At 47.7% G+C, this 55095-nt stretch carries 70 protein-coding genes and 2 other annotated features (1 of these 72 only partly in view); of the genes, 68 read left to right on the top strand and 2 right to left on the bottom strand.

What is annotated here, in order from left to right:
• The 10 genes from POF51_RS30080 to pssA form a co-directional block, all read left to right on the top strand.
• A partial coding sequence (locus tag POF51_RS30080) for a hypothetical protein (RefSeq protein ID WP_217438124.1) occupies positions 1-185 on the top strand: 185 nt, incomplete at its 5' end.
• Between the two features lie 54 nt (positions 186-239).
• Positions 240-1361: a UDP-N-acetylglucosamine--LPS N-acetylglucosamine transferase gene (locus POF51_RS30085; RefSeq protein WP_017247021.1), complete on the top strand. Its 1122-nt coding sequence runs from the start codon at positions 240-242 to the stop codon at positions 1359-1361.
• A gap of 29 nt (positions 1362-1390) precedes the next feature.
• Entirely contained in the window at positions 1391-2077 is a 687-nt protein-coding gene (locus POF51_RS30090; RefSeq protein ID WP_069852874.1) for an HAD hydrolase-like protein, read from the top strand.
• A 188-nt stretch (positions 2078-2265) separates the two neighbouring features.
• On the top strand, positions 2266-2730 hold the full coding sequence (locus POF51_RS30095) for a CtsR family transcriptional regulator (protein ID WP_017247023.1): 465 nt from the start codon (positions 2266-2268) through the stop codon (positions 2728-2730).
• Positions 2731-2746: 16 nt separating this feature from the next.
• On the top strand, positions 2747-3265 hold the full coding sequence (locus POF51_RS30100) for a UvrB/UvrC motif-containing protein (RefSeq protein ID WP_007716182.1): 519 nt from the start codon (positions 2747-2749) through the stop codon (positions 3263-3265).
• Positions 3266-3284: 19 nt separating this feature from the next.
• A complete protein-coding gene (locus POF51_RS30105) occupies positions 3285-4358 on the top strand; it encodes a protein arginine kinase (RefSeq protein WP_069852871.1) in 1074 nt (357 codons plus the stop codon).
• Between the two features lie 66 nt (positions 4359-4424).
• Entirely contained in the window at positions 4425-6875 is a 2451-nt protein-coding gene (locus POF51_RS30110; protein WP_017247025.1) for an ATP-dependent Clp protease ATP-binding subunit, read from the top strand.
• A gap of 106 nt (positions 6876-6981) precedes the next feature.
• Positions 6982-8349, top strand: a complete 1368-nt coding sequence (radA, locus tag POF51_RS30115; protein WP_016742863.1) for a DNA repair protein RadA — start codon at positions 6982-6984, stop codon at positions 8347-8349.
• 8 nt (positions 8350-8357) lie between these two features.
• Positions 8358-9434 (top strand): DNA integrity scanning diadenylate cyclase DisA, encoded by a 1077-nt coding sequence (gene disA / locus POF51_RS30120; RefSeq protein WP_069852876.1) that lies wholly within the window; start codon positions 8358-8360, stop codon positions 9432-9434.
• A 114-nt stretch (positions 9435-9548) separates the two neighbouring features.
• Complete coding sequence (gene pssA / locus POF51_RS30125) at positions 9549-10277, top strand: CDP-diacylglycerol--serine O-phosphatidyltransferase (protein ID WP_017247027.1); 729 nt, start codon at positions 9549-9551, stop codon at positions 10275-10277.
• 95 nt (positions 10278-10372) lie between these two features.
• Here pssA and POF51_RS30130 read toward each other — a convergent pair whose 3' ends face one another.
• Positions 10373-10768 carry a hypothetical protein gene (locus tag POF51_RS30130; protein ID WP_007716195.1) on the bottom strand — a complete coding sequence of 132 codons (396 nt, stop codon included), beginning with the start codon at positions 10766-10768 and terminating at the stop codon, positions 10373-10375.
• A gap of 286 nt (positions 10769-11054) precedes the next feature.
• On the opposite strand from POF51_RS30130, the gene POF51_RS30135 reads away from it, so the two are divergent.
• From POF51_RS30135 to POF51_RS30260, 26 genes are all read left to right on the top strand, one after another.
• The gene (locus POF51_RS30135; protein WP_017247028.1) at positions 11055-12143 is read left to right on the top strand and encodes a PIN/TRAM domain-containing protein; all 1089 of its coding nucleotides are present in this window, start codon (positions 11055-11057) and stop codon (positions 12141-12143) included.
• A 27-nt stretch (positions 12144-12170) separates the two neighbouring features.
• Positions 12171-12857, top strand: coding sequence for a 2-C-methyl-D-erythritol 4-phosphate cytidylyltransferase (gene ispD, locus POF51_RS30140; RefSeq protein WP_069852868.1), 687 nt, complete (start codon positions 12171-12173; stop codon positions 12855-12857).
• 3 nt (positions 12858-12860) lie between these two features.
• Entirely contained in the window at positions 12861-13334 is a 474-nt protein-coding gene (ispF, locus tag POF51_RS30145) for a 2-C-methyl-D-erythritol 2,4-cyclodiphosphate synthase (RefSeq protein ID WP_069852866.1), read from the top strand.
• 89 nt (positions 13335-13423) lie between these two features.
• A complete protein-coding gene (gene gltX / locus POF51_RS30150) occupies positions 13424-14890 on the top strand; it encodes a glutamate--tRNA ligase (RefSeq protein ID WP_069852863.1) in 1467 nt (488 codons plus the stop codon).
• Positions 14891-14917: 27 nt separating this feature from the next.
• Positions 14918-15180, top strand: a binding site (T-box leader).
• A 163-nt stretch (positions 15181-15343) separates the two neighbouring features.
• Entirely contained in the window at positions 15344-16009 is a 666-nt protein-coding gene (gene cysE, locus POF51_RS30155) for a serine O-acetyltransferase (RefSeq protein WP_016742856.1), read from the top strand.
• The gene (gene cysS / locus POF51_RS30160; RefSeq protein ID WP_069852861.1) at positions 15990-17396 is read left to right on the top strand and encodes a cysteine--tRNA ligase; all 1407 of its coding nucleotides are present in this window, start codon (positions 15990-15992) and stop codon (positions 17394-17396) included. Before cysE ends, cysS begins: the two co-directional genes overlap by 20 nt.
• 17 nt (positions 17397-17413) lie before the next feature.
• Entirely contained in the window at positions 17414-17818 is a 405-nt protein-coding gene (locus POF51_RS30165) for a Mini-ribonuclease 3 (protein ID WP_017247034.1), read from the top strand.
• Position 17819: 1 nt separating this feature from the next.
• Positions 17820-18575, top strand: a complete 756-nt coding sequence (rlmB, locus tag POF51_RS30170; protein ID WP_012683967.1) for a 23S rRNA (guanosine(2251)-2'-O)-methyltransferase RlmB — start codon at positions 17820-17822, stop codon at positions 18573-18575.
• A 1-nt stretch (position 18576) separates the two neighbouring features.
• A complete protein-coding gene (locus POF51_RS30175) occupies positions 18577-19101 on the top strand; it encodes an NYN domain-containing protein (protein WP_017247035.1) in 525 nt (174 codons plus the stop codon).
• An 83-nt stretch (positions 19102-19184) separates the two neighbouring features.
• Complete coding sequence (sigH, locus tag POF51_RS30180; RefSeq protein WP_005828894.1) at positions 19185-19835, top strand: RNA polymerase sporulation sigma factor SigH; 651 nt, start codon at positions 19185-19187, stop codon at positions 19833-19835.
• A 237-nt stretch (positions 19836-20072) separates the two neighbouring features.
• Positions 20073-20222 (top strand): 50S ribosomal protein L33, encoded by a 150-nt coding sequence (rpmG, locus tag POF51_RS30185; RefSeq protein ID WP_003392018.1) that lies wholly within the window; start codon positions 20073-20075, stop codon positions 20220-20222.
• Entirely contained in the window at positions 20222-20470 is a 249-nt protein-coding gene (secE, locus tag POF51_RS30190; RefSeq protein ID WP_012683970.1) for a preprotein translocase subunit SecE, read from the top strand. The genes rpmG and secE overlap by 1 nt, the downstream gene beginning before the upstream one ends.
• Before the next feature lie 45 nt (positions 20471-20515).
• The gene (nusG, locus tag POF51_RS30195) at positions 20516-21052 is read left to right on the top strand and encodes a transcription termination/antitermination protein NusG (RefSeq protein WP_017247036.1); all 537 of its coding nucleotides are present in this window, start codon (positions 20516-20518) and stop codon (positions 21050-21052) included.
• Positions 21053-21238: 186 nt separating this feature from the next.
• Positions 21239-21664, top strand: a complete 426-nt coding sequence (gene rplK / locus POF51_RS30200) for a 50S ribosomal protein L11 (protein ID WP_005828886.1) — start codon at positions 21239-21241, stop codon at positions 21662-21664.
• A gap of 89 nt (positions 21665-21753) precedes the next feature.
• Positions 21754-22437 (top strand): 50S ribosomal protein L1, encoded by a 684-nt coding sequence (gene rplA / locus POF51_RS30205; RefSeq protein WP_017247037.1) that lies wholly within the window; start codon positions 21754-21756, stop codon positions 22435-22437.
• A gap of 42 nt (positions 22438-22479) precedes the next feature.
• Positions 22480-22643: a sequence feature (ribosomal protein L10 leader region), on the top strand.
• Positions 22644-22667: 24 nt separating this feature from the next.
• Positions 22668-23183 (top strand): 50S ribosomal protein L10, encoded by a 516-nt coding sequence (gene rplJ / locus POF51_RS30210; protein WP_012683973.1) that lies wholly within the window; start codon positions 22668-22670, stop codon positions 23181-23183.
• Between the two features lie 55 nt (positions 23184-23238).
• Positions 23239-23601 (top strand): 50S ribosomal protein L7/L12, encoded by a 363-nt coding sequence (gene rplL / locus POF51_RS30215; protein WP_007716218.1) that lies wholly within the window; start codon positions 23239-23241, stop codon positions 23599-23601.
• A 102-nt stretch (positions 23602-23703) separates the two neighbouring features.
• On the top strand, positions 23704-24300 hold the full coding sequence (locus tag POF51_RS30220) for a class I SAM-dependent methyltransferase (protein ID WP_069852859.1): 597 nt from the start codon (positions 23704-23706) through the stop codon (positions 24298-24300).
• A 309-nt stretch (positions 24301-24609) separates the two neighbouring features.
• On the top strand, positions 24610-28149 hold the full coding sequence (gene rpoB / locus POF51_RS30225; protein ID WP_017247039.1) for a DNA-directed RNA polymerase subunit beta: 3540 nt from the start codon (positions 24610-24612) through the stop codon (positions 28147-28149).
• 29 nt (positions 28150-28178) lie between these two features.
• Positions 28179-31805 carry a DNA-directed RNA polymerase subunit beta' gene (rpoC, locus tag POF51_RS30230; protein WP_069852857.1) on the top strand — a complete coding sequence of 1209 codons (3627 nt, stop codon included), beginning with the start codon at positions 28179-28181 and terminating at the stop codon, positions 31803-31805.
• Positions 31806-31943: 138 nt separating this feature from the next.
• Positions 31944-32198, top strand: a complete 255-nt coding sequence (locus POF51_RS30235) for a 50S ribosomal protein L7ae-like protein (RefSeq protein WP_017247041.1) — start codon at positions 31944-31946, stop codon at positions 32196-32198.
• A 122-nt stretch (positions 32199-32320) separates the two neighbouring features.
• Positions 32321-32764, top strand: a complete 444-nt coding sequence (gene rpsL, locus POF51_RS30240) for a 30S ribosomal protein S12 (protein WP_005828873.1) — start codon at positions 32321-32323, stop codon at positions 32762-32764.
• 54 nt (positions 32765-32818) lie between these two features.
• Positions 32819-33289 carry a 30S ribosomal protein S7 gene (rpsG, locus tag POF51_RS30245; protein WP_007716226.1) on the top strand — a complete coding sequence of 157 codons (471 nt, stop codon included), beginning with the start codon at positions 32819-32821 and terminating at the stop codon, positions 33287-33289.
• A 69-nt stretch (positions 33290-33358) separates the two neighbouring features.
• Entirely contained in the window at positions 33359-35437 is a 2079-nt protein-coding gene (gene fusA, locus POF51_RS30250; RefSeq protein WP_017247042.1) for an elongation factor G, read from the top strand.
• A gap of 120 nt (positions 35438-35557) precedes the next feature.
• On the top strand, positions 35558-36748 hold the full coding sequence (gene tuf, locus POF51_RS30255) for an elongation factor Tu (RefSeq protein WP_017247043.1): 1191 nt from the start codon (positions 35558-35560) through the stop codon (positions 36746-36748).
• A gap of 153 nt (positions 36749-36901) precedes the next feature.
• Positions 36902-37837: a DMT family transporter gene (locus POF51_RS30260; protein ID WP_069852855.1), complete on the top strand. Its 936-nt coding sequence runs from the start codon at positions 36902-36904 to the stop codon at positions 37835-37837.
• A 25-nt stretch (positions 37838-37862) separates the two neighbouring features.
• Here the strand turns inward: POF51_RS30260 and POF51_RS30265 are convergent, their stop codons facing one another.
• Positions 37863-38249 carry a globin domain-containing protein gene (locus POF51_RS30265; protein WP_017247045.1) on the bottom strand — a complete coding sequence of 129 codons (387 nt, stop codon included), beginning with the start codon at positions 38247-38249 and terminating at the stop codon, positions 37863-37865.
• Between the two features lie 356 nt (positions 38250-38605).
• Here POF51_RS30265 and rpsJ point away from each other — a divergent pair, with 356 nt between their 5' ends.
• The 32 genes from rpsJ to POF51_RS30425 all read left to right on the top strand — a co-directional run.
• Positions 38606-38914, top strand: coding sequence for a 30S ribosomal protein S10 (gene rpsJ, locus POF51_RS30270; RefSeq protein WP_007716236.1), 309 nt, complete (start codon positions 38606-38608; stop codon positions 38912-38914).
• 147 nt (positions 38915-39061) lie between these two features.
• Complete coding sequence (gene rplC / locus POF51_RS30275; RefSeq protein ID WP_017247047.1) at positions 39062-39691, top strand: 50S ribosomal protein L3; 630 nt, start codon at positions 39062-39064, stop codon at positions 39689-39691.
• A 20-nt stretch (positions 39692-39711) separates the two neighbouring features.
• On the top strand, positions 39712-40335 hold the full coding sequence (gene rplD, locus POF51_RS30280; RefSeq protein WP_017247048.1) for a 50S ribosomal protein L4: 624 nt from the start codon (positions 39712-39714) through the stop codon (positions 40333-40335).
• The gene (gene rplW, locus POF51_RS30285; protein WP_007716243.1) at positions 40335-40625 is read left to right on the top strand and encodes a 50S ribosomal protein L23; all 291 of its coding nucleotides are present in this window, start codon (positions 40335-40337) and stop codon (positions 40623-40625) included. The genes rplD and rplW overlap by 1 nt, the downstream gene beginning before the upstream one ends.
• A gap of 32 nt (positions 40626-40657) precedes the next feature.
• On the top strand, positions 40658-41488 hold the full coding sequence (rplB, locus tag POF51_RS30290; RefSeq protein ID WP_007716245.1) for a 50S ribosomal protein L2: 831 nt from the start codon (positions 40658-40660) through the stop codon (positions 41486-41488).
• 49 nt (positions 41489-41537) lie between these two features.
• On the top strand, positions 41538-41819 hold the full coding sequence (rpsS, locus tag POF51_RS30295; RefSeq protein ID WP_007716246.1) for a 30S ribosomal protein S19: 282 nt from the start codon (positions 41538-41540) through the stop codon (positions 41817-41819).
• 29 nt (positions 41820-41848) lie between these two features.
• Positions 41849-42181 carry a 50S ribosomal protein L22 gene (rplV, locus tag POF51_RS30300; protein ID WP_017247049.1) on the top strand — a complete coding sequence of 111 codons (333 nt, stop codon included), beginning with the start codon at positions 41849-41851 and terminating at the stop codon, positions 42179-42181.
• A gap of 13 nt (positions 42182-42194) precedes the next feature.
• Positions 42195-42857: a 30S ribosomal protein S3 gene (gene rpsC / locus POF51_RS30305; RefSeq protein WP_007716248.1), complete on the top strand. Its 663-nt coding sequence runs from the start codon at positions 42195-42197 to the stop codon at positions 42855-42857.
• A 2-nt stretch (positions 42858-42859) separates the two neighbouring features.
• Complete coding sequence (gene rplP / locus POF51_RS30310) at positions 42860-43294, top strand: 50S ribosomal protein L16 (RefSeq protein WP_007716249.1); 435 nt, start codon at positions 42860-42862, stop codon at positions 43292-43294.
• Entirely contained in the window at positions 43284-43481 is a 198-nt protein-coding gene (gene rpmC, locus POF51_RS30315) for a 50S ribosomal protein L29 (RefSeq protein WP_007716250.1), read from the top strand. The genes rplP and rpmC overlap by 11 nt, the downstream gene beginning before the upstream one ends.
• A 22-nt stretch (positions 43482-43503) precedes the next feature.
• On the top strand, positions 43504-43770 hold the full coding sequence (gene rpsQ, locus POF51_RS30320; RefSeq protein ID WP_007716251.1) for a 30S ribosomal protein S17: 267 nt from the start codon (positions 43504-43506) through the stop codon (positions 43768-43770).
• A 42-nt stretch (positions 43771-43812) separates the two neighbouring features.
• Complete coding sequence (gene rplN / locus POF51_RS30325; RefSeq protein WP_017247050.1) at positions 43813-44181, top strand: 50S ribosomal protein L14; 369 nt, start codon at positions 43813-43815, stop codon at positions 44179-44181.
• Positions 44182-44230: 49 nt separating this feature from the next.
• Positions 44231-44545 (top strand): 50S ribosomal protein L24, encoded by a 315-nt coding sequence (gene rplX, locus POF51_RS30330; protein ID WP_017247051.1) that lies wholly within the window; start codon positions 44231-44233, stop codon positions 44543-44545.
• A gap of 26 nt (positions 44546-44571) precedes the next feature.
• Positions 44572-45114, top strand: coding sequence for a 50S ribosomal protein L5 (gene rplE, locus POF51_RS30335; protein ID WP_007716254.1), 543 nt, complete (start codon positions 44572-44574; stop codon positions 45112-45114).
• Positions 45115-45138: 24 nt separating this feature from the next.
• Entirely contained in the window at positions 45139-45324 is a 186-nt protein-coding gene (locus POF51_RS30340; RefSeq protein WP_005828830.1) for a type Z 30S ribosomal protein S14, read from the top strand.
• A 27-nt stretch (positions 45325-45351) separates the two neighbouring features.
• A complete protein-coding gene (gene rpsH / locus POF51_RS30345; protein ID WP_007716262.1) occupies positions 45352-45750 on the top strand; it encodes a 30S ribosomal protein S8 in 399 nt (132 codons plus the stop codon).
• A 35-nt stretch (positions 45751-45785) separates the two neighbouring features.
• A complete protein-coding gene (gene rplF / locus POF51_RS30350; RefSeq protein WP_017247052.1) occupies positions 45786-46322 on the top strand; it encodes a 50S ribosomal protein L6 in 537 nt (178 codons plus the stop codon).
• A gap of 32 nt (positions 46323-46354) precedes the next feature.
• Positions 46355-46717 (top strand): 50S ribosomal protein L18, encoded by a 363-nt coding sequence (gene rplR / locus POF51_RS30355; RefSeq protein WP_017247053.1) that lies wholly within the window; start codon positions 46355-46357, stop codon positions 46715-46717.
• 18 nt (positions 46718-46735) lie between these two features.
• A complete protein-coding gene (gene rpsE, locus POF51_RS30360; RefSeq protein WP_007716268.1) occupies positions 46736-47233 on the top strand; it encodes a 30S ribosomal protein S5 in 498 nt (165 codons plus the stop codon).
• A gap of 16 nt (positions 47234-47249) precedes the next feature.
• Positions 47250-47435 carry a 50S ribosomal protein L30 gene (gene rpmD, locus POF51_RS30365; protein WP_007716270.1) on the top strand — a complete coding sequence of 62 codons (186 nt, stop codon included), beginning with the start codon at positions 47250-47252 and terminating at the stop codon, positions 47433-47435.
• 33 nt (positions 47436-47468) lie between these two features.
• Positions 47469-47909, top strand: coding sequence for a 50S ribosomal protein L15 (gene rplO / locus POF51_RS30370; RefSeq protein ID WP_007716272.1), 441 nt, complete (start codon positions 47469-47471; stop codon positions 47907-47909).
• On the top strand, positions 47909-49204 hold the full coding sequence (gene secY, locus POF51_RS30375; protein ID WP_069852853.1) for a preprotein translocase subunit SecY: 1296 nt from the start codon (positions 47909-47911) through the stop codon (positions 49202-49204). The genes rplO and secY overlap by 1 nt, the downstream gene beginning before the upstream one ends.
• A 60-nt stretch (positions 49205-49264) precedes the next feature.
• Positions 49265-49909: an adenylate kinase gene (locus POF51_RS30380; RefSeq protein ID WP_017247055.1), complete on the top strand. Its 645-nt coding sequence runs from the start codon at positions 49265-49267 to the stop codon at positions 49907-49909.
• A gap of 6 nt (positions 49910-49915) precedes the next feature.
• Positions 49916-50662, top strand: coding sequence for a type I methionyl aminopeptidase (gene map, locus POF51_RS30385; RefSeq protein ID WP_069852851.1), 747 nt, complete (start codon positions 49916-49918; stop codon positions 50660-50662).
• A gap of 118 nt (positions 50663-50780) precedes the next feature.
• Positions 50781-50999 (top strand): translation initiation factor IF-1, encoded by a 219-nt coding sequence (infA, locus tag POF51_RS30390; protein ID WP_003333772.1) that lies wholly within the window; start codon positions 50781-50783, stop codon positions 50997-50999.
• A gap of 34 nt (positions 51000-51033) precedes the next feature.
• On the top strand, positions 51034-51147 hold the full coding sequence (gene rpmJ, locus POF51_RS30395; protein ID WP_003333770.1) for a 50S ribosomal protein L36: 114 nt from the start codon (positions 51034-51036) through the stop codon (positions 51145-51147).
• 21 nt (positions 51148-51168) lie between these two features.
• A complete protein-coding gene (gene rpsM / locus POF51_RS30400; protein WP_017247056.1) occupies positions 51169-51537 on the top strand; it encodes a 30S ribosomal protein S13 in 369 nt (122 codons plus the stop codon).
• A 16-nt stretch (positions 51538-51553) separates the two neighbouring features.
• A complete protein-coding gene (gene rpsK / locus POF51_RS30405) occupies positions 51554-51955 on the top strand; it encodes a 30S ribosomal protein S11 (protein WP_005828803.1) in 402 nt (133 codons plus the stop codon).
• A 156-nt stretch (positions 51956-52111) separates the two neighbouring features.
• Positions 52112-53056 (top strand): DNA-directed RNA polymerase subunit alpha, encoded by a 945-nt coding sequence (locus POF51_RS30410; protein WP_017247057.1) that lies wholly within the window; start codon positions 52112-52114, stop codon positions 53054-53056.
• A gap of 56 nt (positions 53057-53112) precedes the next feature.
• Complete coding sequence (gene rplQ, locus POF51_RS30415; RefSeq protein ID WP_017247058.1) at positions 53113-53472, top strand: 50S ribosomal protein L17; 360 nt, start codon at positions 53113-53115, stop codon at positions 53470-53472.
• Positions 53473-53639: 167 nt separating this feature from the next.
• On the top strand, positions 53640-54491 hold the full coding sequence (locus POF51_RS30420) for an energy-coupling factor transporter ATPase (protein ID WP_069852850.1): 852 nt from the start codon (positions 53640-53642) through the stop codon (positions 54489-54491).
• Positions 54467-55095 carry the 5' portion of an energy-coupling factor transporter ATPase gene (locus tag POF51_RS30425; protein WP_017247069.1) on the top strand. The gene runs 244 nt beyond the window's last position, so the window shows 629 of its 873 coding nt (coding positions 1-629); it begins with the start codon at positions 54467-54469; the stop codon falls past the right edge of the window. The genes POF51_RS30420 and POF51_RS30425 overlap by 25 nt, the downstream gene beginning before the upstream one ends.

Raw genomic sequence — 55095 nt, forward strand, 5'->3', positions numbered from 1 at the left:
CACTCTTAGCAATCATGCGTATTCAGTTTTCAGGGAATGAAACCAACCTCTTTACCCCAGAATGGGTAAGGAGGTTTTTCGTTTTTATAGCAAAAAGTCAAACTCGCGATTATTTTGTCGATAAGTTAGGCCGAATGACCGACAAGTTCCCTCTTGCAGACGGGTCTTGGGGTAGACTAACATGAGAAGGTACCTGATCCAGGCGTTGGAGTAGGCGAGGTTATGAAGGAGAATCGTTCATGAAAAAAATTCTAATCTTTTCCGCTTCCATCGGTAACGGACACAACCAGGCAGCGCGAGCCATGCAGGAAAGCTTGGCCGAGAGTGGTTGCACATCAATGATCATCGATACGTTGGAATATATTAGCCCCACCTTTCACAAGATTTTGCTGGAAAGCTATATGAATCTGTTAAGGCTGTCACCCAAGATGTGGGGAAGGATTTACCATAATACGGAAAAAACCCGTTTCTTCGATATGAATGTGCTGATGAATAAGTTATTGGCAAACAAACTGAAAAAGCTGATTAACAGTGTACAGCCTGATGCCTTTATTGCTACGCATCCGTTTGCAAGCTGTATGCTCTCCGTACTGAAGGGGAGAAATGATTGGAAGGAACCAATCTATACGATCATTACTGACTATACCATCCACCCTTCGTGGATTAATCACCATATCAATTATTACTTCATCGGCCATGAACAACTGTATTACTTGTTAGACGTTTATCGACAGGACCATCAAAAATTCATTCCGATGGGCATCCCCATTATGAAAAAATTCAGCTTGCCATTGGACCCTGATTTGATTCGGCAAAAGCTGGGCCTCGCTCCTGGACAAAAGAGCATTATTCTTTCAGGGGGCGGATTGGGCCTCGGCTCGATGGAAAAGGTATTAGATGGGCTAGAAGAGATTAACATTCCTCTGAAAACCTTTGTGTTAACAGGGACAAACGACAAGCTGTACAATAAAGTGATAAATCGTACGTATCGCCATGAAGTCGTTCCACTAAAATTCATCAATAACTTCCACGAATACTTGGAGACGGCTGATTTAATCGTCACCAAATCAGGCGGACTTACATCAGCTGAAGTAATGAGTAAACGGGTACCCATGATTATTTACAATCCTCTGCCTGGACAAGAAGAGAGGAACAGCCACTTTTTGCTCAATAATGGATGTGCGGTACATGCCAATCTGTCGGAGCAATTGATTTACTTTATCGATGAACTATTGCATAGCCCGTCCAAGGTGGACTATATGCGCAGAATGGGACAGAAAATCTCGAAGCCAGATGCTGCACAACGAATTACTGAGTTTATCATGGATGATATGAATATGTTGTCAAGAGAAGTAGAATAGCTGCCTAGCCAGACAAAATGGAGGAACCCATGACTGTACCATTCGCCATATTATTTGATATGGATGGCACGTTACTGCAAACAGAAAAGCTATCGACCCCCGCATTTATTCGAACGTTTGACCAGCTTCGTCAAAAAGGGCTATGGCAAGGGGAAACTCCTGACGAGCGTGAACTGATCAATGTTCTGGGAATGACGATCGAGCAGATCTGGGACAAATTGCTGCCGGGCGCGAGTGAGGAAGCCATTCGCTCAGCAGACGCCTTCTTGCTAGATAATGAAATCCAGTTACTCCAAGAAAGAGTGACCGAGCTATATCCGGATGTAAAATCAACCTTGGAAACGCTTCGTGAGAAAGGATTTGCTTTGTTTGTAGCAAGCAATGGGCAGGAAGAGTACATCGATGCCATTTGTCAGGAATACGAGTTAAAGCCGCTGATGACCGATCTGTACTCAGCCGGTCGTTTCCGTACGCATTCCAAAAATGACCTGGTTGCAAAATTGTTGTCTGATTACAAAATCGGGCAGGCCATCATGGTAGGAGATCGTCACTCCGACATGGAAGCAGGCAAAACAAACGGTTTATTTACCATTGGATGCGACTTCGGTTTTGCCAAACCAGGCGAGCTTGATGGGGCAGATGTCATCATCACCAGCTTCACTCAGCTACTGAATCATTTGCCAGCAATCGACACCAACACACAAGAACAAACATAAACCATTCCTCAGGGAGTGGTTTTTTTGTTGATCATGTCCAAGTTTCAAGCGACCTTCTTTTGCCCAAACTAGAATGTGTAAGGGACACTTGCGGGCACGCAGTAAACCCATTATAATTAACGTCAAAGATAGTCAAAGTCAATAGGTAACCTCATAAGAACATACACAGAGGAATAGGAGGCGATGACTTGCGTAACATCTCGGACATCATTGAACATCACTTGAAAAGCATCATTACAAACAGTCCCAATGGATCGATCGAGATTCAGCGTAGTGAGCTTGCCGACCATTTTCAATGTGTGCCGTCTCAGATCAATTACGTCATCAATACGCGTTTTACCGTTCAAAAAGGATACATTGTAGAGAGTAAGCGCGGGGGCGGCGGGTATATTCGCATACGCAAGGTGCAGATTGTCAGCAAAGCACGTTTGCAGGAATTGCTAACAGAAGAACTGATTGGTGAGAGCATCAGTCAGAGCGTGGGAAATGCGATCGTAGAAAGACTAATGGAAGAAGGATTAGTCAACATCAGAGAAGCCACCTTGATGAAAATCGCTACCTCGCGAAATGTATTGACGCTAGAAGCTGAATTGCGGGATCGTTTGCGGGCAAATATTTTAAAGCAGATGATCGCAGCAATCTTGTTGAAGTAAAAGGAGGTATGATGTTATGAACTGTGAGGAATGCGGAAAACGACCGGCGACACTTCATTTGACGAAAATCGTCAATGGCGAAAAAACCGAATACCATATTTGCGAGCAGTGTGCTCATGAAAAAGGGGACGTCTTTACCGGCTTTCACAACTTCAGCATCAACAATCTCCTGTCAGGACTTTTAAAATTTGATCCCATGCAAAAGAATGGACGCGAAACGGCAACGAATAAGCCGCTTCAATGCGAAACATGTGGACTCACATATTCTCAATTTAGTAAAAGTGGACGATTTGGCTGTAGTGATTGCTACACCTTTTTGGGTGACCGACTGGACCCCCTTTTCCGCCGGATTCACGGAAACACACAGCATAGTGGAAAAGTACCAGAGCGTACCGGTGGCAAATTGAAGATCCGTAAAGAGCTGGAACAACTAAAGCAAGCGCTGCAAAGTCATGTCGCCAGTGAAGAGTTCGAGAAGGCAGCAGAAATGCGTGATCGAATTCGAGCATTGGAACAAAAAATGGCCCAATCGTAGCAAGGGAGGTTAGCTGGTTATGTCCCAAAAGCAGTTTATGCAAAACCCGTGGAGCAATTGGATGAAAGGAGAAGGTCCTGATTCCGACATTGTCATTAGTACACGGCTGCGTATCGCCCGTAACCTGCGCCAGCACCCCTTTCCGTTATTGGCAACGGACTCGCAGGGCGAGGAAGTCGTCAGAAAGGTAACGGAAGTAAGCGATTCGGAGGCAATGCGCAAAAGGCACCAGCTTCAGATCATCCATATGGACCAAATTAACCCGTTAGAAAAAAAGGTGCTCGTAGAAAAGCATCTGATTAGCCCTCATCTGGCAGAGGAATCTCGCAAAGGTGCCGTATTACTTCGTGAAGATGAGTCTGTCAGCATTATGGTTAATGAAGAAGACCACATTCGAATACAGGTACTATTACCCGGGTTTCGTTTGAACGAGGCATGGGAATTAGGTACGAAGATAGACGACATTTTTGAGAAAAACTTGAACTACGCTTTCGACGAAACACGAGGATATCTGACAAGCTGCCCAACCAATGTGGGTACGGGTATTCGTGCATCTGTGATGCTGCACTTGCCGGCTCTGGTGATGACGCAGCAGATCAGCAGAATTTTACAGGCAATTAATCAAGTTGGTCTAGTTGTTAGAGGAATTTACGGAGAGGGCAGCGAAGCTCTAGGGAATCTTTTTCAGTTATCCAATCAGGTCACACTGGGGATGTCTGAGTCAGATATCCTTTCCAATCTCTACGGTGTAGCCAGACAGATTATTGAGCAAGAGCGTGTGGCACGTGCTTATTTGCTGGAGCATACCCGGGTTTCTTTAGAGGATCGGATTTTTCGGTCGTATGGCATCCTGATGTACGCTCGCACAGTAGAGTCAAAGGAGGCGGCTCAGCGCCTGTCCGATGTACGTTTGGGGATTGATCTAGGTATTATTCCAAATGTATCTCCGCTCGTCCTAAACGAACTGTTGGTCACGACACAGCCGGGGTTTTTACAGCACCACGCTGGACAAAAGCTCACTCCGGACCAACGTGACGAAAGAAGGGCAAGGCTGATTCGCGAACGTCTGCGCGTAGTAGAATCACAAGAGTAATCGTAATGGTATCACGCAATTGTTAACCATATAGAGAAAAAACACGGTTATACGGAGGTGTACGATATGATGTTTGGACGTTTTACAGAACGAGCACAAAAAGTACTGGCGCTTGCCCTGGAAGAGGCGGTTCGTCTCGGACACAAAGATATTGGGACAGAGCATGTGCTGCTGGGACTCATTCGAGAAGGCGAAGGAATTGCGGCGAAGGCACTGCAATCACTTGGGCTTGGTCTCGATAAAATCCAGAGTGAAGTGGAGTCGTTAATCGGGCGAGGAACAGAGCAGTCCGGTAGTAATTACACACCAAACTATACACCTCGCGCCAAAAAGGTTATTGAACTGTCAATGGACGAAGCCCGCAAACTAGGTCATACCTATGTGGGGACTGAACATATTCTGCTTGGCTTGATCCGTGAAGGAGAGGGCATTGCTGCAAGAATCATGAACAATTTGGGCGTTAGCCTGAACAAGGCACGTCAACAGGTGCTCCAGCTCCTTGGCAGCTCGGAAATGATGGCATCTCATCAACCGTCTGGAGGGAACCCAGCGGCGAATACGCCGACATTGGACGGCTTGGCAAGGGATCTGACTGCAATCGCTCGTGATGGCGGGCTGGACCCTGTCATTGGTCGCCAAAAAGAAATCGAGCGTGTGATCCAAGTACTTAGTAGACGTACTAAGAACAACCCTGTTTTGATTGGGGAGCCTGGCGTCGGGAAAACAGCTATCGCAGAAGGTCTTGCCCAAAAAATCGTGAACAACGAAATTCCAGAGACCCTTCGTGATAAGCGCGTCATGACACTCGATATGGGAACCGTTGTTGCGGGAACCAAATATCGTGGTGAGTTCGAAGATCGTCTGAAAAAAATCATGGACGAAATTCGCCAAGCAGGAAACATCATCCTGTTTATTGATGAGCTGCACACCTTGATTGGTGCTGGTGGAGCAGAAGGCGCAATTGATGCCTCCAACATTTTGAAGCCTGCTCTGGCACGTGGCGAGCTACAGTGCGTGGGTGCCACTACGCTGGATGAATATCGCAAGTACATCGAAAAAGACGCGGCACTGGAGCGTCGTTTCCAACCGATTCAGGTTGATGAACCGACACCGGAGGATGCGATTCGTATCCTGCATGGCCTTCGTGATCGTTACGAAGCCCACCATCGTGTCAAAATTACCGATGAAGCAATCGAGCAGGCAGTAAAACTGTCTGACCGCTATATTACGGAACGCTTCCTGCCTGACAAGGCTATCGACTTGGTCGACGAGGCGGCCTCCAAAGTTCGCTTGCAATCCTTTACGGTTCCACCAAACCTCAAAGAGCTGGAGGGACGTCTGGAAGAGGTACGCAAGGAAAAAGACGCAGCCGTACAATCACAAGAGTTCGAGGAAGCAGCAGCACTTCGCGATCAGGAGCAAAAACTGCGTGAAGAACTGGATAAAACGAAAAAAGACTGGAAAGAGCGCCAAGGCCAGCTGAACATGGAGGTTACACCAGAAGACATCGCGCAAGTAGTGGCGAGCTGGACGGGTATTCCTGTATTGAAGCTGAAGGAAGAAGAAACAGAGCGCTTGCTGAAGATGGAAGAGATTTTGCACGATCGCGTCATTGGTCAAGATGAAGCAGTCAAATCCATCTCGCGTGCAATCCGCCGTGCCCGTGCTGGTTTGAAAGATCCAAAACGCCCGATCGGCTCGTTTATCTTCCTAGGACCTACTGGTGTGGGTAAAACTGAATTGGCTCGTGCCGTAGCAGAGACGCTTTTCGGTGACGAGGATGCCATGATTCGTGTAGATATGTCCGAGTACATGGAGAAGCATTCCACCGCTCGTCTGGTTGGTGCCCCTCCTGGCTATGTAGGCTTTGATGAAGGCGGTCAGCTGACCGAAAAAGTGCGTCGCAAGCCTTACTCCGTCATTTTGCTGGACGAAATCGAGAAAGCTCACCCAGACGTATTCAACATCCTGCTACAAGTATTGGATGATGGTCGTCTGACAGACTCCAAGGGACGTACCGTTGATTTCCGCAACACGGTTGTCATTATGACTTCCAACGTCGGAGCCAGCATGATCAAGAAAAATACGACGCTCGGCTTCACGACCAACGATTCGGAAAGAAAGTACCAGGATATGAAGGACAAAGTCATGGATGAGCTGAAAAAGAGCTTCCGTCCTGAGTTCTTGAACCGTATCGACGAAGTCATCGTGTTCCACTCTTTGGAGCAAGAGCACATCGAGCAAATCGTATCTCTCATGACAGAAGATCTGCGTAAACGTTTGAAAGAGCAAGACATTGATTTCCAATTGAGTGAAGAGGCCAAGAAAGTATTGGCAAAAGAAGGCTTTGATCCGGCCTATGGTGCGCGTCCTCTGCGTCGTGCTATCCAGCGCCACATCGAGGATAATTTGTCCGAGGAATTGCTCAAGGGCACGATCAGTAAAGGCGATACCGTCAATATCGAAGCCGAAGAAGGCAAGCTGGTTGTTAAGCGCCTCGAAAAAACGAAATCATAAGCTGGATTGAAACGTAATAGAATGCCTCCTGATTCGGGAGGTATTCTTTTTTTGGGTGCGTAATTATGATAAAAGTAGAGAAAGAAATCCAAGTGAGGGTGCGACTATGTCAAAGTATAAAACGAAATACGCGTGTCAAGAATGTGGCTATGAATCGCCAAAATGGATGGGAAAATGCCCGGGGTGTAGCAGTTGGAACACCTTGGTGGAGGAAGTGACCGTAAAAAATCCACATCGTCACGAAGGGATGAGCGGCGGCCAGCGCCAATCTGCGATTCCATTGACTCAGGTAGCCAGTGAAGAAGAGCCACGCATGGATACCACGATCGGAGAATTGAATCGTGTTCTTGGTGGAGGACTTGTTCCGGGTTCACTCATTTTGGTTGGAGGAGACCCCGGAATCGGAAAATCGACATTGCTTTTACAGACATCTTTTGCCTTGGCTCATCAAGGGGCAAAGGTTCTCTATGTATCTGGAGAGGAGTCGGCAAAACAAATCAAAATTCGCGCGGATCGACTCCATTTGCAAACGCCGCCGATGTTTGTATTGGCAGAAAATGATTTGGATTTGATCGAACAGCATATTAATCAAGTAGACCCGGATGTGCTGATTATTGACTCGATCCAGACCGTGTTTCACCCGACGATCCAATCGGCTGCTGGAAGTGTCGCACAAGTGCGGGAGGCGACTGCCCAATTGATGCGGATTGCAAAAGGGAAAGGAATTGGTACCTTCATTGTCGGTCATGTTACCAAGGAAGGCTCCATCGCCGGTCCGCGTATGCTTGAGCACATGGTAGATGCTGTTCTCTATTTTGAAGGGGAGCGCCACAATACGTTTCGAATTTTGCGCGCCGTCAAAAACCGTTTTGGTTCGACAAACGAAATCGGTATTTTCGAGATGAAGGATCGCGGTTTGGAGGAAGTGGCGAATCCGTCTGAGATATTTTTAGCAGAGCGTCCATTTGGTGTTGCGGGTTCCACGGTCGTAGCCAGTATGGAGGGCACACGTCCCGTTTTGGTTGAGCTGCAAGCACTCGTTGCCCCGACCAGCTTTGTCACCCCACGGAGAACGGCAACAGGGGTCGATCATCAGCGTGTGGCGATGATCATGGCAGTGTTGGAAAAGCGCATGGGCATGATGCTACAAAATCAGGATGCATATGTAAACGTAGCAGGTGGGGTCAGATTGGATGAGCCAGCGGTTGATTTGGCGATTGCCGTAAGTATTGCAAGCAGTTTCCGTGATCACGCTACCAATCCGCATGATGTCGTTATCGGAGAAATTGGCTTGACTGGTGAGGTGCGCGGTGTCTCTCGTATTGAGCAACGAGTACGAGAAGCACATAAGTTAGGCTTTAAGCGTGTTATCATCCCGGAGAAAAACATCCGCGGTCTGGATGCGCCAGCAGATATTCAAGTGATTGGTGTGAGCAATATTGCCGATGCGTTGAACGAGGTGATAAGGAGGTAGGAGTGGGCATGCAGGGGAACATCAAAAGAGCTCCGCAATTCGGTGATGTGCTTCGTCTCGTGGCACCCGGCACACAGCTTCGTGAAGGATTGGAAAATGTTTTACGGGCCAAAACCGGGGGCTTGATCGTCATTGGGTGCGGTCCAGAGATGAAGACGATTGTCGATGGCGGTTTTTCCATCAATTGTGATTTTTCTCCTGCCCATTTGTATGAATTAGCGAAGATGGATGGGGCGATTATAGTAAGTGAAGACGCAAAACGCATCCTGTACGCGAATACGCAAATCTTCCCACCCTCCTCAGTCCCCACGAGCGAGACGGGGACACGGCATCGTACAGCGCAACGGACAGCCATTCAAACGAATCATCTGGTCATTGCTATCTCTCAGCGTCGCAATGTGATCACGTTGTACCAGGGGAATTTCCGGTATGTCTTAAGTGAAATCAGTGTCATTTTGGCCAAGGCGAATCAGGCTGTATCTACCCTTGAGAAATACAAGGCCGTTCTTGATCAAACATTGACGAATCTCGGTGCGTTAGAATTTGAGGAGCTCGTTACTCTACACGAAGTTGCCTCGGTTTTGCAACGGATTGAGATGGTGTTACGTATTAAGACAGAGGTCTCCAAGTACATATGTGAGCTAGGGGTAGAAGGAAGGCTCGTCAGTATGCAGTTGGAGGAATTGGTTTCAAACATTGAGGAAGAGGCACACATGCTTATTCGGGATTATTCCCGAGATCCATCCTATTCACCTGATTTCGTGTTGCGGGACATGAAAAAATTAAACTCGGAGGAAATGCTGGAACTCACTTCTTTTTTGCGAACGCTGGGGTATTCCTCCAATGCCAGTATGCTGGATGAATCCGTTTCCCCTAGAGGTTATCGGATCCTGTACAAGATCCGGCGTTTGCCCGTTACGATCATCTCAAATCTGGTAGAGCATTTTCATCATCTGCCGCGAATCATGATGGCAACGATTCAGGAATTAGACGAAGTGGAAGGCATTGGCGAGGTCCGAGCGAGAGCGATTAAAGAGGGGCTGAAACGGATTCAAGAACAAGTGTTCATTGACAGACACATTTAAAGTAGAATAGGATAAAGGCATTATTTGTATTCAACATTTGCCTAGGGGACTTGGATGAAAACAAGGTCGACAGGATAACCTGCTCCTTACGCAAAAGAAATCAGGAGGTAGTCTATGTTCGTGAAATCGTTACCGAACATACTAACCGTAAGCAACTTGTTTCTGGGAGTTTTAGCAATTATTCTTGCGTTTCGAGGCGATCAATACGTCGAATATGCAGCGATCACAGTGATCATTGGTATGCTGGCAGACGGGCTGGATGGACGTGTAGCTCGTATGTTGAATGCCCAAAGCGAGTTCGGAAAGGAATTGGATTCACTTTCTGACGTCATTACGTTTGGGATTGCGCCAGCGTTCATCATGTATGTTGTCGTCTTGCAACACTTTGATTTGCTTGGGATTCTCATTACAGCCATTTTTCCGATCTGTGGTGCGCTGCGTTTGGCGCGTTTTAACGTACAGGCCGGGGTTCCGGGGTATTTCATCGGTTTGCCGATTACGGCAGCGGGGGGCGTACTGGCTACGCTCGCACTCTATCACCAAGTATTCACTCCGGTATTGCTTGCCGTAAGTATGTTGCTGCTTGCCTTTTTGATGGTATCAAAGGTCAAGTATCCTAACTTTAAAAAAGTGGGGATTCCAAAGTCTGCTTACTGGATCACACCCATTATCATCGCGATTGTGGTTGTTGTAGCGATTAAGTATCCGCAGCAATTTCCAAAAATCGTCTTCCTGCCACTTGCTTTTTATGCACTGTACGGAATAAAAAAAAACGTTGACTTTCTCGTCAAAAAATTACGCAAGCGTAAAAACAAAGAGGAAGAATCCGTTCCGTTTGAATAGTTACGGCATAAAAAAACCCACACTTCAATGTGCGGGTTTTTCTTTTTTGTATGCAACTTTTTTTAGGGTTCATTCGTAATACGAGTAACGGACTTTTAAGACAGATTGAAGACACCCAAAGTATTCAGTCGGTTGGATTCTTTCTGAAGCACATCTTCTAGCTTAATGTCAGTAATATTGCACAGGGCAGTGAGGTAAAAGAGATTTTTGCCAAGCTCAGCAGTAACTACATCGCGACAATGCTCGCACAGCGGTCCGTTAAAGTGGGTGTCCAAATGGGACTTGTTGTCCTCCAGATTCTTGTTCGAATCGTACGTCTGTTTTTTGGCAACCACTTCGACACAGCCGCATTCGGTGATGGCTTTGGTCAGTGAACGGTTAATGCGGGATGCCGTTTCCTGAACTTTGGACATGACGTCCAGTACGCTACGATGTCTGATCAAAAGTTCGGATACTTGCGTTTGAAAGTCGTCTATGTTTCGATTGTCCATCTGGTTCACCTCTGCTTTAGGCTGTTGGTATCGTCATAATATTCTCTCATTACGATACTGACATTATAAGAAGGGAGTCAGCTCCCTGTCAATTTAACATCGAAGGAAACGAGTGTTCCCGGGTTGACGAGAAAATGACAACTATGTTAAAATTTTTGGCTATTTGACATGGCAAAATCTTTTTTGCTATAGTGAGGGAAAGTAAAATGAAGCATTATAATGATTTGGAAAAAAATAGGGTTTTACTCTTAGGCTTCTGTCTATATTAGTAAAAGGAGGTGAAGGCATGTTACGCCGAGTAGGAAAATTCATTTTTGTTTTGATTGGTGGCGGATTAGGGTATCGCTTTGGTGACGAACTGTTTTCGTTGCTCGATCCACTGTTAAACTTTGGTGTAGTAGCCGGATCGCAATATATTGGAGCTGTACTAGGTGCCATCTTGTTTTTCTTTTTAGCGAATTGGGTTGTGGATTATGTTCTGCGCATCGTTCGATGGGGTGAAGAGACACTCGTCAAAATGCCGGTTGTCGATGTGATGTTCGGAGCGATGGGGTTGATTAGTGGTCTTATTATTGCATTCTTATTATTCCTGCCCATCAGTAAAATTCCGATTCCATTTGTAGGAGATCTTTTGCCGTTAATTGTTTCCGGGTTGCTCGGTTATTTGGGCTTCCAGGTAGGATTCCGCAAGCGGGACGAGATTATGTCGGTATTTTCGATTGGACGTAAGGATAAGAAAAAGGATAGTGCAACAACTGCCGCTAACTTGGAAAATAAAATTCTCGATACCAGTGTCATCATTGACGGACGCATCGCAGATATTTGCCGTACTGGCTTTCTGGAAGGGGTACTGGTCATTCCGGGATTTGTGCTAGAGGAACTGCAGCATATCGCAGATTCCTCCGATGTACTGAAGAGAAACCGCGGTCGTCGTGGTCTGGATATCTTGAACAAGATTCAAAAAGAAATGAAGGTAAAGGTCCAGATTTGGGAAGGCGATTTTGAAGAAGTATCCGAGGTGGACAGCAAGCTGATCAAGCTCGCTAAGCTCATTAACGGAAAGGTTGTAACAAACGACTTTAACCTGAACAAGGTATGTGAGCTGCAAGGTGTTGCAGTCTTGAATATCAATGATTTGGCGAATGCAGTTAAGCCTGTAGTTTTACCTGGAGAAGAGATGAACGTTCAAGTCATCAAAGATGGGAAAGAGCATGGTCAGGGTGTCGCTTATCTGGACGATGGCACGATGATTGTTGTAGAGGGCGGACGAGAATACATCGGAAATGACGTCGATGTTCTCGTAACGAGTGTGCTGCAAACTTCTGCGGGACGCATGATCTTCGCCAAACCAAAGTTGCTGGAACGAGCGTTATAGAAAAGACAACAGGAGAGGGATGAATCAGTGAGTACGGGTGTCGTGATCGTTGCAGCCGGTTCGGGTAAACGAATGGGTGGACAACGAAACAAGTTGTGGTTACCGCTTGCGGGCGAGCCGATCTTGGCTCATACGGTACGTCTTTTTGCTACTCATCCCGACATTGATGAAGTCGTGCTAGTGGTGAGTGAAGCAGACCACGCAGAAGTAACGACCTTGATCTCGGCTGAAAAGCTGACGGTTGTGGTTACTCTGGGTGGAGCAGAGCGACAAGACAGTGTGAGAAATGGCTTGGCATCACTATCCGCAAATTGCGATTACGTACTAGTTCACGATGCTGCCCGTCCTTTCGTCACTCGCAAACAGATCAGTGACATGATCAAACAGGTGCAACAAGATCAGGCAACGATCATGGCAGTACCTGTCAAAGATACGATTAAAGTGGTGGGGGCAACAGGACTTGTAGAGTCAACCCCAGCACGGGAAAGCTTGTGGGCGGTTCAAACCCCACAAGCTTTTCGTATGTCTTTATTGCGAGAGGCACATCAGGCAGCAGAGGCAGCGGGGAAGCTGGGTACGGATGATGCGATGCTGGTTGAGTGGCTGGGTCATCCGGTATCGATTATGAACGGAAGCTATGAGAATATTAAGATTACTACGCCAGACGATCTGTGGTTTGGTGAAGAGATATTGCGGAAACGAAAGGGAGAGTAGCTCATGCGTATTGGACAAGGTTTTGACGTGCATCAATTAGTAGAGGGGCGTCCATGCATTATCGGTGGCGTCACCATCCCGTATGAAAAAGGCTTGCTAGGGCATTCTGACGCGGATGTTCTCCTCCATGCGATTAGTGACGCGGTTCTTGGAGCGATTGGTGAGGGGGATATTGGCCGTCATTTCCCAGATACAGACCCGGCTTTCAAGGATGCGGATAGCGTGAAGCTGCTGGAGCATGTATGGAAGTTGGTTCGGGAGCGCGGCTACCGTTTAGGAAACGTGGATGCAACGATCATTGCCCAAGCGCCGAAGATGGCGCCGTACATCCCGCAAATGTGTGAAGTCATTGCACGCGTGCTGGAGGCAGAAGATCTCTCGCAAGTGAATGTGAAAGCGACTACCTCCGAGAAACTCGGTTTTACAGGCAGAGGGGAAGGAATCGCTGCACAGGCAGTATGCTTGCTTGTCAAGTAGAAGGGCAAGGTGTAACATAAAGCCTTAGATACGTTTTTACTTAGGTCTAGGGTTTATAGCCTTTTACATTCATAAGGATGGTGCTACCAATGGCGAAAGAAATTCGCACTCGTTATGCGCCGAGTCCTACGGGGCATTTACACATCGGCGGTGCGCGAACAGCGCTCTTCAATTATCTTTTTGCGAAACATCACGGTGGTTCGTTCATCGTTCGGATTGAAGATACGGACCAAACGCGCAATAAGGAAAATGCGGACGAAGAGCAAATGAAAAACCTGAAATGGCTCGGCGTAACATGGGAAGAAGGTACAGACGTTGGTGGACCATATGGACCGTACCGTCAAACAGAACGCCTGGACATTTATCGGAAATATATCGATCAACTGCTGGCAGAAGGCAAAGCGTACTACTGCTACGCGACAAAAGAAGAGCTGGATGCAGAACGTGAAGAACAGCTCGCGCGTGGAGAAACACCACGCATTCTGGAAAAGCACCGCCATGTAACGGACGAGCAGCGTGCTCAGTACGAAGCAGAAGGGCGAGTGCCATCCATTCACTTCCTCGTTCTGGATGATCGCGAGTATGTCGTGAACGACCTGATTCGTGGCCAGGTAACATTCAACTCCAACGAGATGGGCGATTTCGTTATTTGCCGTCCGGATGGAATTCCTACATACAACTTCGCCGTTGTAGTGGACGACTATTTGATGAAAATTAGCCACGTCATTCGTGGAGAAGAGCATCTGTCCAACACGCCTCGTCAATTGATGATTTACGAAGCGTTTGGGTGGGAAGCGCCTGACTTTGCTCACTTGGCACTGATCCTCAACCAAGATGGCAAAAAGATGTCCAAGCGCGACGAGAGCATTCTTCAGTTCATTGAACAGTACCGTGACCTCGGTTTCTTGCCAGAAGCAATCGTGAACTTCCTTGTTCTTTTGGGATGGTCTCCAGGTGGCGAAGAAGAGATTTTCTTAATGGAAGATCTGATCAAGCTGTTCTCAATGGACCGCGTGAACAAGTCGCCAGCTGTGTTCGATGCAACGAAGATGAACTGGATGAACAACTTCTATTTGAAGCGTCAACCGCTGGATATGATTACAGACATGTGTATCCCGCATCTGCAAAAAGCTGGCTTCATCGAAGAGAATTTGTCTGCTGAGAAGCGCGAATGGGTTCGCAGTATCGTAGGCCTGTACCAAGAGCAAATGTCCTACTGTGCGCAAATCGTTCCGTTGGCAGCTCTTTTCTTCCTCGACGAAGTGGTGTACGATGAAGAAGCAACTCTGGTGCTAAAAGAACCGCAATTACCGGAAGTGCTTGCTTCCTTTGTGAAACACCTTTCTGCCCAAGATGCATATAATGTGGATGTTATTAAAGCGGTACTCAAAGACGTGCAAAAGGAAACGAGTTACAAAGGCAAGGCATTGTTCATGCCGGTCCGTGTAGGAGCAACTGGTCAGGCGCATGGTCGCGATCTGGCGGAGACGTTGTATCTGCTTGGACGCGACAAGGTGATTGCACGTGCAGAGCAAGTAATTGCAAACGGTCAGTAAGTATTGGCTGGTTTTCTTTTATAAATAATGAATGCGACGATCAGGAGAAGTACAACAGTCTGCACATCTACAGAGAGGATGGATAGGTGAGAGCCATCTGGTGTGCCCTGTATGGAAATGCCCCTGTGAGCGATGAGCTGAACCTATCTTTTTGAAAAGATATCAGTAGGCGCCATCGGCTTCCCGCCGTTATCGGGATATGAGCGAGATTTGCTCATGACTGTTGTGAGTTTTTCGTGACAGTGATGACGATCTAAGCAGAGTGGAACCACGGTAAACCCGTCTCTGTCCCTTCGTGTTTTTTGAGGGGATAGGGACGTTTTTTATTTTTTTGAAAAGGTAGTTCAAAAAGTGGTTTTCGCTATTTTCTCAATGCTGAAAAGACAACTTTTTGAACCCTGACATTGAGGTTGAACGTGAGCAGGTAAATCAGGCAGGAGGTGCCACCCAAAAATGTTAGCACAGATGAGAGATGACATTCATGCTGTTTTTGAACGAGACCCGGCTGCGCGAAGTACGCTGGAAGTCGTTATGACCTATTCCGGTTTGCACGCGATATGGGGGCACCGGATTGCCCACAGGCTCTGGAAGGCTGAGCTGTGTACACTCGCCCGAATTGTCTCTCAACTATCCCGTTTTTTCACGGGAATTGAGATTCATCCGGGCGCAACAATTGGCCGCGGCCTGTTCATTGACCATGGCATGGGTGTTGTGATCGGAGAGACGTGCGAAATCGGAGACAATGTAACGATTTATCAAGGGGTTACACTCGGGGGAACAGGTAAGGAAAAAGGAAAGCGTCACCCTACAATCGGCAATGATGTCATTATTGCTACGGGAGCAAAGGTGTTGGGCTCCTTCAAAATTGGCGATAATTCAAAGATAGGGGCTGGTGCCGTTGTCTTGCAGGAGGTACCGCCTAACTCGACCGTAGTAGGAATCAAGGGACGCATCGTCATCCAGGATGGCAAGCGGGTCAAAAATGATCTGGACCATGTAAATATGCCAGACCCGGTAGCGGATACGATTCGTATGATGCAAAAGGAAATTGATCAGTTACGCAAAGAATTGGAGCTTTTGAGGGAGGATAAAAAGAATGATGGGCATTCAGTTGACTAACACGATGACGCGGCGAAAGGAACCGTTTCACACATTGGAGCCAGGGAAGGTAAAAATGTACGTGTGCGGTCCGACCGTGTACAACTACATCCACATTGGAAATGCGCGCCCTGCCATTGTATTTGATACACTTCGCCGTTACTTGAAATATCGTGGCTACGAAGTGACATTCGTGCAAAATATTACGGACGTAGATGACAAACTGATTCGTGTGGCGAATCAGGAAGGTGTCACTGTCAAAGAAGTGGCGGATCGATACACGGATGCGTACAACGCTGATCTGAAATCACTAAACGTACTGCCACCTGATATTCAACCGCGAGTGATGCAGACCATTCCGGAGATCATTGAATTCGTGCAAGGGCTGATTGAAAAGGGCTTTGCCTACGAGAGTGAAGGTGACGTCTATTTCCGCACGGGACGTTTTCAGGAATACGGAAAACTTTCGCATCAACCGTTGGATGATTTGCAGGCAGGTGCTCGTGTAGAAATCAACGAGAAAAAGGAACATCCCCTGGACTTTGTCCTTTGGAAAGCGGCCAAGACCGGAGAAGTTACCTGGGGCAGTCCGTGGGGCGAAGGAAGACCGGGATGGCATATTGAGTGCTCGGCTATGGCCCTGAAGTTTTTGGGTGAGGAAATCGATATCCATGCGGGCGGAACAGACCTTGTGTTCCCGCACCACGAGAACGAAATTGCCCAGTCGGAATGCTTTACGGGTAAAGTCTTTGCTCGCTACTGGTTACACAACGGCATGCTCAATATCGATAACGAAAAAATGTCCAAATCCCTCGGGAATTTCTTGCTTGCACGCGATCTTTCGGAGAAATTCGGCGGTCAATTAATTCGCTTCTTTATGCTTCAGGGGCACTATCGCAACCCGATCAATTTTAGCGAAGAGTTGATTGAACAGGCGGCTAATGGTCTAGATAGAATTAAGACCGCGTATACGAATCTGTCTCATCGTCTGGATACCGTGCGCGCAGAAGAGCCGAATGATCAGGCACAGGAGCAGGCACGAATCATTGGAGAGCTTCGTGAGCGTTTCATTGCTGAGATGGATGATGATATCAATACAGCGAATGCCATTACCGTTATTTTTGACGTCGTGAAGGAAGCCAACCTGTATTTGCGTCATCAAAATGTAGGCGAAACCGAAGTTCGTGCGTACATGGATTTGTTGGTGGAGTTGACGGAGGTTCTTGGTCTTGAAATTGCAGAAGAGCAGGAACTGTTGGATAGTGAGATTGATGCGTTGATCGAAGAGCGCACAGAAGCTCGCAAAGCAAGAAACTTTGCCCGTTCTGACGAAATCCGCGATCTGCTCGCAGCAAAAGGAATCGTGCTGGAGGACACGCCACAAGGCGTTCGCTGGCGTCGAAAATAAGGGGCCGAAGAAAATAGATGCAAAAAGAAGAACTAACCCGAGATCCTAATCTGACAAATCCACTCGTGCTTGCCTTCCTCGGGGATGCTACCTATTCGCATTGTGTTAGGTATCATTTGATCGCCAAGGGGCTGGTTAAACCAAACCAGCTCCACAAGGCGGCCAACCGCTATGTTTCAGCGAAAGCACAGGCCAATGTGTTGTTGACGTTAATGCCCACATTGCCGGAGGAAGAATTGAATGTAGTGAAGCGGGGGCGGAATGCCAAATCCGGTTCCAGTGCCAAAAACGCCGATATTATCGACTACCGTCATGCAACGGCTTTTGAAGCATTGATCGGGTACCTGTACTTGTGTGGAAAAGAAGAGCGGATCGCTGAAATTGTGCAGCAGGCTTTTGCCATAGTGGAAGGAGAATCGTGAAATGAGTGAAGAGTGGATTCTGGGGAAAAACCCCGTCATCGAGGCTTTGCGATCGGGTCGTACGATCAATAAGATTTGGGTTGCAGAGGGAACGAATAAAAATTTGATGGGACCTGTCTTTGCTTTGGCAAAAGAACAGGGTGTCATTGTGACGACAGCGAACCGCAAAAAGCTGGATCAGCTCGTGTCGACGGACAACCATCAGGGTGTAGTGGCTTCTGTTGCTGCTTACGATTACGTAGAAGTAGACGATATTTTGAAGCGGGCAGAGGAAAAAAACGAGGCGCCGTTCATTTTGCTGTTGGACGAGCTGGAAGATCCGCATAACCTCGGTTCGATCATGCGTACAGCCGATGCAGTCGGTGCTCATGGTGTCATCATTCCGAAACGACGTTCTGTCAGTCTTACGGCAACAGTGGCAAAAGCTTCGGCAGGGGCGATCAACTACGTGCCGGTAGCGCGAGTGACGAATTTGGTTCGTACCATGGAAGAGCTCAAAGAACGCGGTGTTTGGATCGCAGGAACAGACGCGAGTGCCAAACAAGATTTCCGCCAGGGTGATTATACGATGCCGCTCGCGATTGTCATTGGCAGCGAAGGAAAAGGCATGAGTCGCCTCGTTCGGGAAAACTGTGATTTTCTGTACAGCCTTCCGATGGCGGGCAATGTTACCTCACTCAACGCTTCTGTAGCAGCTGCCTTGTTGATGTATGAAGTCTATCGCTCCAGGAGTCCAATTCCAACGCGGGTGAAATGACATGTCAAAACGAAAAGCCAAGCAGCTGTTGATCGTAGATGGATACAATATCATCGGCGCCTGGCCCGATCTGCGCCTGCTGAAGGATCAAGAGCGGATGGACGAGGCGCGTGATCAGTTGATCGCAAAAATGGCAGAATACCAGAGCTACACAGGGACGAAGGTTATCATCGTTTTCGATGCGTACAACGTTCCTGGCATTGGCCGTCAAATGGAAGACTTCCAGGTTGAAGTCTATTTCACGAAGAAAAAGGAGACGGCTGACGAAAAAATAGAGCAGTTAGTCTCCGAATTTCACAATAAAAATCGACAAATTTATGTGGCAACTTCTGACTATACGTCACAACGTGTCATATTTGGGCAGGGAGCTTTGCGCAAATCTGCCCGGGAGTTGTTGCTCGATATGGAAAATGCGGGGAAAGAAATCAAGAAACAAGTCGAAAAAACGCAAGAAGACGGCTTCTCCAGGCGGATTACGCTGAATGATGAAATAGCGAAAATATTCGAAAAATGGAGAAGGGAATAACTTGGATTCGGTTGACGCTTTTTTACGGCATCATGTATAATAGCGCTATCTATTGGAGAAACCGGTTGGCGGAGGGATCATTTGTGAGTGTTGACCTCAAGGAGTTAAAACATGCCCAATATGAACTAATGACCGACGAAGAAGTAGTCGACCTGGTTCGCGATAATGACGCCGAAGCTTTGGAGTATTTGATCAACAAATACAAAAACTTCGTCCGTGCCAAAGCGAGATCCTATTTTCTTATTGGGGCTGACCGCGAAGACATCGTGCAGGAAGGGATGATCGGACTGTACAAGTCTATTCGCGACTTCCGAGGAGACAAGCTCACGTCGTTCAAAGCATTTGCCGAGTTGTGTATTACCCGTCAGATCATTACCGCGATCAAGACGGCGACACGCCAAAAGCACATCCCGCTCAATTCTTACGTCTCACTGGACAAGCCTATCTACGATGAAGATTCTGACCGCACGCTACTCGATGTGATCTCGGGAACAAAAGTGACCGATCCAGAGGAGTTGTTTATCAATCGGGAAGAGTTCGATGATATCGAGGGCAAAATGAGTGAAATCTTGAGTGATTTGGAGCGCCAGGTTCTCATGCTCTATTTGGATGGACGATCCTATCAACAGATTGCCGTCGAGCTGAAGCGTCACGTCAAGTCTATTGATAATGCATTGCAGCGAGTAAAGCGCAAGCTAGAGCGCTATTTGGAAGGAAGAGAGATTCATCTGTAGAGAATCTCTCTTTTTATTTTGGAAGCAAAAGGACTTCTTCTTGTCAAGTCATTTTGTTTGACATGGGTATTTCGGTATGATAAATTTATTTAGGTAGCCATAGACTTTTATCTCTCTGTTCTATGGTTACTTAGGTGAATGAAATGGTCTGGAAAAAGTAGCGGTTTTCCCGTACTATTTATCATCGGGGTACTTTTAACTAATAGCAGGTTTGAAATGAGATGGAGGTGGCAATAAATGCGAGTAAACATCACGTTGGCGTGCACCGAGTGTGGCGAGCGTAACTATATCTCCACGAAGAACAAGCGCACCACTACTGAACGTGTTGAACTGAAAAAGTATTGCTCCCGTGACAAGAAGCAAACCCTTCATCGCGAGACGAAGTAATGGTTGATGCGACGAAGTCAGGGGGTGGCAAAGTGGGTTTTTTATCACGAATCGGAGCCAGTTTTCGCCGTACCGGTGGTTTTTTTAGTGACGTAATGTCCGAACTAAAGAAAGTCCGTTGGCCTAACCGTAAAGAGTTGACAACCTATACGCTTGTTGTACTCGTTACGGTTGTGCTCCTGGCAATATTCTTCTTCGTCGTTGATTTGGGTATCTCGCGCTTGATCGATTTGATTCTAGGAACGTAATTATGCAAGTCTTAGGAGGGACGGACGGTTATCGTCCTGTTGGATATGGAAAAAGCATGGTATGTACTTCATACGTACTCAGGTTACGAAAACAAGGTTAAGACAAATCTGGAGAAGCGACTCGAGTCGATGGGCATGGAAGACAAGATCTTTCGCGTTCTTGTTCCCACTGAAGAAGAGGTGGAAACCAAGGATGGTAAGAAGCGCACCGTCACGAAAAAAGTGTTTCCTGGATACGTCCTTGTTGAAATGGTGATGACGGACGACTCTTGGTATGTCGTGCGCAACACTCCTGGGGTTACCGGCTTTGTCGGATCCACGGGCGCCGGCTCTAAGCCGACAGCGCTGCGTCCTGAAGAGGCCGATACGATTCTCAAGCAAATGGGAATCGAAATTCCCAAGATCAGAGTCGATTATGCTCTCCGCGATATGGTGCGCGTCATAGATGGTCCATTTTCCAATCGCACCGGGGAGATTATCGAGATTCACCCGGACAGGCAGAAGGTTCGCGTATTGGTGGACATCTTCGGTCGCGAAACACCGGTAGAGCTAGACTTTACACAAGTTCAAAAATTGGATTAGGATTCAACTTGAAAAGTATCGCGCTATGTGGTACATTTCATTTTGTTTTAACAATCCCACAACATTAATTGGGGTTTCTTGCACTCTCACTATAGATCGAAAGTCTTTTACATAGAGACTTTCAAAAAACGGTGGGAGGGGGCATTCCCCCGTAATAACCACATGTGAAGTAAGGAGGTGTGTTACGTGGCTAAGAAGGTTATCCGCGTAATTAAATTACAAATCCCAGCAGGTAAAGCGAATCCTGCACCTCCAGTAGGTCCGGCTCTCGGTCAAGCTGGTGTAAACATCATGGGATTCTGTAAAGAATTCAATGCTCGCACTGAAAGCGAAGTAGGTATGATCATTCCGGTGGAAATCACCGTGTTTGAAGACCGTTCTTTCACTTTTATCACAAAAACTCCTCCAGCTGCAGTTCTGTTGAAGAAAGCTGCTGGTATCGAGTCCGGTTCTGGCGTACCAAACAAAACAAAGGTTGCTACGCTGAAGCGTGATAAAGTTCGTGAAATCGCAGAACTGAAGCGTCCTGACCTGAATGCTGCATCCGTAGAAGCGGCTATGCGCATGGTAGAAGGTACAGCTCGTTCTATGGGTATCGTAATCGAAGACTAATTGTCTTGAGTGCAAGGGGGCACAGACGTTGTGCCCCCCTGTCTGTGGGAGGATCAACCGCTACGACCACATTGAAGGGAGATTTAATCATGGCGAAAAAAGGTAAGAAATATCAAGAGGCTGTAAAGCTCGTTGATAAAAACAAAGTATACGAAGTAGCAGAAGGTATTGAGCTGGTTAAAAAAGCAGCTACTGCTAAGTTCGATGAAACTGTTGAAGCAGCTTTCCGTTTGGGTGTAGACCCTAAGCGTGCTGACCAACAAATCCGTGGCGCTGTTGTATTGCCACATGGTACTGGTAAAGTACAACGTGTTCTCGTATTCGCTAAAGGCGAAAAAGCAAAAGATGCAGAAGCAGCTGGCGCAGACTTCGTAGGCGATGCAGACATGATCGCGAAAATTCAAGGTGGCTGGTTCGACTTTGACGTTGTAGTAGCTACTCCTGACATGATGGGTGAAGTAGGTAAATTGGGTCGTGTACTCGGTCCAAAAGGCCTGATGCCAAACCCTAAGACCGGTACTGTTACTTTCGATGTAACAAAAGCGGTTAACGAAATCAAAGCAGGTAAAATTGAGTACCGCGTAGACAAAGCAGGTAACATCCACGCTCCGATCGGTAAAGCATCCTTCGATGCTGACAAGCTGGCTGACAACCTGGCTGCTCTGACTGACGCACTGAACCGTGCGAAACCAGCTGCAGCAAAAGGTGTTTACATGAGAAATGTAACCCTGAGCTCCACTATGGGCCCTGGTGTACGCGTAGCTGTAAAATAATGACACTTGACTTCCTTTATGGGAGTTGTTAAGATAGTCCCTGTTGATGAAAAGAATATGCCGTAGACAGAAGGCGCGGTGCTTGTGAGAGTAACGCTTAATATCCCTCCGAGGCGTGTAATGTACGAATGAGGAAACGCTGCTTTCCTTTGACGATATAGCATTATGCCCTCGTGAGTCTGCGAGGGCATTCTTCATTTTCTAGGATTAGAGCACGGGAGGTGTAATCAATGGCAGAAATTCGTCCAACCGTTATTCGTGAAGAAAAGGTACAAGCGATCAACGAAATCGCAGCTAAGCTTCGCGAAAGCCAAACTACAGTGGTAGCTGACTACCGCGGTCTGACAGTAGCACAAGTAACTGAGCTCCGTAAGCAATTGCGTGAAGCTGGTGTTGAGTTCCAGGTGTTGAAAAACTCCCTGACTCGTTTGGCTACTGAGAAGGAAAGCCTGACTGAACTGGATCAATATCTGACTGGACCAAACGCTCTGGCGTTCTCCAAAGACGATATCATCGCTCCAGCTAAAGTTATCGCTGAATTCGCTAAGAAAAACGACAAGCTGGAAATCAAGGGTGGCGTTATCGAAGGTAAAGTAGTTGATGCTGAGCAAATTAAAGCTCTGGCTTCCCTACCAAACCGCGAAGGTCTCTTGTCCATGCTTCTCTCCGTCCTGCAAGCTCCTATGCGCAACGTTGCATTGGCAGTCAAAGCAGTGGCAGAACAAAAAGAAGGTCAAGGCGCGTAATCGTCTGATCGGCTAATTTCAAAAAAATACTATTCCTTGAATGGAGGATTTACAAATGTCTAAAGACCAAATCTTGGAAGCCATTAAAGGCATGTCCGTTCTCGAACTGAACGATCTGGTAAAAGCAATCGAAGAAGAATTCGGCGTAACTGCTGCTGCTCCTGTAGCTGTAGTTGCTGGTGGCGGAGCAGAAGCTGCTGCTGAGCAAACTGAATTCACTGTTAACCTGGTAAGCGGCGGCGCTTCCAAAATCAACGTAATTAAAGTTGTTCGCGAGCTGACTGGCTTGGGTCTGAAAGAAGCAAAAGACCTGGTAGACAACGCTCCAAAAACACTCAAAGAGGGCGTTTCCAAAGACGAAGCAGAAGCTCTCAAAGCAAAACTCGAAGAAGCTGGCGCACAAGTAGAAGTAAAGTAAGTTAGCTTCCTTTAGGATATCCCCTTGCCTGCGGCAGGGGGATTTTCTATAAGCTTTTGATGATAGAGGTTTTCGTAAACGATGAGGAAGGGTGAATCACACGTGGCAGACCATTACTATACCAATCAACCGGGTGCTGCACATGATGAACAGCAATTTACGTTCAATCTCCGTGGTAATGAACTTCGCTTCATAACGGATGCTGGCGTTTTTTCCCGAGACCGGATTGACTTTGGAAGTGTATTGCTCATCGAGAACATGGAAATCTCCAGTCATGCGCGTGTGCTGGATGTGGGATGCGGGTATGGTCCGATGGGATTGACGGCTGCCAAGCTTGCTGATCATGGTCGGGTGACGATGATCGACGTGAACGAGCGTGCGGTTAACCTGGCTCGTCGTAATGCAGAAGCGAATGGAATAAAAAATGTTGAGGTTCGAGTGAGTGATGTCTACAGCGGCGTGCAAGGCGAGCAGTTTGATGTCATTCTGACCAATCCGCCGATTCGTGCGGGTAAGGAAATCGTTCATCGCATTTTTGTAGAGGGATACGACCTGTTGGTAGAAGGCGGAGAAATGTGGGTTGTCATTCAGAAGAAGCAAGGAGCCCCATCCGCATTGAAGAAGCTACAGGAAACGTACCGCGAAGTAATAGAAATTGATCGGGAAAAAGGCTATCACATATTCAGGGCAATCAAATAAGCAAGAAGAAATCATTAGAAAAGTTTTCTTGACGTGAATAATTGAATGTGATAGCATTATAAAATGTCAATATGGGATAAATGTCTATTTTTCAGCAATTCCCTGTCTGTCAAGCGTTTCTACTTTTTTCCTGAGATAGGAATGTTTGCTTGAAAACATGGGAATTCTTTTAAAATAGAGTTTCTCTGGGTTAAAAATGGTTGAAGCTGCTTTAACCCATTTTTATTTTTAGGCATTCGAATGCGACTGAAAGAAGTTGCCGAATGCCGAGTTTCTATGTGTGAAAACACAACCTGAGGGGTGAATAAGTTGGCAGGTAAAGTGATTCAAAGTGGCCGACACCGCCAGCGTCGTACGTATTCACGTATTAACGAAGTGCTGGGCCTTCCAAATCTCATCGAGATTCAACAAAAGTCCTACCAGTGGTTCCTTGATGAGGGGCTCCGTGAGATGTTCCAAGACATTTCGCCAATCCAGGACTTCACAGGTAATCTCGTGCTGGAGTTTATCGACTACAGTTTGGGAGAGCCGAAGTACGATGTTGACGAGTCGAAAGAACGTGACGTCACCTATGCGGCGCCTCTGCGTGTGAAGGTACGTTTGTTGAACAAAGAGACGGGAGAAGTGAAGGAACAAGAAGTCTTCATGGGGGATTTCCCGCTCATGACCGAAACGGGAACCTTCATTATTAATGGTGCTGAGCGCGTTATTGTCAGCCAGCTTGTTCGTTCCCCCAGTGTATATTACAACACCAAAGTGGACAAAAACGGCAAGCAGACGTTTACAGCTACAGTAATCCCGAACCGGGGTGCTTGGCTGGAGCTGGAGACCGATGCGAAAGACGTAATTTATGTCCGCATCGACCGTACGCGAAAAATCCCGGTAACGGTTCTTTTGCGTGCGTTGGGCTTTGGTTCTGACATCGAGATTCTCAACTTGCTGGGTGAAGATGAATACATCAAGAACACGCTGGAAAAAGACAATACCGATTCTACGGAAAAAGCGCTCATCGAAATCTACGAGCGTCTTCGTCCGGGCGAGCCGCCAACAGTCGAAAATGCGAAGAGCCTCTTGATCTCTCGTTTCTTCGACCCTAAGCGCTATGACCTGGCTTCTGTTGGTCGTTACAAAATGAACAAGAAGCTTCATCTGAAAAACCGTCTGTACAACCAACGTTTGGCTGAAACATTGATCGATACCACTACAGGTGAAATTTTCGCCGAAGCCGGTCAAATGATTGACCGTCGTGTATTGGAACGCATTGTGCCAGCTCTGGAAGGCAGCATCGGATTTATTGACGTTCGCACGCATGGCGGCGTTCTGGAAGATGAAGCAATCCATTTACAATCTATCAATATTTTCTCTCCGATCGAAGATGGCAAGATCATCAAAGTAATCGGAAACGGAAATGTAGATAAGTCCTTCAAGCATATTACGCCAGCGGATATCGTATCGGCGATCAACTATTTCATGAATCTGCTGCACAGTGTTGGTTCCACAGACGATATCGACCACTTGGGTAACCGTCGTCTGCGATCCGTGGGTGAGCTTCTGCAGAACCAGTTCCGTATCGGTTTGTCCCGTATGGAGCGTGTAGTTCGTGAGCGTATGTCCATCCAGGATCAGAACCAAATTACACCGCAAGCTCTCATTAACATCCGTCCAGTGATTGCATCACTGAAGGAGTTCTTTGGTAGCTCGCAGTTGTCTCAGTTCATGGATCAAACAAACCCATTGGCTGAGCTGACGCACAAACGCCGTCTGTCCGCACTCGGACCTGGTGGTTTGACGCGTGAGCGCGCGGGCTTCGAAGTGCGTGACGTTCACCATTCCCACTACGGTCGTATGTGTCCAATTGAGACGCCGGAGGGACCAAACATTGGTTTGATCAACTCCCTGTCTTCCTTTGCACGCATTAACGATTACGGATTCATCGAAACGCCTCGTCGGAAAGTAGATCCGGAAACAGGCTTCGTGTTGACTGATATCAGCTATTTGACGGCTGATGAAGAAGACGTGTTTAACGTAGCGCAGGCAAATCAGCCGCTTGATCACGATGGCCGTTTTGTAAACGACATGGTTATCTGCCGTCGTAAAGGTGAGATCTTGAGCGTACCGCGCGACAAGGTAGACTTCATGGACGTATCGCCAAAGCAGGTTGTATCCGTAGCGACTGCGCTGATTCCGTTCCTCGAGAACGATGACGCCAACCGCGCACTGATGGGTTCAAACATGCAGCGGCAGGCCGTTCCGCTTTTGATTCCACAAGCACCGTTTGTCGGTACTGGTATGGAGCATAAAGCAGCGCAAGACTCCGGCGTGGCGATCGTTGCCAAGAATCCGGGTCAAGTAGAGCGCGTAACGGCTCGCGAAATCTGGATTCGTCGTTACCAAGAAATCGACGGTAGAAAAGTTGCCGGCGATCTCGATAAATACAAAATGCACAAGTTTATCCGTTCCAACCAAGGTACCTGCATCAACCAGCGTCCAATTGTAAGCACTGGAGACTGGATTGAAAAAGGCGATATCATTGGGGACGGCCCATCCACTGAAAAAGGTGAATTGGCTCTCGGTCGTAACGTAATCGTTGCGTTTATGACGTGGGAAGGATACAACTACGAAGACGCGATTCTTCTGAGTGAAAAACTTGTAAAAGATGACGTGTATACGTCTATCCATATTGAAGAATACGAGTCCGAAGCTCGCGACACCAAGCTGGGTCCAGAGGAAATCACTCGAGATATTCCAAACGTCGGGGAAGATGCTCTGAAAAACCTGGACGAACGCGGTATCATCCGTGTTGGTGCGGAGATTCAGGACGGCGACATTCTCGTTGGTAAGGTTACTCCTAAAGGGGTTACTGAGCTGACAGCAGAAGAACGCCTCTTGCATGCCATCTTCGGTGAAAAGGCTCGTGAAGTTCGTGATACATCCCTGCGCGTACCGCATGGTGGTTCCGGTATCATCGTAGACGTAAAAGTATTTACGCGTGAGAATGGCGACGAATTGCCACCAGGCGTAAACCAACTCGTTCGCGTTTACATCGCCCAAAAACGGAAAATCTCCGTGGGTGACAAAATGGCCGGTCGACATGGTAACAAAGGGGTTATCGCCCGCATCATGGCGGAAGAAGATATGCCGTTCCTGCCAGATGGCTCTCCAGTAGAGATCGTACTCAACCCGTTGGGCGTACCATCGCGTATGAACATCGGTCAGGTATTGGAGACTCACTTAGGTATGGCAGCGAAGCTTCTGGGTATCCACGTAGCAACGCCGGTATTCGACGGTGCACGTCAGGCAGAAGTATTCGAAACGTTGGAAGAAGCAGGTCTGGATCGTGACGGAAAAACGATCTTGTTTGATGGTCGTACAGGTGAACCATTTGACCGCCGTGTAACAGTTGGTTGTGTATACATGCTGAAACTGGCTCACTTGGTCGATGATAAAATCCATGCTCGTTCTACAGGTCCTTACTCTCTTGTTACGCAACAGCCATTGGGTGGTAAAGCTCAATTTGGTGGTCAGCGTTTCGGGGAGATGGAGGTTTGGGCATTGGAGGCATACGGTGCTGCCTACACCTTGCAAGAAATCCTCACTGTCAAGTCGGATGACGTCGTGGGTCGCGTGAAAACGTACGAAGCGATCGTTAAGGGCGAAAATGTTCCAGAACCAGGTGTTCCAGAGTCCTTCAAGGTATTGATCAAGGAACTCCAGAGCTTGGGTATGGACGTGAAGATTCTGTCCGGTGATGAGCAGGAGATTGAAATGCGTGAAATGGAAGACGAGGATGAAGGTAACGGTGAGAAACTGAACCTCGTTCTCGAAGGCGGAAGCTTGAACGAAGAGTAAGATTCCGGTACCAAGGGAGGTAACGCCCTGTGATTGACGTGAACAACTTCGAATATATGAAGATCGGCTTGGCTTCCCCCGATAAGATCCGTTCGTGGTCTTTCGGGGAAGTAAAGAAGCCAGAGACGATCAACTACCGCACACTGAAACCGGAAAAAGACGGCTTGTTCTGCGAACGCATCTTTGGACCAACCAAGGACTGGGAATGCCATTGCGGTAAATACAAGCGTGTTCGTTATAAAGGTGTAGTGTGCGACCGTTGTGGCGTGGAAGTAACCCGCGCCAAAGTACGGCGTGAGCGTATGGGGCACATTGAGCTGGCTGCCCCAGTTTCTCACATCTGGTACTTCAAAGGGATTCCAAGTCGTATGGGCTTGGTGCTCGACATGTCCCCTCGTTCCTTGGAGGAAGTTATCTACTTTGCTTCTTACGTAGTAACCGATCCAGGTGACACTCCTCTCGATAAAAAGCAATTGCTCTCCGAAAAAGAGTATCGCAACTATCGTGAGAAATACGGCCACTCCTTCCAAGCGATGATGGGAGCAGAAGCGATTAAGCGCCTGCTTGCTGAAATCGATCTGGATAAAGATGTGGAAACGTTAAAAGAAGATTTGAAAACGGCACAAGGACAGCGTCGTAACCGTGCGATCAAGCGTCTGGAAGTGCTCGAGGCATTCCGCAACTCCGGTAACCACCCGGATTGGATGGTTCTCGACGTACTGCCGGTTATCCCGCCGGAGCTTCGTCCAATGGTTCAGTTGGATGGTGGACGTTTTGCCACTTCCGACTTGAATGACCTGTATCGCCGTGTAATCAACCGTAATAACCGTCTGAAGCGTCTGCTCGAACTGGGTGCTCCTGACATTATCGTACAAAACGAGAAACGCATGCTGCAGGAAGCAGTAGACGCGCTCATCGATAACGGTCGTCGTGGACGTCCGGTAACAGGACCAGGTAACCGTCCTTTGAAATCTCTCAGCCACATGCTGAAAGGTAAACAAGGTCGTTTCCGTCAAAACCTGCTCGGTAAGCGTGTTGACTACTCCGGTCGTTCCGTTATCGTTGTAGGACCTAACCTGAAGATGTATCAGTGCGGTTTGCCAAAAGAAATGGCGCTGGAGCTCTTCAAGCCGTTCGTGATGAAAGAGCTGGTTTCCAAAGGCCTCGCTCACAACATCAAGAGCGCAAAGCGCAAGGTTGAGCGCGTTCAGCCAGAAGTTTGGGACGTTCTCGAAGACGTTATTCGCGAGCACCCGGTACTGTTGAACCGTGCCCCCACCTTGCACCGTCTGGGTATCCAGGCTTTCGAACCAGTTCTGGTTGAAGGTCGTGCGATCCGTCTGCATCCGCTCGTTTGTACAGCGTACAACGCGGACTTCGACGGTGACCAAATGGCGGTTCACGTTCCGTTGTCTGCTGAGGCACAGGCAGAAGCCCGTATCCTCATGCTGGCAGCGCAAAACATCTTGAACCCGAAAGACGGTAAGCCGGTAGTAACACCATCCCAGGATATGGTGCTTGGTTCCTACTACCTGACGCTGGAACGCGAAGGCGACAAAGGCGAGGGTACGATTTATCGCGATCCTCACGATGCGATTGCCGCTTATCAGCAAGGCTTTATCAGCCTGCATACGCGCATCGCTCTGCCAGCGAAACGCCTGAACAAAACCAGCTTTACTGAGCGTCAAGAGAACGCGCTGATCGTAACGACAGTAGGTAAAGTAATCTTCAACGAAATTTTCCCTGCTGATTTGCCGTTCATCAATGCACCGACTAGGGCTAACCTGCAAACGATGGTTCCAGATGAGTGCTTTGTATTTGATAAAGGTACAAATGTTTCGGAGTTCATTAAAAACCTCCCAGATCCGGGTGCTGTTAAAAAAGGATTCTTGGGAACCATTATTTCCGAGTGCTTCCGTCGCTTCGGTACGATGAAAACATCCATGATCCTCGACAGAATTAAGGAATTGGGCTTCACGTATTCGACGAAAGCAGGTATTACGATTGCCGTAGCGGACATCGCGGTACCAGGAAAGAAAAAAGACATCCTTGATGCGGCAGATGAGAGAGTTGCAACTGTCATGACGCAATTCCGTCGTGGTTTAATTACCGAAGACGAGCGTTATGACCGCGTTATCTCTATCTGGTCCAAGGCCAAGGATGAGGTAACAGAAGTATTGATGAAGTCCATGGATAAGTTCAATGCGATCTTCATGATGGCGAACTCCGGTGCCCGTGGTAACGTATCCCAGATCACTCAGCTGGCTGGTATGCGCGGTCTGATGGCAAACCCATCCGGTCGAATCATCGAGTTGCCGATTAAATCCAACTTCCGTGAGGGTCTGACGGTATTGGAATACTTTATCTCCACGCACGGTGCGCGTAAAGGTCTCGCCGATACAGCGTTGCGTACAGCGGACTCGGGTTACCTGACTCGTCGTCTGGTAGACGTTGCTCAAGACGTGATCGTACGCGAAACCGATTGTGGAACAGATAAAGGTATCCGAGTAACAGCAATCAAGGATGGTAAAGAAGAAATCGAGAAGCTGTCTGACCGTCTAACAGGACGTACTTGCTTCGAGACTTTGCGCCACCCTGAGACGAAAGAAATTATCGTGCACCGCAATGAGGAGATCTCTGAAGAGGTTGCCGAGTATATCGAAAAAGAAGGTATTACTTCCGTATATATCCGTAACGTACTTGCTTGCCGCACCAGCCATGGTGTCTGCAAACTGTGCTACGGACGCAACCTGGCGACAGGTGCCGAGGTGGAAGTGGGAGAAGCGGTTGGTATTATCGCTGCTCAGTCCATTGGTGAGCCGGGTACCCAGCTGACCATGCGTACCTTCCATACCGGTGGGGTTGCGGGAGACGATATTACCCAAGGTTTGCCGCGTATTCAGGAGTTGTTCGAAGCGCGTAATCCAAAAGGGCAAGCAGTCATCTCCGAGATCGATGGTGAAGTCGTCGACATTCGCGAAGGGAAAGATCGTCGCGAAATCGAAGTACGTGGAGAAGCGGAAAATAAAGTGTATGCAGCACCGTATGGCTCTCGCATCAAGGTTTCTGTTGGTGTCAAGCTGAATGCTGGTGATGAGCTCACGGAAGGTTCCGTAGACCCGAAAGAAATGCTCAAAGTTCGTGGCATGCGCGGCGTTTCCAACTACATCTTGCAAGAGGTACAAAAAGTTTACCGTATGCAAGGGGTAGAAATTAACGACAAGCACGTTGAGGTTATGATTCGCCAGATGCTGCGCAAACTGCGTGTCATCGACAGCGGAGATACTGACCTCTTGCCAGGCTCCTATGTTGAGGTACCAGAATTTGAAGTAGCGAACACAAAAGCGCTCATGGAAGGCAGAAGTCCAGCAGTAGGTCGTCCGGTTCTTCTCGGGATCACCAAAGCATCCCTCGAAACCGACTCCTTCCTGTCGGCAGCATCCTTCCAGGAGACGACTCGTGTGCTTACCGATGCAGCGATCAAAGGAAAAGTGGACCGCTTGCTAGGTTTGAAAGAGAACGTTATTATCGGGAAGCTGGTTCCAGCAGGTACCGGTATGTCACGTTACCGCAATGTAAAAGTTGCTAGCCAAGTAGATTACGAAGCAGAGCTGGAAGCAGCGAAGGCTGAGCAAGAAGCGGTTTCTGTAGAGTAATTGCGGGAAAAGCGCCCATCACCAATTGGTGGGCGCTTTCCTAAATAAAAAATATCAAATGGGCGTTGACAACAACTAGCCCACCTGATATTATATTCAAGTGTGCCTGACATCTGTACTTTGGAGGATATGAGAATCATGTCTTATGAAAAAGTCGAGCGGGCCAAGGACTTGACAATCGGCATTAAGCAGACGATTAAAGCTGTTGAAAGTCAACAGGTAGAAGCAGTGTATATCGCTGTCGATGCAGATAAGCGTTTGACCCAAAAAGTCGAGCTCCTTTGCAAAGAGAAGGGTGTTCCAGTCATCCATGTAGATTCCATGCGTCGTTTAGGCAAAGCGTGCGGAATTGAAGTGGGAGCAGCTACTGCTGCGATTAAAAAAAGTGGTTGACGATGTTTTTGTCTGTGGTTACACGTTGCGTAATACTGGACAAGGACTTTCTATTTGACCTAAAAATGACTCACCTGGATCTGTGGTCTTGAAGATTGGGTATTAAGAAGGGAGGTAACATCATGCCTACAATTAACCAATTGGTGCGTAAAGGTCGCGAGGATAAGGTTGTGAAGTCGAAGTCCCCAGCTCTTCAAAAGGGGTACAACAGCTTCAAGAAAAGCCAAACCAACCAAAGCTCTCCTCAAAAACGTGGTGTTTGCACTCGTGTAGGTACCATGACTCCGAAAAAACCGAACTCCGCGTTGCGTAAATACGCTCGTGTGCGTTTGACAAACGGAATCGAGGTAACAGCTTACATCGGTGGTATTGGCCACAACCTGCAAGAACATAGCGTCGTGCTGGTGCGCGGCGGTCGTGTAAAAGACTTGCCAGGGGTACGCTACCATATCGTTCGTGGTGCACTTGACACTGCTGGTGTGAACAACCGTAAACAAGGTCGTTCCAAGTACGGTACTAAGCGTCCGAAGCCAGGTCAAGCAGCAGCTGCAGCGAAAAAGAAATAAGACAAACGCCTGTGAAGTGGCGTGACTTTATATCGAAAAGAAGGAGGGAATACGATGCCTCGTAAAGGTCCTGTAACCCGTCGTGACGTGCTGCCAGATCCTATTCACAACAGCAAGTTGGTTACTCGCTTGATTAACCGCCTGATGTTGGATGGTAAGCGTGGTGTAGCTCAGAACATTCTCTACAACGCATTTGACATCATCCAGGAGCGCACAGGTCGCAACCCGATGGAAGTGTTTGAAGAAGCACTGAAAAACGTAATGCCAGTACTGGAAGTTAAAGCTCGCCGTGTAGGTGGTGCTAACTACCAAGTACCAATCGAAGTAAAACCGGAGCGCCGTACCACTCTTGGTCTGCGTTGGATGGTTAACTACTCCCGTAACCGTGGAGAGAAAACCATGGAACAACGTCTTGCTAACGAGATCATGGACGCTGCTAACAACACCGGTGCAGCAGTTAAAAAGCGTGAAGACACGCACAAGATGGCTGAAGCGAACAAAGCGTTTGCTCACTATCGCTGGTAGGAATTGAATCGGGTGTCCGTATTGGATACCCGTTTATTCTCAAACTCGAGTATGGAAGGAGCATACCTAATGGCTCGCGAGTTCTCTTTGCCGAATACGCGTAATATCGGTATCATGGCTCACATCGATGCTGGTAAGACGACGACTACTGAGCGTATTCTGTTCTACACTGGTCGCGTTCATAAAATTGGTGAGGTGCACGAAGGTGCAGCAACCATGGACTGGATGGAACAAGAGCAAGAGCGTGGTATCACGATCACTTCGGCTGCTACTACTGCTCAATGGGCTGGTCATCGTATCAACATCATCGATACACCAGGCCACGTAGACTTCACTGTAGAAGTTGAGCGCTCCCTGCGCGTTCTTGACGGTGCTGTAACCGTTTTTGACGCAAAAGGTGGCGTTGAGCCACAAACCGAAACCGTATGGCGCCAAGCTGACCGCTATGGCGTACCACGCATGTGCTACATCAACAAAATGGATATCATGGGTGCTAACTTCGATATGTGCTTGGGTCAGATCAAATCTCGCCTGGGTGCAAATCCTGTAGCAATCCAATATCCAATCGGTGCAGAAGATCAATTCAAAGGTATGGTTGACCTGATCGAAATGAAGGCAATCGTATATACCGATGATTTGGGTAAAACTTCTGACTCCGCTGAAATCCCTGCTGACCTGCTCGCTCGTTGCGAAGAACTTCGTATGGCGATGGTTGAGGCAGCTGCAGAACAAGACGAAGAGCTCATGATGAAGTACTTGGAAGGCGAAGAGCTGACCAACGACGAAATCCGTGCTGCTCTGCGTAAGGGTACTATTGAGTGCAAACTGACGCCGGTAATGTGCGGTTCTTCTTACAAGAACAAAGGTGTTCAGCCTATGCTGGACAACGTAGTATCTTACCTGCCGTCTCCGGTAGATATCCCTGCAATTAAAGGTACATTGCCAGATACTGAAGATGAAGTTGATCGTCCAGCTGACGACAACGGTCCGTTCTCTGCTCTTGCGTTCAAGATCATGACTGACCCGTATGTTGGTCGTTTGACATTCTTCCGTGTATACTCCGGTGTACTGAATTCCGGTTCTTACGTTCTCAACTCTACTAAGGGTAAACGTGAGCGTGTAGGCCGTATCCTGCAAATGCACGCAAACCACCGTGAAGAGATCCAAACGGTTTACTCCGGTGACATTGCAGCAGCTGTAGGTTTGAAAGATACAACAACTGGTGATACTCTGTGTGATGAAAAGGCTCCTGTAATCCTCGAGTCTATGGACTTCCCAGAGCCAGTTATCTCTGTTGCGATCGAACCAAAATCCAAAGCAGACCAAGACAAGATGGGTATCGGCCTGTCCAAACTGGCTGAAGAGGATCCAACGTTCAGAACTCGTACAGACGAAGAGACTGGTCAAACTATCATCTCCGGTATGGGTGAACTTCACTTGGAGATCATCGTTGACCGTCTGAAACGCGAATTTAAAGTTGAGTCGAACGTAGGTGCTCCACAGGTTGCTTACCGTGAAACATTCCGTAACGCAGCGAAAGTGGAAGGTAAATTCGTTCGTCAGTCCGGTGGACGTGGTCAATACGGTCACGTTTGGGTGGAATTTGCTCCACTCGAAGCTGGTCAAGGCTTCCAATTCGAAAACAAAATCGTTGGTGGTGTAGTACCACGCGAATACATCCCTGCTGTTCAAGCGGGTATCGAAGAGTCCATGAAAAATGGTGTTATCGCCGGCTTCCCGCTGGTTGATATCAAAGCTACTATCGTAGACGGTAGCTACCATGATGTTGACTCTAACGAGATGGCATTTAAAGTAGCAGGTTCCCTCGCATTGAAGGAAGCTGCGAAAAAATGTGGCGCAGTACTGCTCGAGCCAATCATGAAAGTAGAAGTTACAATGCCAGAAGAGTACATGGGCGACGTAATGGGCGACCTGAACTCCCGCCGCGGTCGTATCGAAGGTATGGAAGCTCGTGCAAATGCACAAGTAATCCGTGCGATGGTACCACTGTCCGAGATGTTCGGTTACTCCACAATTCTTCGTTCCCGTACCCAAGGCCGTGGCGTTTACTCCATGGTGATCGACCACTACGAAGAAGTACCTAAATTTATCGCTGAAGAGATCATCAAAAAATCTAAAGGCGAATAATTACAGGTTACAGCTTTATCTTGCAATCAGAAAGGTTTACAATATGGAAGGGACAACCATTCGTAAGGTAAACCTTTCTTCAAACCATAAAACCCTTATCTATAAGGAGGCTTTCCTCTCATGGCAAAAGCGAAATTTGAGCGTAATAAACCACACGTTAACATTGGTACTATCGGTCACGTTGACCATGGTAAAACTACCCTGACTGCTGCTATTACAACTGTATTGGCACAGAGCGGTAAAGCACAAGCTATGAACTATGCTGCAATTGACGCTGCTCCAGAAGAAAAAGAGCGCGGTATCACAATCAACACTGCTCACGTTGAGTACGAAACTGACAACCGTCACTATGCTCACGTTGACTGCCCTGGTCACGCTGACTACGTGAAAAACATGATTACTGGTGCTGCTCAAATGGACGGCGCTATCCTGGTTGTATCCGCAGCTGATGGCCCTATGCCACAAACTCGCGAGCACATCCTGCTCTCCAAGCAAGTAGGCGTACCTTACATCGTAGTATTCATGAACAAATGCGACATGGTAGACGATGAAGAGTTGTTGGAACTGGTTGAAATGGAAATCCGTGACCTGTTGTCTCAATATGAGTTCCCAGGTGACGACACTCCAGTAATCAAAGGTTCTGCTAAAGAAGCTTTGGATAACCCAACTGGTGACTGGGCTAAGAAAATTGTTGAGCTGATGGAAGCTGTAGATTCCTACATCCCAACTCCTGAGCGCGCAACTGACAAGCCGTTCCTGATGCCTGTAGAGGACGTGTTCACGATCACTGGTCGTGGTACTGTTGCTACTGGTCGCGTAGAGCGCGGTGTAGTAAAAGTTGGTGACCAAGTTGAGATCATCGGTTTGGCTGAAGAAACAAAAACAACTACTGTAACTGGCGTTGAGATGTTCCGCAAATTGCTGGATTCCGCTCAAGCTGGTGACAACATCGGTGCTCTTCTGCGCGGTGTAGACCGTAACGACATCGAGCGTGGACAATGCTTGGCGAAACCAGGTTCCGTTAAGCCTTACACGAAGTTCAAAGCAGAAGTTTACGTTCTGTCCAAAGAAGAAGGCGGACGTCACACTCCTTTCTTTGCTAACTACCGTCCACAATTCTACTTCCGTACAACTGACGTAACAGGTATCATCCAACTGCCAGAAGGCGTTGAAATGATCATGCCTGGCGACAACACTGAGTTCACTGTAGAACTGATCGCTCCAGTAGCGATGGAACAAGGTACTCGCTTCGCGATCCGCGAAGGTGGCCGTACAGTAGGCGCAGGCGTTGTAGCTTCTATCGACGCTTAGGTTTTACTGATACACAAAACCCGACAACTTTGGTTGTCGGGTTTTTTTATGTGCTTTTATCGAATTTTTAAATAACTCCCATCAAAATCATTCAATTTGCCTCTCGTAGCAATATGCTACAATACCATCAGGATTGGATGGGGGATACTAGAGATGAAAAATAATGAGCGATTATTGTTTCTTATGCTTGCGGGTGTTGTCACGCTGTGGGGATTGAACGTGGTCATGGTCAAATATTTAGCAACGTTCCCTCCATTATATGTCGCCGCCATACGCATGACTGTCGGTGGAATCTGTTTATCGCCACTCATCTTCTTATACAGAAAGAGTTTGCGATTTAGCAAAACAGATTGGTTTTTGTTGGCTGGAGTCGGTGCTAGTTCTATCGCGCTTCATCAAATAACGCTTGCGGCGGGTGTTCAATATACGACAGCAGGAAATGCATCGCTTATTCTTGGATTAAATCCATTGGCAACGGCGCTCTTGGCGATGCTTTTCTTAGGGGAAGGCATGTCGTTGAAAAAAGGGCTTGGCATTGGAATGGGCTTTGCCGGAGTATTGATTGTCGTCATCTCTCAGCACGGTGGCCTTCATATGAATGGCTGGGGAGATGCCATTATGTTTTTCTCCATGCTCATGTATGTAACGGGTGGTTTACTCATACGGAAATTGGTCGTAAGAGGGGTACCGGTACTTTTAATTACGGCTTTATCGCAAATGTTTGGGGTCATCTTCTTGTGGGGAGTTGCATTGACTGTTCAACCTGCTTCCTATTATCTTTCTTTGGATGTTTCTTCCTTCCAATGGCTTGTGATATTTGCTTCAGGTGCGCTATCAACAGCGCTCGGCTCGATCGGCTGGAATTATGGGATACGTCAGCTGGGAGCGAGTCGAACGGCTGTTTTCCTAAATGGAATGCCAATGGCCAGTTTGGTATTTGCGGCGATATTCCTGGGAGAAAGCCTTCAACTCGTACACTTACTAGCACTGTGTATGATCGTAGGCGGTGTTTATTTGGGATCGCGTAGCCTGGTGGGATCGAAAGCCACACGTGCAGCAGCAACGCCTGATATAACAACAAAAGCGTAGGACAGTAATTGTCCTACGCTTTTTCTTATTGATCCCACTTATTGACCATATGGTGGGCGGTTAAACGCAAGCGATCAAAGATTTGCTTCCGAATCTCGCCTTCGAGTCCAGTCAGATCCATGGCTTTATCCATACAAGCGAGCCAAGCCTCTGCCTGTATAGGTCCAATAGGGAACGGCATGTGCCGTGCTCTCAGCATTGGATGGCCATGGGCATCCGAATACAGGCTTGGACCACCGAGAAACTGTGTCAAAAACTGATATTGTCGCTCCTTCACTTGCGTTAAATCTTCAGGGAAGAGTTCGGTAATATCGGGATGCTGCTTTACCAGATCATAAAAGGTATCGACAAGACGGGTCAAGGTATCTGCACCGCCAATGATTTCATAAGGGGTTTGATTCACATCAGACATTGAGGAAAACCTCCATTTCATAACGATTACAATCATAAGTATAACGTCTTCCTTCTATTATAGATAGATTGCTCGGCGAGTTGGCAGGTAATCCCGCTTGCCTTTCTTCGCAGAAATCTGTAAGATGATCAAGGTGAGTCATTCAGTAGGCACACCATGTACAAAAAAATATACGGAAACCCAAGAAAAAACTTGCGTTGCCCAGATCTTTTTAGTACAATATTGAATGTTGGTCATGGACTTGCGATGATGTGGGAGGTTGCTGACACACCCGGGCCCTTTGCCATGACTGGGGTGCAGGATATTTCCACGGAGAAATGTCTGTTTAAAAAATGGGCGAAAAAGGAGGGACTTCAATGGCAAAGCAAAAGATTCGTATTCGTTTGAAGGCGTATGATCACAAAATCCTGGATCAGTCCGCAGAGAAAATCGTGGACACTGCGAAGCGTTCCGGTGCTAACGTATCCGGTCCAATTCCACTTCCTACGGAGAAAGCAATTTACACGATCCTGCGTGCGGTTCATAAGTACAAAGATTCTCGTGAGCAATTCGAGATGCGTACACATAAACGTTTGATCGATATCTTGAATCCAACACCACAAACAGTAGATGCTCTGATGCGTCTGGACCTGCCATCTGGTGTGGACATCGAGATTAAACTGTAAGGTCCCAAAAAGCGATACACGCGCAGACGTTGTCTTGATAAGCGTGTTATACCAAGCAACAAACCCTTAAATGGCACCCCTGCGCATCGATGGGGACTTGATACAACATAAAACGTTTTACTGAAATAAGCACAGGAGGTGGCACAAATGACCAAAGGAATCTTAGGGAAAAAACTTGGAATGAGTCAAGTTTTTGGTCCAAACGGAACAGCGATTGCTGTAACGGTTATCGAAGCAGGTTCTAACGTAGTTCTTCAGAAGAAAGACGTTGCAAACGACGGTTATGAAGCAATTCAAATCGGCTTCGAAGACAAAAAAGAACAGCGCGCTAACAAGCCGGAAAAAGGCCATGCAGCAAAAGCTAACACTGCTCCTAAGCGCTTCATTCGCGAAATTCGCGGAGTAAACCTCGCTGACTATGAGGTTGGTCAAGAGTTGAAGGCTGACATTTTTGCTGAGGGAGAATTCGTTGATGTTGCCGGCGTAACCAAGGGTAAAGGTTTCCAAGGTGCGATCAAACGTCACAATCAATCCCGCGGTCCTATGGCTCACGGTTCACGCTACCATCGCCGCCCAGGTTCTTTGGGTGCTGTCGATCCAGGTCGTGTATTTAAAGGCCAAACCCTGCCAGGTCAAATGGGTGGAGACAACGTTACCATTCAAAACCTGGAAGTGGTTAAAGTTATCGCAGAACGCAACTTGATTCTCGTAAAAGGCTCCGTGCCTGGTCCGAAAAACGGCTGCGTACTGGTTTCCACGGCAGTCAAGAAGAACTAGTAAGGAAAGGAGGAACTGACATGCCGAAAGTAGCTCTTTATAACCAAAGCGGTTCTCAAGTTGGCGAAATCGATCTGGCAGACAGCGTATTTGGGATTGAGCCTAACAGCGCAGTTCTGTACGATGCGATCGTGATGCAACAAGCATCCCAACGTCAAGGTACACATGATGTAAAGAACCGTTCTGAAGTACGTGGTGGTGGCCGCAAGCCATGGCGCCAAAAAGGTACAGGACGTGCACGCCAAGGTTCCATTCGCTCTCCGCAATGGAAAGGTGGCGGTGTTGTATTCGGTCCAACTCCGCGCAAATACGGTTACAAACTGAACCGTAAAGTTCGCCGTTTGGCACTGAAATCCGCACTCTCCGCAAAAGTACAAAGCAATGAAATGTTGGTTTTGGATGCTCTGAACATTGCAGCTCCTAAAACTAAAGAAATGACAGTTGTTCTGAACAACTTGAAAGCAGATCGCAAAGTTCTGATCGTTACTTCCGAGTACGACCAAAACGTAGCTCTTGCTTCCCGCAATATTCCAGGTGCAAAAATCGTAGATGCTGCAGGCATTAACGTTCTTGATCTGGTAGCGCATGACAAAGTAATCGTGACGAAAGAAGCGATTGCGAAAGTAGAGGAGGTGCTCGCCTAATGAAGAGCCTTCATGATGTCCTTAAACGCCCTGTCATTACCGAGCGCACCACTGACATGATGGCTGAGAAAAAGTACGTATTCGAAGTACCTCTCAAAGCCAACAAGACAGAAATCAAACAAGCTGTTGAAAAAGTATTTGGCGTAAAAGTAGAAGCAGTTAACACAGTTCGTGTACCTGCGAAACCAAAACGCTACGGAAAATACTCCGGTTACACATCCGAGTGGAAGAAAGCAATCGTTAAGCTGACTGATGACAGCAAAGAATTGGCCTTCTACGAGGGAGTATAACCTCGACGACTACCGAAAAGGAGGGTATTAACATGGGTATCAAAAAGTTTAAACCGACTTCTCCTGGTCGTCGCCAAATGACGGTTTCTACTTTCGAGGAGATCACCACGTCGACTCCCGAAAAATCCTTGTTGGCGCCTCTCAGCAAAAAAGCTGGTCGCAACAACCAAGGTAGAATTACCGTTCGTCATCAAGGTGGCGGTCACAAACGTAAATACCGTATTATCGACTTCAAACGTAACAAAGATGGTATCATTGGTCGCGTAGCAACCATTGAATACGATCCAAACCGTTCCGCTAACATTGCGCTGATCAACTATGCAGACGGTGAAAAGCGTTACATTATCGCTCCACAAAACCTGAAAGTGGGCGACCAGATTGTATCCGGAGCAGATGCCGACATCAAAATCGGTAACGCACTGCCAATGGAGAAAATCCCGGTAGGTACTACCATCCACAACATCGAGCTGAAACCTGGTAAGGGTGGCCAATTGGTTCGCGCTGCTGGTACTTCTGCTCAATTGCTTGGTCGTGATGGTGAATTCGTAATCGTACGCCTGTCTTCCGGTGAAACTCGCCGCATTCATAACGTATGCCGCGCTACCATCGGTCAAGTAGGTAACCAAGATCACGAATTGCTGAACATCGGTAAAGCAGGACGTTCCCGCTGGTTGGGTATTCGCCCGACAGTTCGCGGTAGCGTAATGAACCCTAACGATCACCCACACGGTGGTGGTGAAGGTCGCGCTCCAATCGGTCGTAAGGCTCCTGTTACTCCTTGGGGTAAACCAACCCTGGGTCTCAAGACTCGTAAGAAGAAGAACAAGTCCGACCAGTACATCATCCGCCGCCGTAAAAAGTAAGGTAGGCTGATACTATAACCGAACGCCTATGGCGAAGGGAGGTTCACTAATGGGACGTAGCTTAAAAAAGGGTCCTTTCGTGGATGACCACTTGATGAAAAAAGTTGACGAGCAAAATGAAAAGAACGAGAAACGCGTGATCAAAACATGGTCTCGCCGTTCCACCATCTTCCCTGATTTCGTAGGACACACGTTTGCAGTTTACGATGGCCGCAAACATGTACCTGTATACGTATCGGAAGACATGGTTGGTCATAAATTGGGTGAATTCGCACCAACTCGTACCTTCAAGGGTCACGTCGACAACGACAAGAAGTCCAAGAAGCGCTAATTTTCTCTTGACAGAGAGGAGGTACAAAGATGGAAGCAAAAGCAGTTGCACGGAATATTCGCATCGCGTCTCGTAAAGTCCGCCTGGTGGTTGACTTGATCAGAGGCAAGCAAGTAGGTGAAGCTTTGGCGATCTTGAAACACACGCCAAAGGCAGCTTCTCCAGTTGTTGAAAAGCTCCTGAAGTCGGCTATTGCAAACGCTGAGCACAACTATGAGCTGGATCCAAATAGCTTGGTAGTAGGCAAAATCTTCGTAGACCAAGGTCCTACGTTGAAGCGTTTCCGTCCGCGCGCTATGGGTCGCGCTAGCCGCATCCATAAACGCACGAGCCACATCACAGTGGTACTAAACGAGAAATAAGGAGGGATTACGTGTGGGTCAAAAGGTAAGCCCGGTAGGTCTTCGGATCGGTGTCATTCGTGACTGGGAGTCCAAATGGTACGCTGACAAGGACTTCGCAACTCTGTTGCACGAAGACTTGAAAATCCGTAAGTATGTAAAAGGGCGTCTGAAGGATGCTGCTGTATCCACGATCGAAATCGAACGCGCAGCTAATCGCGTGAACGTTACGATTCACACCGCTAAGCCTGGTATGGTAATTGGTAAAGGTGGTTCAGAGGTTGAAACTCTGCGCAAAACTTTGACCGAACTGACTGGCAAACGCGTTCATATCAACATCAACGAAGTAAAACGTCCGGATCTGGATGCTACTCTTGTAGCTGAAAATATTGCACGCCAATTGGAAAACCGCATTTCTTTCCGCCGTGCGCAAAAGCAATCGATCACTCGTTCGCTGCGCTCAGGTGCTAAAGGTATCAAAACCTTGGTAAGCGGTCGTCTTGGCGGCGCGGACATCGCACGTTCTGAAGGTTACAGCGAAGGTACTGTTCCGCTTCACACATTGCGCGCTGACATCGACTACGGTACTGCTGAAGCACATACCACTTATGGTCGCATCGGTGTTAAAGTGTGGATCTATCGTGGAGAAGTCCTTCCAGCGAGAAAGAACGTCGCTACTGAGGAAGGAGGCAAGTAATCATGTTGACGCCAAAACGCGTGAAACACCGTAAACAACACCGCGGGAAAATGGCAGGTAACGCAAAAGGCGGTACCACTGTTGCGTTCGGTGAATACGGATTGCAAGCAATGGAACCATCTTGGGTAACCAACCGTCAAATCGAGGCTGCCCGTATTGCAATGACCCGTTACATTAAACGTGGTGGTAAAGTCTGGATTAAAATTTTCCCTGACAAACCAGTTACACAAAAACCGCTCGAAGTACGGATGGGTTCCGGTAAAGGTTCTCCTGAGAAATGGGTAGCGGTAGTGAAGCCAGGCAAGATCATGTTTGAACTTGCTGGTGTTCCTGAAGAAGTCGCTCGCGAAGCTATGCGTCTGGCTATGCACAAACTGCCTATCAAGTGCAAGTTCGTGAAGCGTGAAGAAGTGGGTGGTGACGCACATGAAGGCTAATGAGTACCGTAATTTGACCACTGCCGAGCTCGAACAAAACGTTACTTCTTTGAAAGAAGAGTTGTTCAACCTTCGTTTCCAGTTGGCTACCGGTCAACTCGAAACCACATCTCGTATCAAACAAGTGCGTAAGGATATTGCTCGTGCGAAAACCGTCCTGCGCCAGAGAGAATTGGGAATCGGCTAATTATAGGAAGGAGGTTTGAACGATGACCGCAGATCGCAATATGCGTCGAACCGTTGTAGGTCGCGTCGTTTCCGACAAGATGGATAAAACCATTGTTGTTCTTGTTGAAACTTACAAGACACACCCATTGTACGGTAAACGCATGAAATTCTCCAAAAAGTTCAAGGCTCACGATGAGAACAACGCAGCAAAAGTTGGCGACATCGTAGAAATCATGGAAACTCGTCCATTGTCTAAAGACAAGCGTTTCCGTATGGTACGTATCGTTGAAGAGGCAGTAATCGTATAAGTCAGATTTTCGGATAGATAAATCCGAAAGGAGGAACAGTAAATGATCCAAACTCAAACGAGATTGGCTGTTGCTGACAACTCCGGTGCTAAGGAACTCATGTGCATCAAGGTTCTGGGTGGTTCCGGTCGCAAAACGGCGAACATCGGGGATGTTATCGTGTGCTCCGTAAAATCCGCTACACCCGGCGGCGTTGTCAAGAAAGGTCAAGTAGTTAAAGCGGTTGTAGTACGCACAGCAAGTGGCGTTCGTCGTAACGATGGTTCTTACATCAAGTTCGATGAGAATGCAGCTGTAGTTATCAAAGACGATCAATCCCCTCGTGGTACTCGTATCTTTGGACCTGTGGCTCGTGAGCTCCGCGATAAGGATTTCATGAAGATCATCTCTCTGGCTCCAGAGGTTATCTAATTGAACGGCAAAACTCAGGCAGTTTGTTCGATAGGAGGTGCACCAAGCGATGCACGTTAAAAAAGGCGACACTGTTATCGTAAATGCGGGCAAAGATAAAGGCAAAAAAGGTCGCGTTCTCGCTGCTTATCCGAAGAAAGAACGCGTTCTGGTTGAAGGTATCAACCTCGTGAAGAAACACAGCCGTCCGTCCCAAGCTAACCCGCAAGGTGGCATTGTGACTCAAGAAGCAGCTATTCACGTATCCAACGTATCTTTGATCGATCCGAAGTCCGGAAAAGCTACTCGCATCGGTTACAAAGTATTGGATAGCGGCAAGAAAGTTCGGTACGCGAAAAAGTCTGGCGAAGTACTCGACAAGTAGTCAGGTTGGAAAGGAGGATATCCTAGATGGCAACAAGATTGAAAGAAAAGTATACGAGCGAAATCGTGCCTGGCTTGATGAGCAAGTTCAACTACACTTCCATCATGCAAGTGCCGAAAGTAGAAAAGATCATCATCAATATGGGTGTAGGCGAAGCGGTAGCTAACGCTAAGTCCTTGGATACTGCAATTGAAGACCTGCAAATCATCGCTGGTCAAAAACCTGTAGTAACAAAGGCTAAGAAATCCATCGCGGGTTTCAAATTGCGTGAAGGTATGCCGATCGGTGCAAAGGTTACTCTGCGCGGCGAGCGTATGTACCACTTCCTCGACAAATTGATGAACGTATCTCTCCCGCGTGTTCGTGACTTCCGTGGAATTTCTTCCAAGGCTTTTGACGGTCGCGGTAACTACACACTCGGTCTGAAGGAACAACTGATCTTCCCTGAGATCGAGTACGATAAAATTGATAAAGTTCGTGGTATGGACATCGTTATTGTTACTTCCGCGAAAACGGATGAGGAAGCTCGTGAGTTGCTGACTCAAATGGGTATGCCATTCCGTAAATAAACCCACTCGTAAGGAGGGAAGAATGTGGCAAAGAAATCAATGATCATCAAGCAACAGCGGCAGCCGAAGTTTGCAGTACGCGCGTACACTCGTTGCGAGCGTTGCGGACGTCCTCACTCCGTATTGCGCAAATTCAAACTCTGCCGTATTTGCTTCCGTGAACTTGCTTATAAAGGTCAAATTCCAGGCGTGAAAAAAGCAAGCTGGTAATTTGAAACGGGAAGGAGGTTTTCTCTCATGGTTATGACTGATCCAATCGCAGATATGTTGACACGTATTCGTAACGCCAACATGGTTCGCCACGAGAAAGTGGAAATCCCGGCGTCCACCATCAAGAAGGAAATCGCGCGCATTCTGAAAGAAGAAGGCTTCATCCGCGATGCGGAGTTTGTTGAAGACAACAAACAAGGAATCATCCGCGTATTCCTGAAATATGGTGCGAGCAACGAGCGCGTCATCACAGGTCTGAAACGTATCTCCAAGCCAGGACTTCGTGTTTATGCAAAGAACAATGAAGTACCTAAGGTTTTGGGTGGTCTCGGTTGCGCGATCATCTCTACATCCACTGGTGTAATGACTGACAAGCAAGCTCGTCAAGCACATGTTGGTGGAGAGGTTCTCGCATACATTTGGTAATTAATAGATCGTAAATAGCACAGGAGGTGCACCACATGTCTCGTGTCGGTAGAAAACCGATCGTGGTCCCTGCAGGCGTTACCCTCACTCTGAACGGTACTGAGCTGACGGTAAAAGGCCCTAAGGGTCAACTCGTTCGTAGCTTCCATGAAGATATCAAAATCAACATCGCTGAAAACGAAGTAGTAGTAGAGCGTCCAAGCGATAACAAACTTCACCGTTCCCTGCATGGTACGACTCGTGCGCTGGTATCCAACATGGTAACTGGCGTATCTGAAGGCTTCACTCGTACCCTGGAACTGGTCGGTGTAGGTTACCGTGCTGCCAAGTCTGGCAACGGTGTTACTCTCTCTCTTGGTTTCTCCCACCCAGTGGAAGTTACTCCAGAAGCGGGTATCGAAATCGATGTACCTAACCAAACGACTCTGATTGTTAAAGGTATCAACAAAGAGCGTGTAGGCCAAGTTGCTGCTGAGATTCGTTCCCTGCGCAAACCTGAGCCATACAAAGGTAAAGGTATCAAGTACAGCAATGAAGTGGTTCGTCGTAAAGAAGGTAAAAAAGGTAAATAAGCTTCTAGCTTCATGAGAAAGGAGGCCGCTTAATGTTTACGAAAGCTGATAAAAACAAAGCTCGGAAAAAACGTCATCTGCGAATCCGCAAACGCGTGATTGGTTCTACCATTCGCCCGCGTCTGAACGTATTCCGTTCTTCTAAGCACATCTACGCTCAATTGATCGACGATGCAACTGGCGTAACACTGGTATCCGCATCTTCTTTGGATAAAGAGCTGGGCCTGAATAATGGCGCTAACGTGGAAGCTGCTACAGCTGTTGGCACACTGATCGCTAAGCGTGCACAAGAAAAAGGTGCGACTGAAGTGATTTTTGACCGCGGTGGTTACATCTATCATGGACGTATTAAAGCACTGGCAGAAGCAGCTCGTGAAGCTGGTCTGCAATTCTAACAACAAGGAGGGTAAGGAATGCGTATCGACCCTAGCAAATTAGAGCTCGAAGAAAAAGTAGTCGCAGTTAACCGTGTAGCAAAAACGGTTAAAGGTGGACGTCGTATGAGCTTCAGCGCCTTGGTTGTTGTGGGAGACCGTAACGGCCACGTAGGTGCTGGTATGGGTAAAGCTCAAGAAGTTCCAGACGCCATTCGCAAAGCGATTGACGATGCTAAGAAAAAATTGATCCGTGTACCGATGAGAGGAACAACTGTTCCGCACCAAGTACTGTGCCAATTCGGCGCTGGTAAGGTTCTCATCAAGCCTGCTGCCCCTGGTACAGGTGTTATCGCTGGTGGACCTGTTCGTGCCGTACTCGAACTGGCTGGTGTAGGCGATATTTTGAGTAAGTCTCTTGGTTCCAACAATCCTATCAACATGGTCAACGCTACGCTGGAAGGCCTCGGCCGTCTGAAAACAGCGGAAGATGTCGCGAAATTGCGCGGTAAGACTGTTGACGAGTTGTTGGGTTAATAAGGAGGGAATGAAAATGGCAAAATTGCAAATCACCCTCAAACGCAGCTTGATTGGTCGCACTGTTGACCAACAAGACACTGTAAAAGCTCTGGGTCTTCGCAAAATCAACTCCACTGTAGTGAAGGAAGATAACGCTGCAATCCGTGGAATGGTTTTCAAAGTGAAGCACTTGGTTGAAGTGAAAGAAGTAGAAGCTTAATTGAACATCTCAATTAGTTAGGAGGTGCAACGTATGAAATTGCATGAACTGCAACCTGCAGAAGGATCCCGTCACACTCGTAAGCGCATCGGTCGCGGTATTGGTAGCGGTACTGGCAAAACTGCTGGTAAAGGTCACAAAGGTCAAAACGCTCGTTCCGGCGGAGGTGTTCGCCCAGGATTCGAGGGTGGTCAAAACCCATTGTACCGTCGTCTGCCTAAGCGTGGTTTCACTAACATCAGCCGCAAAGAATTTGCGATTGTTAGCTTGGACGCGCTGAACCGTTTCGAAGAGGGCACTGTAGTAACACCTGAGCTGTTGAAAGAAACAGGTGTTATCAGCGCGCTGCGCGACGGTGTTAAGGTTCTTGCTAACGGTGAACTGACTGTGAAGCTGACTGTAAAAGCTCACAAGTTCTCCGGAGCAGCTGCTGAGAAGATCGCTCAAGTCGGTGGAACAACCGAGGTGATCTAATGTTAGCGTCCTTAACTAACATTTTTAAAATTAGCGACCTTCGTCGCAAGATCCTTTTTACGCTCATGATGCTGGTTGTTTTCCGGATCGGAAGCTTTGTGCCAGTTCCTAACGTAAATGTCGAGTTGTTTCAGCAGAATACAAACCAACTACTGGGCTTGTTGAACACCTTCTCAGGTGGAGCACTGCAAAACTTCTCGATTTTTGCCATGGGTATCATGCCGTACATTACGGCATCGATTATCATGCAGCTGATGTCCATGGATGTTGTGCCTAAGCTTACGCAATGGGCACGTGAAGGGGAAGTTGGCCGTCGCAAGATTGCCACCGTTACCCGTTACGCTACCATCATCCTTGGTTTGATTCAGTCTGTAGGGATGACGATTGGATTCAACAATATGGCGCCTGGATTGCTAAACGACACGTCGGTTAGCAGCTATGCACTCATTGCGTTGACTTTGACAGCTGGGACCGCATTCATGATGTGGATGGGGGAACAGATTACGGAGAATGGTATCGGTAACGGGATTTCGATCCTGATCGTTGCCGGGATCGTTGCTGGATTGCCTAATGCAGCTGCGACGATTTACACCACGATGTTTGGTGATCCATCTGTAAACATCTTTTTCAGCATCGTCAAGGTTCTGCTTATCCTATTGGTGGTCCTCGCCATTATTGTCGGGGTTATCTTTATGCAGCAAGGTCTTCGTAAGATTCCAGTGCAATATGCGAAACGAGTGGTTGGACGCAAAATGTACGGTGGTCAATCTACCCACATTCCGCTGAAAATCAACTCTGCTGGTGTTATTCCTGTTATCTTTGCGGTATCGCTGGTAATGTTCCCGTCAACGATTGCTCAGTTCTGGGTGGATGCATCTGGACAAGGATTTGCTAACTGGATTTATCAGAACTTCCAAGTCAACAAACCATTAGGAATGACGCTCTACGCTATCTTGATTCTCGGATTCACCTACTTCTACACATTCGTACAGATCAACCCTGTACAAATGGCAGAAAACATGAGAAAAAATGGTGGTTACATTCCTGGTATCCGACCTGGTAAAAACACTGAGGTATTCATTACTCGTACATTAAACCGGTTAACATTGGCGGGCGCTTTGTTCCTTATGACAATTGCCATTTTGCCATTCTTCTTCGGTAGTATTGCAAACTTGCCGCAATCCATTTTCATCGGCGGTACATCGCTCTTGATCGTGGTCGGGGTATGCTTGGATACAATGAAGCAGATTGAAAGTCAAATGATCAAACGCCACTACCAAGGGTTTATCAAGTAATGACTTAGATGTTTACAGAAAAGCTTTTGTAGCTTTTTTGATGGGACGGAGGGAATGGACGTGAATATAATTCTGATGGGACTGCCTGGAGCCGGTAAAGGGACACAGGCAGAACGTATCGTAGAAGAGTTTGACATCCCGCACATTTCGACTGGCGACATGTTCCGAGCTGCGGTCAAAAACGAAACGCCGCTCGGACTAGAGGCTAAATCCTACATGGATAAAGGTCATCTCGTCCCAGACGAGGTCGTCATTGGTATTGTGCGGGAGCGCCTTTCGATGGAAGACTGCGCAAAGGGATTCCTCTTAGATGGTTTTCCACGCACAGTTCCTCAGGCGGAAGCGTTGACAGCTACAGTAAAAGAGCTGGGACGCGAAATTGACCATGTAATTAACATCAACGTTCAACGCGAGCAATTGATTGAACGTCTGACCGGTCGCTGGATCTGCCCTGTTTGCGGTGCTAGCTATCACACGATGTTCAATCCTCCAAAAGAGGCTGGCGTATGTGATAAAGATGGTGGTAAGCTGTATCAGCGTGAAGACGACAAGATCGAAGTGGTAACACAACGCCTTGACGTAAATATCGCTCAAACACAGCCACTTATCGACTACTACTCCGCACAGGAACTTCTGCGAGATATCGATGGAGAACAAGATATCCAGGTAGTGTTTGCGGAAATTAAGTCTTTGTTGCGAGGGTAATTGCGAATGATTATCCTAAAGTCGAAAGCAGAACTTGAGGTTATGCGCGAAGCTGGTCGTATCGTCGCACTCACCCATCAAGAACTGGCCAAGGCGATCAAGCCTGGTGTCACGACGAAGCAGCTAGACGAAATTGCCGAGACCTTTATTCGAAGCATGGGAGCAATTCCATCGTTTAAAGGCTATGGTGGCTTTCCAGGAAGTATCTGTGCTTCAGTCAATGAAGAACTCGTACACGGGATCCCAGGTAAACGGGCGTTGCAAGAAGGAGACATTATCAGTATCGACATTGGTGCCCAGTTTCAGGGTTACCATGGCGACTCCGCTTGGACGTATCCGGTCGGTAAGATTTCAACAGAAAACCAGAAGCTGCTCAGAGTAACGGAAGAGTCGTTGTACAAGGGGCTTGAAAAAGCTGTTCCGGGTGGACGCTTATCCGATATCTCTCATGCGATTCAGGTTCATGCAGAAGCTGCCGACTTCACACTCGTTCGCGAGTATGTGGGGCATGGGATCGGGCAAAACTTGCACGAAGATCCACAGGTTCCTAACTTCGGCCCTCCTGATCGAGGACCGCGGTTAAAACCAGGCATGGTGTTGGCAATTGAGCCAATGGTAAATGCCGGCGAACGTTATGTCCGCACATTGGAGGACAATTGGACGGTAGTAACAGTGGATCGGAAAACTTGTGCTCATTTTGAACACACCATCGCGATTACGGAAGATGGCTATGAGATTTTTACACGGACATAAAAACGGTAGTTCCGAATGCTTCGGGATTGTCGTCCAACGTGTCGACGATAAGTTCGTTGTGTGATCATTTCGCAAAACTCATGGTCCGACTGAAGAGCAGAAGAAAGGAGAGTTTACCATGGCAAAAGATGATGTAATTGAGGTGGAAGGTACGGTAATCGAACCTTTGCCAAATGCTATGTTTCGAGTAGAATTAGAGAATGGACATAAAGTCCTCGCTCACGTCTCAGGAAAAATCCGCATGCACTTTATCCGTATCCTGCCGGGGGATAAAGTAACTGTTGAACTGTCGCCGTACGACTTAACCCGCGGACGTATTACGTACCGCTATAAATAGTAAGCAAAACCCCTAGAAAAGGGAGGCAAGAACCATGAAAGTGAGACCTTCGGTTAAACCGATCTGCGAGAAATGCAAGGTTATCCGTCGCAAAGGTAACGTAATGGTTATTTGTGAAAATCCGAAGCATAAGCAAAAACAAGGGTAAACAAGGAGGTGCTTTTGACACATGGCACGTATTGCAGGCGTAGACTTGCCGCGCGAAAAACGCGTTGAAGTTGCTCTTACCTACATTTTTGGTATTGGCCGCCCCACGTCTCAAAAAATTCTGTCCTCTACTGGCGTAGACGCTAACACTCGTGTTCGCGATCTGACAGAAGACGAAGTAAACAAACTTCGTGAGTACATCGACAAAACTGTGAAGGTGGAAGGTGACCTCCGTCGTGAGATCTCCCTCAACATCAAGCGTCTGATGGAAATCGGTTGCTTCCGTGGCATCCGTCATCGTCGTGGACTTCCAGTTCGCGGTCAACGTTCTAAAACAAATGCTCGTACGCGTAAAGGTCCACGCCGTACAGTAGCAAACAAGAAGAAGTAAAGGAGGGTAATCTGACATGGCGAAAAGAAAACAAGCTACAGCAACTCGTACCCGTCGTCGTGACCGTAAGAATGTTGAAGTCGGCGTAGCACACATCCGTTCTACTTTCAACAATACGATCGTCACTATCACGGATCCACACGGTAACGCGATCTCTTGGTCCAGTGCTGGTTCCCTCGGCTTCAAAGGCTCCCGTAAAAGCACTCCATTTGCTGCGCAAATGGCTGCTGAAGCGGCTGCACGCGTTGCAATGGAACACGGCATGCGTTCCCTTGAAGTATCAGTAAAAGGCCCAGGTGCTGGTCGTGAAGCTGCGATCCGTTCCCTGCAAGCTACTGGTCTTGAAGTGAACATGATTAAAGACGTGACGCCAATTCCGCATAACGGTTGCCGTCCACCAAAACGTCGCCGCGTGTAACTGGTTTATATCGTTCAGAACATGTCCATACTAGAATGGTAAATTCTGATTTATAGCTTGTCATGCACGCAAACGGTAAACCGCCGGGGAAATTCCTGAGTGGGCACGTATGCGGCCCACCCCAGGATTTCGACGTTTTGAAGGAGGGTTTGTTTAATGATAGAAATAGAAAAACCAAAAATCGAGGTTGTGGAAGTTAGCGACGACAACTCGTATGGAAAGTTTGTTGTAGAACCTCTAGAGCGCGGATACGGAACTACCCTTGGCAACTCGCTGAGACGAATTCTTCTTTCGTCCTTGCCAGGCGCGGCAGTTCGTACTGTTCAAATCGATGGGGTTCTTCACGAATTCTCCACGATTGAAGGCGTCGTTGAAGATGTAACCGAGATCATCCTGAACATCAAAGGCTTGGCGCTGAAGATCCATTCCGATGAAGAAAAAGTAATCGAGATCGATGCAGAAGGCGAAGGCGTTGTCAAAGCGGGAGATATCCGTGCTGACAGTGATGTGGAGGTCTTAAACCCTGATCTTCATATTGCAACGTTGGCCAATGGCGGTCGTCTGCATATCCGCATGACAGCTGGACGTGGTCGTGGTTATGTTCAATCTGACGGAAACAAATCTGAGGATCTGCCTATTGGTGTGATTCCGATTGATTCGATCTACACGCCAATCAAGCGCGTTAACTATCAAGTGGAAAATACCCGTGTAGGGCAAATGACCAACTATGACAAGTTAACACTTGAGGTTTGGACTAACGGTAGCATCAGTCCGGAAGAAGCCGTGAGTCTCGGCGCAAAAATCATGACGGAGCACCTGAACCTGTTCGTCGGTCTGACTGACGAGGCGAAGGATGCAGAAATCATGGTAGAGAAGGAAGAGGACAAGAAAGAGAAAGTCTTGGAGATGACTATCGAAGAGCTCGATCTTTCCGTTCGTTCCTACAACTGCTTGAAGCGTGCCGGTATTAATACCGTGCAAGAGCTGACGCAGAAGACAGAAGAGGACATGATGAAAGTACGCAATCTGGGGCGCAAATCTCTTGAAGAAGTTCAAGAAAAGTTAGCTGAACTGGGCCTGTCCCTGCGCAGCGACGATTAGAATAGCAAACCAAGAAGCAAACTTTTGTTCTCTCGATTAAGAGGGAGGTAAACCACATGGCACAACGTAAATTGGGTCGTCGTAGCTCAGCTCGTAAAGCGCTGTTCCGCGACTTGGTAACAGACCTGATCATCAACGAGCGCATCGAAACTACAGAGATGAAGGCGAAAGAACTGCGCCCAATCGCTGAAAAAATGATCACGCTCGCGAAACGTGGCGATCTGCATGCTCGCCGTCAAGTTGCTGCTTTCGTTCGCAAAGAAGTTGCGAATGCTGAAGGCCGCGATGCTGTTCAAAAACTGTTCGATGAAATCGCTCCTCGCTTCAAAGAGCGCAACGGTGGATACACTCGTATCCTGAAAACCGGCCCTCGCCGTGGCGACGCTGCTCCAATGGCGTACATCGAATTCGTTTAATACATGTAAACTGGTCGTTTACTCAGGTTTCGGCCTGGTAGATTACCGCGAAAAGGGTGGGGGCAGATCTGGTCATAGGCTGGACTCTGATTCAACCCTTTTTTCCTTTCTCATCGAAATCCTGCTAGTCAGTTCCCTGTGAAGGCTGGGGAGGTTGTGAATGCCTCATGAATGAAGATAACCTGCTGGCATTGCGAGATGTTTCTTATACCTACGATGGTGAGGATGGCCAACGGGTTCCGGTATTACAAGGTGTTGACCTTACCATTCAAAAAGGTTCCTTTGTATCCGTATTGGGTCACAACGGTTCCGGCAAATCAACGATGGCAAAGCTGATGAATGCTCTGTTGCTTCCAGAAGGTGGCACAGTACTTATCAGTGGAATGGATACGAAAGATGGGGAGCTGCTTTGGGAGATCCGACGACATGTTGGCATGGTCTTTCAGAACCCGGACAATCAGATTGTTGGGGCTACTGTGGAAGATGATGTCGCCTTTGGCCTAGAAAACATGGGTGTGGACCCCAAAGAGATGCGCGATCGTATTGATGAGGCGCTCGTTTCTGTAGGGATGGAGTCTTATTTACAGGCACAACCACATCGTCTGTCTGGGGGTCAAAAGCAACGCGTGGCGATCGCCGGAATTATGGCGATGCGTCCTTCTGTCATCATCTTGGATGAAGCGACAGCGATGCTTGATCCACAAGGGAGAATGGAAGTGCTGAATCTGGCTCGTCAACTGAACCGTGACGAGGGACTCACGATCATTAACATTACCCATTTTCCGGAAGAAGCCATTTATTCGGATAAGGTCATCGTCATGAATGCTGGTGAAGTCCTGATGGAAGGTACGCCGAGTGAAGTGTTTAATGAGGTAGATCGTTTGAAACAGGTGGGACTGGATGTGCCATTTGCTGTTCGACTGCGACACGCACTTCATTCCAAAGGGATTGATTTACCGTTTGTCCTGCATCAAGAGGAGCTGGTGGAGCACGTATGCAAATTACTTTTGACCAAGTAAGCCATATCTACGCAAAAGGAACACCGTTCGAACGAGTTGCCTTACACAATATTTCGCTGACGATTCCATCCGGTTCGTTTGTCGGAATTATTGGCCACACAGGCTCGGGTAAGTCAACGCTGATTCAGCACTTGAACGGGTTACTGATGCCTAGTACAGGGCAAATCACCCTGGGTGATGCGGTCATTACTCCAAAGCGGCGATTACCCCATGCTCAAAGGCGCGATATTGGGCTTGTCTTTCAATATCCTGAACATCAGTTGTTTGAAGAAACGGTTGCGAAGGATGTTGCTTTTGGACCGCTCAATTTTGACTTGCCAACGGAAATGGTGGAAGCGCGCGTAAAGGAGTCCCTTGAAATTGTCGGCCTGGATTATGCCACGATCAAGGATCGCTCGCCGTTTCATTTGAGTGGCGGGCAAATGCGACGTGTTGCTTTGGCTGGTGTTCTTGCCATGCAGCCGAAGGTTCTGGTATTGGATGAACCAACTGCGGGTCTTGATCCTGCGGGACGAGTAACGATTCTGGAAGGAATCTACCGGATTCATCGGGAACAAAACCTCACGACACTATTGGTCACGCACAGCATGGAAGAGGCAGCCCG

The organism is Brevibacillus sp. AG (genome assembly GCF_028369215.1).
GTDB lineage: Bacteria > Bacillota > Bacilli > Brevibacillales > Brevibacillaceae > Brevibacillus > Brevibacillus porteri.

Excerpts from the sequence above, each read along its gene's own strand:
- rplP (WP_007716249.1), top strand. The coding sequence starts at position 42,860 with ATGTTGACGCCAAAACGCGTGAAACACCGTAAACAACACCGCGGGAAA.
- POF51_RS30165 (WP_017247034.1), top strand. The coding sequence starts at position 17,414 with ATGCAAAAAGAAGAACTAACCCGAGATCCTAATCTGACAAATCCACTC.
- rplC (WP_017247047.1), top strand. The coding sequence starts at position 39,062 with ATGACCAAAGGAATCTTAGGGAAAAAACTTGGAATGAGTCAAGTTTTT.
- rpmC (WP_007716250.1), top strand. The coding sequence starts at position 43,284 with ATGAAGGCTAATGAGTACCGTAATTTGACCACTGCCGAGCTCGAACAA.
- rpsS (WP_007716246.1), top strand. The coding sequence starts at position 41,538 with ATGGGACGTAGCTTAAAAAAGGGTCCTTTCGTGGATGACCACTTGATG.
- ispF (WP_069852866.1), top strand. The coding sequence starts at position 12,861 with ATGCGTATTGGACAAGGTTTTGACGTGCATCAATTAGTAGAGGGGCGT.
- rlmB (WP_012683967.1), top strand. The coding sequence starts at position 17,820 with ATGAGTGAAGAGTGGATTCTGGGGAAAAACCCCGTCATCGAGGCTTTG.
- nusG (WP_017247036.1), top strand. The coding sequence starts at position 20,516 with ATGGAAAAAGCATGGTATGTACTTCATACGTACTCAGGTTACGAAAAC.
- POF51_RS30105 (WP_069852871.1), top strand. The coding sequence starts at position 3,285 with ATGTCCCAAAAGCAGTTTATGCAAAACCCGTGGAGCAATTGGATGAAA.
- rpsQ (WP_007716251.1), top strand. The coding sequence starts at position 43,504 with ATGACCGCAGATCGCAATATGCGTCGAACCGTTGTAGGTCGCGTCGTT.
- disA (WP_069852876.1), top strand. The coding sequence starts at position 8,358 with ATGCAGGGGAACATCAAAAGAGCTCCGCAATTCGGTGATGTGCTTCGT.
- rplB (WP_007716245.1), top strand. The coding sequence starts at position 40,658 with ATGGGTATCAAAAAGTTTAAACCGACTTCTCCTGGTCGTCGCCAAATG.
- rplO (WP_007716272.1), top strand. The coding sequence starts at position 47,469 with ATGAAATTGCATGAACTGCAACCTGCAGAAGGATCCCGTCACACTCGT.
- rplJ (WP_012683973.1), top strand. The coding sequence starts at position 22,668 with ATGGCAGAAATTCGTCCAACCGTTATTCGTGAAGAAAAGGTACAAGCG.
- rplW (WP_007716243.1), top strand. The coding sequence starts at position 40,335 with ATGAAGAGCCTTCATGATGTCCTTAAACGCCCTGTCATTACCGAGCGC.
- gltX (WP_069852863.1), top strand. The coding sequence starts at position 13,424 with ATGGCGAAAGAAATTCGCACTCGTTATGCGCCGAGTCCTACGGGGCAT.
- rplN (WP_017247050.1), top strand. The coding sequence starts at position 43,813 with ATGATCCAAACTCAAACGAGATTGGCTGTTGCTGACAACTCCGGTGCT.
- pssA (WP_017247027.1), top strand. The coding sequence starts at position 9,549 with ATGTTCGTGAAATCGTTACCGAACATACTAACCGTAAGCAACTTGTTT.
- POF51_RS30130 (WP_007716195.1), bottom strand. The coding sequence starts at position 10,768 with ATGGACAATCGAAACATAGACGACTTTCAAACGCAAGTATCCGAACTT.
- rplE (WP_007716254.1), top strand. The coding sequence starts at position 44,572 with ATGGCAACAAGATTGAAAGAAAAGTATACGAGCGAAATCGTGCCTGGC.
- rpmG (WP_003392018.1), top strand. The coding sequence starts at position 20,073 with ATGCGAGTAAACATCACGTTGGCGTGCACCGAGTGTGGCGAGCGTAAC.
- rplQ (WP_017247058.1), top strand. The coding sequence starts at position 53,113 with ATGGCACAACGTAAATTGGGTCGTCGTAGCTCAGCTCGTAAAGCGCTG.
- POF51_RS30090 (WP_069852874.1), top strand. The coding sequence starts at position 1,391 with ATGACTGTACCATTCGCCATATTATTTGATATGGATGGCACGTTACTG.
- POF51_RS30175 (WP_017247035.1), top strand. The coding sequence starts at position 18,577 with ATGTCAAAACGAAAAGCCAAGCAGCTGTTGATCGTAGATGGATACAAT.
- rpsL (WP_005828873.1), top strand. The coding sequence starts at position 32,321 with ATGCCTACAATTAACCAATTGGTGCGTAAAGGTCGCGAGGATAAGGTT.
- POF51_RS30265 (WP_017247045.1), bottom strand. The coding sequence starts at position 38,249 with ATGTCTGATGTGAATCAAACCCCTTATGAAATCATTGGCGGTGCAGAT.
- rplA (WP_017247037.1), top strand. The coding sequence starts at position 21,754 with ATGGCGAAAAAAGGTAAGAAATATCAAGAGGCTGTAAAGCTCGTTGAT.
- rplR (WP_017247053.1), top strand. The coding sequence starts at position 46,355 with ATGTTTACGAAAGCTGATAAAAACAAAGCTCGGAAAAAACGTCATCTG.
- cysE (WP_016742856.1), top strand. The coding sequence starts at position 15,344 with ATGTTAGCACAGATGAGAGATGACATTCATGCTGTTTTTGAACGAGAC.
- rplX (WP_017247051.1), top strand. The coding sequence starts at position 44,231 with ATGCACGTTAAAAAAGGCGACACTGTTATCGTAAATGCGGGCAAAGAT.
- rplD (WP_017247048.1), top strand. The coding sequence starts at position 39,712 with ATGCCGAAAGTAGCTCTTTATAACCAAAGCGGTTCTCAAGTTGGCGAA.
- POF51_RS30135 (WP_017247028.1), top strand. The coding sequence starts at position 11,055 with ATGTTACGCCGAGTAGGAAAATTCATTTTTGTTTTGATTGGTGGCGGA.
- map (WP_069852851.1), top strand. The coding sequence starts at position 49,916 with ATGATTATCCTAAAGTCGAAAGCAGAACTTGAGGTTATGCGCGAAGCT.
- fusA (WP_017247042.1), top strand. The coding sequence starts at position 33,359 with ATGGCTCGCGAGTTCTCTTTGCCGAATACGCGTAATATCGGTATCATG.
- POF51_RS30085 (WP_017247021.1), top strand. The coding sequence starts at position 240 with ATGAAAAAAATTCTAATCTTTTCCGCTTCCATCGGTAACGGACACAAC.
- rpsE (WP_007716268.1), top strand. The coding sequence starts at position 46,736 with ATGCGTATCGACCCTAGCAAATTAGAGCTCGAAGAAAAAGTAGTCGCA.
- POF51_RS30235 (WP_017247041.1), top strand. The coding sequence starts at position 31,944 with ATGTCTTATGAAAAAGTCGAGCGGGCCAAGGACTTGACAATCGGCATT.
- rpmJ (WP_003333770.1), top strand. The coding sequence starts at position 51,034 with ATGAAAGTGAGACCTTCGGTTAAACCGATCTGCGAGAAATGCAAGGTT.
- rpsJ (WP_007716236.1), top strand. The coding sequence starts at position 38,606 with ATGGCAAAGCAAAAGATTCGTATTCGTTTGAAGGCGTATGATCACAAA.
- cysS (WP_069852861.1), top strand. The coding sequence starts at position 15,990 with ATGGGCATTCAGTTGACTAACACGATGACGCGGCGAAAGGAACCGTTT.
- rpmD (WP_007716270.1), top strand. The coding sequence starts at position 47,250 with ATGGCAAAATTGCAAATCACCCTCAAACGCAGCTTGATTGGTCGCACT.
- rplF (WP_017247052.1), top strand. The coding sequence starts at position 45,786 with ATGTCTCGTGTCGGTAGAAAACCGATCGTGGTCCCTGCAGGCGTTACC.
- secY (WP_069852853.1), top strand. The coding sequence starts at position 47,909 with ATGTTAGCGTCCTTAACTAACATTTTTAAAATTAGCGACCTTCGTCGC.
- secE (WP_012683970.1), top strand. The coding sequence starts at position 20,222 with ATGGTTGATGCGACGAAGTCAGGGGGTGGCAAAGTGGGTTTTTTATCA.
- rplV (WP_017247049.1), top strand. The coding sequence starts at position 41,849 with ATGGAAGCAAAAGCAGTTGCACGGAATATTCGCATCGCGTCTCGTAAA.
- POF51_RS30110 (WP_017247025.1), top strand. The coding sequence starts at position 4,425 with ATGATGTTTGGACGTTTTACAGAACGAGCACAAAAAGTACTGGCGCTT.
- tuf (WP_017247043.1), top strand. The coding sequence starts at position 35,558 with ATGGCAAAAGCGAAATTTGAGCGTAATAAACCACACGTTAACATTGGT.
- rpsH (WP_007716262.1), top strand. The coding sequence starts at position 45,352 with ATGGTTATGACTGATCCAATCGCAGATATGTTGACACGTATTCGTAAC.
- rplL (WP_007716218.1), top strand. The coding sequence starts at position 23,239 with ATGTCTAAAGACCAAATCTTGGAAGCCATTAAAGGCATGTCCGTTCTC.
- POF51_RS30260 (WP_069852855.1), top strand. The coding sequence starts at position 36,902 with ATGAAAAATAATGAGCGATTATTGTTTCTTATGCTTGCGGGTGTTGTC.
- infA (WP_003333772.1), top strand. The coding sequence starts at position 50,781 with ATGGCAAAAGATGATGTAATTGAGGTGGAAGGTACGGTAATCGAACCT.
- POF51_RS30410 (WP_017247057.1), top strand. The coding sequence starts at position 52,112 with ATGATAGAAATAGAAAAACCAAAAATCGAGGTTGTGGAAGTTAGCGAC.
- POF51_RS30420 (WP_069852850.1), top strand. The coding sequence starts at position 53,640 with ATGAATGAAGATAACCTGCTGGCATTGCGAGATGTTTCTTATACCTAC.
- rpsK (WP_005828803.1), top strand. The coding sequence starts at position 51,554 with ATGGCGAAAAGAAAACAAGCTACAGCAACTCGTACCCGTCGTCGTGAC.
- rpsM (WP_017247056.1), top strand. The coding sequence starts at position 51,169 with ATGGCACGTATTGCAGGCGTAGACTTGCCGCGCGAAAAACGCGTTGAA.
- POF51_RS30100 (WP_007716182.1), top strand. The coding sequence starts at position 2,747 with ATGAACTGTGAGGAATGCGGAAAACGACCGGCGACACTTCATTTGACG.
- radA (WP_016742863.1), top strand. The coding sequence starts at position 6,982 with ATGTCAAAGTATAAAACGAAATACGCGTGTCAAGAATGTGGCTATGAA.
- rpsG (WP_007716226.1), top strand. The coding sequence starts at position 32,819 with ATGCCTCGTAAAGGTCCTGTAACCCGTCGTGACGTGCTGCCAGATCCT.